This is a genomic window from uncultured Sulfuricurvum sp. (assembly GCF_937936435.1).
Taxonomy (GTDB): domain Bacteria; phylum Campylobacterota; class Campylobacteria; order Campylobacterales; family Sulfurimonadaceae; genus Sulfuricurvum.
The window spans coordinates 1-52,185 of the sequence record NZ_CALDDG010000011.1; the positions used below are offsets into that span (position 1 = coordinate 1).

The 52,185-nt window shown below is 44.4% G+C and carries 57 protein-coding genes, 2 tRNA genes and 1 pseudogene; 31 read left to right on the forward strand and 29 right to left on the reverse strand.

Annotated features, from left to right (window positions below; all coding sequences use genetic code 11):
- Nucleotides 1-132: 132 nt before the first annotated feature.
- Genes Q0389_RS01535 through nadA form a run of 3 tightly spaced genes read right to left on the reverse strand, consistent with a single transcriptional unit; the run spans nt 133 to nt 2,041 of the window.
- Nucleotides 133-351, reverse strand: coding sequence for a hypothetical protein (locus tag Q0389_RS01535; protein ID WP_298690932.1), 219 nt, complete (start codon nt 349-351; stop codon nt 133-135).
- A gap of 60 nt (nt 352-411) precedes the next feature.
- A complete protein-coding gene (locus Q0389_RS01540; protein ID WP_298690934.1) occupies nt 412-1,047 on the reverse strand; it encodes a hypothetical protein in 636 nt (211 codons plus the stop codon).
- 1 nt (nt 1,048) lies between these two features.
- Nucleotides 1,049-2,041, reverse strand: coding sequence for a quinolinate synthase NadA (gene nadA, locus Q0389_RS01545; protein ID WP_298690936.1), 993 nt, complete (start codon nt 2,039-2,041; stop codon nt 1,049-1,051).
- A gap of 154 nt (nt 2,042-2,195) precedes the next feature.
- On the opposite strand from nadA, the gene plsY reads away from it, so the two are divergent.
- From plsY to Q0389_RS01585, 8 genes are all read left to right on the forward strand, one after another.
- Nucleotides 2,196-2,810, forward strand: coding sequence for a glycerol-3-phosphate 1-O-acyltransferase PlsY (gene plsY, locus Q0389_RS01550; RefSeq protein WP_298690938.1), 615 nt, complete (start codon nt 2,196-2,198; stop codon nt 2,808-2,810).
- Nucleotides 2,807-3,133, forward strand: coding sequence for a dihydroneopterin aldolase (locus tag Q0389_RS01555; RefSeq protein ID WP_298690939.1), 327 nt, complete (start codon nt 2,807-2,809; stop codon nt 3,131-3,133). Before plsY ends, Q0389_RS01555 begins: the two co-directional genes overlap by 4 nt.
- 74 nt (nt 3,134-3,207) lie before the next feature.
- Complete coding sequence (locus tag Q0389_RS01560; protein ID WP_298690941.1) at nt 3,208-3,843, forward strand: OmpA family protein; 636 nt, start codon at nt 3,208-3,210, stop codon at nt 3,841-3,843.
- Nucleotides 3,844-3,998: 155 nt separating this feature from the next.
- A complete protein-coding gene (gene hsrA, locus Q0389_RS01565) occupies nt 3,999-4,670 on the forward strand; it encodes a homeostatic response regulator transcription factor HsrA (protein WP_298690943.1) in 672 nt (223 codons plus the stop codon).
- Nucleotides 4,649-5,950: a HAMP domain-containing sensor histidine kinase gene (locus Q0389_RS01570; RefSeq protein ID WP_298690945.1), complete on the forward strand. Its 1,302-nt coding sequence runs from the start codon at nt 4,649-4,651 to the stop codon at nt 5,948-5,950. Before hsrA ends, Q0389_RS01570 begins: the two co-directional genes overlap by 22 nt.
- An 80-nt stretch (nt 5,951-6,030) precedes the next feature.
- A complete protein-coding gene (locus Q0389_RS01575) occupies nt 6,031-6,285 on the forward strand; it encodes a YfhL family 4Fe-4S dicluster ferredoxin (protein ID WP_298690947.1) in 255 nt (84 codons plus the stop codon).
- Nucleotides 6,286-7,749 (forward strand): Ppx/GppA phosphatase family protein, encoded by a 1,464-nt coding sequence (locus tag Q0389_RS01580; protein WP_298690948.1) that lies wholly within the window; start codon nt 6,286-6,288, stop codon nt 7,747-7,749. It begins immediately after the preceding gene.
- A gap of 3 nt (nt 7,750-7,752) precedes the next feature.
- Nucleotides 7,753-8,703 carry a DUF808 domain-containing protein gene (locus tag Q0389_RS01585; RefSeq protein WP_298690950.1) on the forward strand — a complete coding sequence of 317 codons (951 nt, stop codon included), beginning with the start codon at nt 7,753-7,755 and terminating at the stop codon, nt 8,701-8,703.
- A 41-nt stretch (nt 8,704-8,744) separates the two neighbouring features.
- Here Q0389_RS01585 and bamA read toward each other — a convergent pair whose 3' ends face one another.
- Nucleotides 8,745-10,982, reverse strand: a complete 2,238-nt coding sequence (bamA, locus tag Q0389_RS01590) for an outer membrane protein assembly factor BamA (RefSeq protein WP_298690952.1) — start codon at nt 10,980-10,982, stop codon at nt 8,745-8,747.
- 189 nt (nt 10,983-11,171) lie between these two features.
- Here bamA and Q0389_RS01595 point away from each other — a divergent pair, with 189 nt between their 5' ends.
- Entirely contained in the window at nt 11,172-12,008 is an 837-nt protein-coding gene (locus tag Q0389_RS01595; RefSeq protein ID WP_298690954.1) for a prephenate dehydrogenase, read from the forward strand.
- On the opposite strand, the gene Q0389_RS01600 is transcribed toward Q0389_RS01595, so the two are convergent.
- From Q0389_RS01600 to Q0389_RS01645, 10 genes are all read right to left on the reverse strand, one after another.
- On the reverse strand, nt 12,005-13,177 hold the full coding sequence (locus tag Q0389_RS01600) for a tetratricopeptide repeat protein (RefSeq protein ID WP_298690956.1): 1,173 nt from the start codon (nt 13,175-13,177) through the stop codon (nt 12,005-12,007). The genes Q0389_RS01595 and Q0389_RS01600 overlap by 4 nt on opposite strands.
- Nucleotides 13,174-13,914, reverse strand: a complete 741-nt coding sequence (locus Q0389_RS01605; RefSeq protein WP_298690958.1) for a VWA domain-containing protein — start codon at nt 13,912-13,914, stop codon at nt 13,174-13,176. Before Q0389_RS01605 ends, Q0389_RS01600 begins: the two co-directional genes overlap by 4 nt.
- Nucleotides 13,895-14,293, reverse strand: coding sequence for a hypothetical protein (locus Q0389_RS01610; protein ID WP_298690960.1), 399 nt, complete (start codon nt 14,291-14,293; stop codon nt 13,895-13,897). Before Q0389_RS01610 ends, Q0389_RS01605 begins: the two co-directional genes overlap by 20 nt.
- On the reverse strand, nt 14,290-15,123 hold the full coding sequence (locus Q0389_RS01615; protein ID WP_298690962.1) for a DUF58 domain-containing protein: 834 nt from the start codon (nt 15,121-15,123) through the stop codon (nt 14,290-14,292). The genes Q0389_RS01610 and Q0389_RS01615 overlap by 4 nt, the downstream gene beginning before the upstream one ends.
- A gap of 75 nt (nt 15,124-15,198) precedes the next feature.
- On the reverse strand, nt 15,199-16,146 hold the full coding sequence (locus Q0389_RS01620) for a MoxR family ATPase (RefSeq protein WP_298690964.1): 948 nt from the start codon (nt 16,144-16,146) through the stop codon (nt 15,199-15,201).
- On the reverse strand, nt 16,143-17,261 hold the full coding sequence (locus Q0389_RS01625; RefSeq protein WP_298690966.1) for a BatD family protein: 1,119 nt from the start codon (nt 17,259-17,261) through the stop codon (nt 16,143-16,145). The genes Q0389_RS01620 and Q0389_RS01625 overlap by 4 nt, the downstream gene beginning before the upstream one ends.
- Nucleotides 17,242-18,768, reverse strand: a complete 1,527-nt coding sequence (locus Q0389_RS01630) for a VWA domain-containing protein (RefSeq protein ID WP_298690968.1) — start codon at nt 18,766-18,768, stop codon at nt 17,242-17,244. Before Q0389_RS01630 ends, Q0389_RS01625 begins: the two co-directional genes overlap by 20 nt.
- Complete coding sequence (locus Q0389_RS01635; protein WP_298690970.1) at nt 18,765-19,679, reverse strand: VWA domain-containing protein; 915 nt, start codon at nt 19,677-19,679, stop codon at nt 18,765-18,767. Before Q0389_RS01635 ends, Q0389_RS01630 begins: the two co-directional genes overlap by 4 nt.
- An 18-nt stretch (nt 19,680-19,697) precedes the next feature.
- Nucleotides 19,698-20,300 (reverse strand): pentapeptide repeat-containing protein, encoded by a 603-nt coding sequence (locus Q0389_RS01640; protein WP_298690972.1) that lies wholly within the window; start codon nt 20,298-20,300, stop codon nt 19,698-19,700.
- Nucleotides 20,297-20,692, reverse strand: a complete 396-nt coding sequence (locus Q0389_RS01645) for a thioredoxin family protein (RefSeq protein WP_298690974.1) — start codon at nt 20,690-20,692, stop codon at nt 20,297-20,299. The genes Q0389_RS01640 and Q0389_RS01645 overlap by 4 nt, the downstream gene beginning before the upstream one ends.
- A gap of 187 nt (nt 20,693-20,879) precedes the next feature.
- On the opposite strand from Q0389_RS01645, the gene Q0389_RS01650 reads away from it, so the two are divergent.
- Nucleotides 20,880-20,955 (forward strand) — tRNA-Lys (locus Q0389_RS01650).
- A gap of 18 nt (nt 20,956-20,973) precedes the next feature.
- A tRNA-Glu gene (locus Q0389_RS01655) sits at nt 20,974-21,048 on the forward strand.
- An 87-nt stretch (nt 21,049-21,135) separates the two neighbouring features.
- Here Q0389_RS01655 and Q0389_RS01660 read toward each other — a convergent pair.
- From Q0389_RS01660 to Q0389_RS01685, 6 genes are all read right to left on the reverse strand, one after another.
- Nucleotides 21,136-21,393: a helix-turn-helix domain-containing protein gene (locus Q0389_RS01660; RefSeq protein ID WP_298690976.1), complete on the reverse strand. Its 258-nt coding sequence runs from the start codon at nt 21,391-21,393 to the stop codon at nt 21,136-21,138.
- Complete coding sequence (locus Q0389_RS01665; protein WP_298690978.1) at nt 21,381-22,793, reverse strand: hypothetical protein; 1,413 nt, start codon at nt 22,791-22,793, stop codon at nt 21,381-21,383. The genes Q0389_RS01660 and Q0389_RS01665 overlap by 13 nt, the downstream gene beginning before the upstream one ends.
- A 1,151-nt stretch (nt 22,794-23,944) precedes the next feature.
- Nucleotides 23,945-25,915, reverse strand: a complete 1,971-nt coding sequence (locus tag Q0389_RS01670; protein ID WP_298690980.1) for a GGDEF domain-containing protein — start codon at nt 25,913-25,915, stop codon at nt 23,945-23,947.
- A gap of 500 nt (nt 25,916-26,415) precedes the next feature.
- Nucleotides 26,416-26,907, reverse strand: coding sequence for a hypothetical protein (locus Q0389_RS01675; protein WP_298690982.1), 492 nt, complete (start codon nt 26,905-26,907; stop codon nt 26,416-26,418).
- A gap of 294 nt (nt 26,908-27,201) precedes the next feature.
- The gene (locus Q0389_RS01680) at nt 27,202-28,812 is read right to left on the reverse strand and encodes a diguanylate cyclase (RefSeq protein WP_298690984.1); all 1,611 of its coding nucleotides are present in this window, start codon (nt 28,810-28,812) and stop codon (nt 27,202-27,204) included.
- A gap of 135 nt (nt 28,813-28,947) precedes the next feature.
- The gene (locus Q0389_RS01685) at nt 28,948-30,066 is read right to left on the reverse strand and encodes a site-specific integrase (RefSeq protein WP_298690986.1); all 1,119 of its coding nucleotides are present in this window, start codon (nt 30,064-30,066) and stop codon (nt 28,948-28,950) included.
- A gap of 474 nt (nt 30,067-30,540) precedes the next feature.
- Here Q0389_RS01685 and Q0389_RS01690 point away from each other — a divergent pair, with 474 nt between their 5' ends.
- From Q0389_RS01690 to Q0389_RS01700, 3 genes are all read left to right on the forward strand, one after another.
- Nucleotides 30,541-30,945: a hypothetical protein gene (locus Q0389_RS01690; RefSeq protein ID WP_298690989.1), complete on the forward strand. Its 405-nt coding sequence runs from the start codon at nt 30,541-30,543 to the stop codon at nt 30,943-30,945.
- Nucleotides 30,946-31,106: 161 nt separating this feature from the next.
- Complete coding sequence (locus Q0389_RS01695) at nt 31,107-32,105, forward strand: methyl-accepting chemotaxis protein (RefSeq protein WP_298690991.1); 999 nt, start codon at nt 31,107-31,109, stop codon at nt 32,103-32,105.
- An 87-nt stretch (nt 32,106-32,192) separates the two neighbouring features.
- Nucleotides 32,193-32,627, forward strand: a complete 435-nt coding sequence (locus Q0389_RS01700; RefSeq protein WP_298690993.1) for a MarR family transcriptional regulator — start codon at nt 32,193-32,195, stop codon at nt 32,625-32,627.
- On the opposite strand, the gene Q0389_RS01705 is transcribed toward Q0389_RS01700, so the two are convergent.
- On the reverse strand, nt 32,628-34,673 hold the full coding sequence (locus Q0389_RS01705; RefSeq protein WP_298690995.1) for an EAL domain-containing protein: 2,046 nt from the start codon (nt 34,671-34,673) through the stop codon (nt 32,628-32,630).
- Between the two features lie 171 nt (nt 34,674-34,844).
- Between Q0389_RS01705 and Q0389_RS01710 the strand changes: the two genes are divergently transcribed.
- From Q0389_RS01710 to Q0389_RS01720, 3 genes are read left to right on the forward strand one after another with little or no spacing between them, the layout of a single operon-like run.
- Nucleotides 34,845-35,000 (forward strand): hypothetical protein, encoded by a 156-nt coding sequence (locus tag Q0389_RS01710; RefSeq protein ID WP_298691041.1) that lies wholly within the window; start codon nt 34,845-34,847, stop codon nt 34,998-35,000.
- A gap of 7 nt (nt 35,001-35,007) precedes the next feature.
- Nucleotides 35,008-35,190 carry a hypothetical protein gene (locus tag Q0389_RS01715; RefSeq protein WP_298690997.1) on the forward strand — a complete coding sequence of 61 codons (183 nt, stop codon included), beginning with the start codon at nt 35,008-35,010 and terminating at the stop codon, nt 35,188-35,190.
- A gap of 56 nt (nt 35,191-35,246) precedes the next feature.
- Nucleotides 35,247-35,987: a polysaccharide deacetylase family protein gene (locus Q0389_RS01720; protein ID WP_298690999.1), complete on the forward strand. Its 741-nt coding sequence runs from the start codon at nt 35,247-35,249 to the stop codon at nt 35,985-35,987.
- Between the two features lies 1 nt (nt 35,988).
- Here the strand turns inward: Q0389_RS01720 and Q0389_RS01725 are convergent, their stop codons facing one another.
- Nucleotides 35,989-36,261: a metal/formaldehyde-sensitive transcriptional repressor gene (locus Q0389_RS01725; protein WP_298691001.1), complete on the reverse strand. Its 273-nt coding sequence runs from the start codon at nt 36,259-36,261 to the stop codon at nt 35,989-35,991.
- A gap of 75 nt (nt 36,262-36,336) precedes the next feature.
- Between Q0389_RS01725 and dmeF the strand changes: the two genes are divergently transcribed.
- Nucleotides 36,337-37,272: a CDF family Co(II)/Ni(II) efflux transporter DmeF gene (gene dmeF, locus Q0389_RS01730; protein WP_298691003.1), complete on the forward strand. Its 936-nt coding sequence runs from the start codon at nt 36,337-36,339 to the stop codon at nt 37,270-37,272.
- Nucleotides 37,273-37,336: 64 nt separating this feature from the next.
- Nucleotides 37,337-37,891: a manganese efflux pump MntP family protein gene (locus Q0389_RS01735; RefSeq protein WP_298691005.1), complete on the forward strand. Its 555-nt coding sequence runs from the start codon at nt 37,337-37,339 to the stop codon at nt 37,889-37,891.
- Here Q0389_RS01735 and Q0389_RS01740 read toward each other — a convergent pair.
- Nucleotides 37,888-38,253, reverse strand: a complete 366-nt coding sequence (locus Q0389_RS01740) for a hypothetical protein (protein WP_298691007.1) — start codon at nt 38,251-38,253, stop codon at nt 37,888-37,890. The genes Q0389_RS01735 and Q0389_RS01740 overlap by 4 nt on opposite strands.
- A 64-nt stretch (nt 38,254-38,317) precedes the next feature.
- Here Q0389_RS01740 and Q0389_RS01745 point away from each other — a divergent pair, with 64 nt between their 5' ends.
- Nucleotides 38,318-38,719: a rhodanese-like domain-containing protein gene (locus Q0389_RS01745; RefSeq protein ID WP_298691009.1), complete on the forward strand. Its 402-nt coding sequence runs from the start codon at nt 38,318-38,320 to the stop codon at nt 38,717-38,719.
- 38 nt (nt 38,720-38,757) lie between these two features.
- On the opposite strand, the gene Q0389_RS01750 is transcribed toward Q0389_RS01745, so the two are convergent.
- Complete coding sequence (locus Q0389_RS01750; RefSeq protein ID WP_298691011.1) at nt 38,758-39,072, reverse strand: hypothetical protein; 315 nt, start codon at nt 39,070-39,072, stop codon at nt 38,758-38,760.
- A gap of 95 nt (nt 39,073-39,167) precedes the next feature.
- Here Q0389_RS01750 and Q0389_RS01755 point away from each other — a divergent pair, with 95 nt between their 5' ends.
- The gene (locus tag Q0389_RS01755; RefSeq protein ID WP_298691013.1) at nt 39,168-40,376 is read left to right on the forward strand and encodes a diguanylate cyclase; all 1,209 of its coding nucleotides are present in this window, start codon (nt 39,168-39,170) and stop codon (nt 40,374-40,376) included.
- 1 nt (nt 40,377) lies between these two features.
- Here Q0389_RS01755 and Q0389_RS01760 read toward each other — a convergent pair whose 3' ends face one another.
- Genes Q0389_RS01760 through Q0389_RS01775 form a run of 4 tightly spaced genes read right to left on the reverse strand, consistent with a single transcriptional unit; the run spans nt 40,378 to nt 43,335 of the window.
- Nucleotides 40,378-40,716, reverse strand: a complete 339-nt coding sequence (locus Q0389_RS01760) for a translation initiation factor (RefSeq protein WP_298691015.1) — start codon at nt 40,714-40,716, stop codon at nt 40,378-40,380.
- On the reverse strand, nt 40,709-40,918 hold the full coding sequence (locus Q0389_RS01765) for a DUF1653 domain-containing protein (protein ID WP_298691016.1): 210 nt from the start codon (nt 40,916-40,918) through the stop codon (nt 40,709-40,711). Before Q0389_RS01765 ends, Q0389_RS01760 begins: the two co-directional genes overlap by 8 nt.
- A complete protein-coding gene (locus tag Q0389_RS01770) occupies nt 40,911-41,744 on the reverse strand; it encodes a DUF5718 family protein (RefSeq protein WP_298691018.1) in 834 nt (277 codons plus the stop codon). Before Q0389_RS01770 ends, Q0389_RS01765 begins: the two co-directional genes overlap by 8 nt.
- Nucleotides 41,731-43,335 (reverse strand): ATP-binding cassette domain-containing protein, encoded by a 1,605-nt coding sequence (locus Q0389_RS01775; protein WP_298691020.1) that lies wholly within the window; start codon nt 43,333-43,335, stop codon nt 41,731-41,733. Before Q0389_RS01775 ends, Q0389_RS01770 begins: the two co-directional genes overlap by 14 nt.
- Nucleotides 43,336-43,466: 131 nt before the next feature.
- Here Q0389_RS01775 and Q0389_RS01780 point away from each other — a divergent pair, with 131 nt between their 5' ends.
- The 10 genes and pseudogenes from Q0389_RS01780 (at nt 43,467) to crcB (ending at nt 51,557) form a co-directional block, all read left to right on the forward strand.
- Nucleotides 43,467-45,581: an EAL domain-containing protein gene (locus Q0389_RS01780; RefSeq protein WP_298691021.1), complete on the forward strand. Its 2,115-nt coding sequence runs from the start codon at nt 43,467-43,469 to the stop codon at nt 45,579-45,581.
- Nucleotides 45,582-45,742: 161 nt separating this feature from the next.
- Nucleotides 45,743-46,015 (forward strand): RNA-binding protein, encoded by a 273-nt coding sequence (locus tag Q0389_RS01785; RefSeq protein WP_298691023.1) that lies wholly within the window; start codon nt 45,743-45,745, stop codon nt 46,013-46,015.
- A 94-nt stretch (nt 46,016-46,109) separates the two neighbouring features.
- The gene (locus Q0389_RS01790) at nt 46,110-46,313 is read left to right on the forward strand and encodes an RNA-binding S4 domain-containing protein (RefSeq protein ID WP_298691025.1); all 204 of its coding nucleotides are present in this window, start codon (nt 46,110-46,112) and stop codon (nt 46,311-46,313) included.
- A gap of 75 nt (nt 46,314-46,388) precedes the next feature.
- Nucleotides 46,389-47,711 (forward strand): S41 family peptidase, encoded by a 1,323-nt coding sequence (locus tag Q0389_RS01795; RefSeq protein WP_298691027.1) that lies wholly within the window; start codon nt 46,389-46,391, stop codon nt 47,709-47,711.
- A gap of 2 nt (nt 47,712-47,713) precedes the next feature.
- On the forward strand, nt 47,714-48,424 hold the full coding sequence (purC, locus tag Q0389_RS01800; protein WP_298691029.1) for a phosphoribosylaminoimidazolesuccinocarboxamide synthase: 711 nt from the start codon (nt 47,714-47,716) through the stop codon (nt 48,422-48,424).
- 23 nt (nt 48,425-48,447) lie between these two features.
- Entirely contained in the window at nt 48,448-48,690 is a 243-nt protein-coding gene (gene purS, locus Q0389_RS01805; protein ID WP_298691031.1) for a phosphoribosylformylglycinamidine synthase subunit PurS, read from the forward strand.
- A pseudogene (gene purQ, locus Q0389_RS01810) lies at nt 48,687-49,360 on the forward strand (phosphoribosylformylglycinamidine synthase subunit PurQ). Before purS ends, purQ begins: the two are co-directional and overlap by 4 nt.
- Nucleotides 49,357-50,523 carry a hypothetical protein gene (locus Q0389_RS01815; protein WP_298691033.1) on the forward strand — a complete coding sequence of 389 codons (1,167 nt, stop codon included), beginning with the start codon at nt 49,357-49,359 and terminating at the stop codon, nt 50,521-50,523. The pseudogene purQ and the gene Q0389_RS01815 overlap by 4 nt, the downstream one beginning before the upstream one ends.
- Nucleotides 50,504-51,199, forward strand: coding sequence for a 1-acyl-sn-glycerol-3-phosphate acyltransferase (locus Q0389_RS01820; protein WP_298691035.1), 696 nt, complete (start codon nt 50,504-50,506; stop codon nt 51,197-51,199). The genes Q0389_RS01815 and Q0389_RS01820 overlap by 20 nt, the downstream gene beginning before the upstream one ends.
- Entirely contained in the window at nt 51,168-51,557 is a 390-nt protein-coding gene (crcB, locus tag Q0389_RS01825; RefSeq protein ID WP_298691039.1) for a fluoride efflux transporter CrcB, read from the forward strand. The genes Q0389_RS01820 and crcB overlap by 32 nt, the downstream gene beginning before the upstream one ends.
- On the opposite strand, the gene Q0389_RS01830 is transcribed toward crcB, so the two are convergent.
- Nucleotides 51,532-52,116, reverse strand: a complete 585-nt coding sequence (locus tag Q0389_RS01830; protein ID WP_298691037.1) for an ATP-binding cassette domain-containing protein — start codon at nt 52,114-52,116, stop codon at nt 51,532-51,534. The genes crcB and Q0389_RS01830 overlap by 26 nt on opposite strands.
- Nucleotides 52,117-52,185: the final 69 nt, after the last annotated feature.

Consider the following 52,185-nt stretch of genomic DNA (forward strand, 5'->3'; position numbering starts at 1 on the left):
AAAATATCGTTTATGTACTCTTTTAATCTCATCATATAGCTAAAGGCAGTCTTTTCCGAAACGCTTTGCTCGTAAATGTAATCGGCTATTTTAGTGAGACGATAGGTCGCTTTTTTGGAAAAAACGATTTTATTAATCGCGGGCATACTTTGCCGTAGCCGTCTCAAACGCTTCATCGAGAGTTACAAACTCATCACGATCTAGCTCTTCTATCGAAGTTTTCACTTCGTTTTTTATCTTTTGAAATCGCAGAAATTCGACGAACTGTCGGGCAAGGGTATTTTCATCACCTCGATACTCTTCGTTGATATAGCTCTCTAATTCAGGATTATCGATACGGATGGATAACATTTATAATCCTTTTTGAAATTTTATCTTATTGTAGCATATCGCTGTTTTCACTATAGATGTTCAATGATTTAAAATATAATGTGTCATCGCTACAGCAACCATAATCACAGGAACGACTAACCACCTATATTTTTTATATTCATACTGATTAATAATATGTTGAACTTTACTTTGAATAGCTTTATCTAACATATTATTTAAACTGATAGGCACAACTTGATTATACGTTAGCTCTGAAAAAATGTTCTCATCACAACCTATATACTGAGATAATGTCTCTAAAAATATTTTTGATTCTTCTTCTCCCATGTCTTTTTCTCGAAAATTAAAAAGTTTTTTATTGATTGAAATATCATAAAAGCTTCGATTTAAACTTCCATTACGCTCAGAATCAATTTTAACTCCTATATTATCTAATTTTGCAGAATTAATATCCTTTCCATTTTTCATTGTAAATATATAATTTTTGTCGAATCTTATTGCATCAATCACGATGTATTGATAAATTTTTTCGTAAAAAACAACGATAGAAATCAATCCAAATAAAAAAGCAAAAAATCTATCTAAATCAGTATTTTCCCATCCATTTACAATTAAAAAAAGAATAAGACACATTGCCGCAATATGTAAAACTATTTCTTGCTCATAACCTTCTTTATATTTTGGAAGCTTGGCTTGAAAAATATTGTCATTCATTTTATAACGCCATCATTCTCTCTAATGCAATTTTTGCCCAGTAGCGCGTCTCTTCATCCACCTCGATCTCATTGATCGGATTGCCCTCTTCGATCGCTTTGAGAGTATTATACAAGTCTTCCAATGTCGTCTCGTTCATCGTCGGACACTCAGGTTTCGTCGAGGAGAGGATATAGGTATTGGAAGGGCGGAGGCGGTTGACCATATTAAACTCGGTTCCGACCGCCACTTTTTGATCAGTTGGAAGTTCCATTATGTATTTGATCAGCTGTGACGTCGATCCGACGAAATCGGCGCGATCACAGATAGAGGGATCGCATTCAGGGTGAACGGCGATCAAAATTCCCGGATATTTGTTACGGTAAAACTCGATATCATCGACACTAAAAAGCTGATGCACCGAGCAAAACCCGTCATAACAGATGATGTCGGCCTCTTTTGGATCGGTTCCGTCGCCGATAACGCACGATTTGAGCCCCATCATATTGGCGATATTCTGACCCAGACAGCGATCAGGGACAAATAAAATCTTTTTCCCTTCCGCGAGGGCTTTGGTGATAATCGTTTTGGCGTTGGAACTGGTGCAAACCATCCCCCCCATTTTCCCGACGCGGGCTTTGACATCGGCATTGGAGTTGATATAGGTGATCGGCAAAATATCTTCCGCTTTGATCCCTGCCTCTTCAAGTTTGGCAATCGATTGGTCGTAATAGAGTCCGTCGATCATTTTCGCCATAGCACAGCAGGCTACTTTCGGCATCACAACCCGTTTTTCGGGACTGAGAATCTTGACGCTTTGACCCATAAAGCCGACACCGCAGAACACTACAAATTCCGCATCGTCCGCCATGGTACGTTTCGCCAGTTCAAGCGAATCCCCGGTGATATCCCCCATCTCGAATACTTCGTCCCGCTGATAGTAATGTGCGACGACCGTTACGCTGAGACGGTTTTTAAGATCGATAATTTTTTGTTTTAACTCTTCGGTATTCAAACCTTTAATCCTTGTACTGCTGATAAGAGGGTTATTATAGCCAACTCGCGACTTTGACTTCTTGAAGAGGCTCTTTCTTTCAGCACATTTTTAGGCAGTTGTAACCATCCGTGATTTATAATAGCGCCCATCAAAATAATTGCTAAGGTTCTCTATGGATTTTTTATTTAACCAAAACGTACAGTTTTATCTTATCGCCTATCTTCTCGGCGGTATCCCTTTCGGATTGATTTTGGCGAAAGTATTTGCCGGAGTCAATGTTAAAGAAGCCGGTTCCCAAAGCATCGGTGCGACAAACGTATTACGGGTCGTAAAAGAGACGAATCCTTCCTTAGCCAAAAAACTCGGTGCCGCAACTCTTGCTCTCGATGCGATCAAAGGGATTGCCGTCGTCCTTGCCGCAAAATATATGGGAATGGATGAAAGTGTTCAATGGATGGTTGCCGTACTCGCCGTTATCGGTCATTGCTTCAGCCCGTATCTGTGGTTCGAAGGGGGCAAAGGGGTTGCTACTGGCATGGGCGTCATGGCCGTCATGCTCCCGATCCCCACGATCATCGCTCTCGTCGTATGGGGAATTGCCGCAAAAACGATCCGTATCTCTTCGCTCTCTTCTATGCTGGGGCTTTTGGCACTGGTAATCGCAGCGTTCGTCCTCTACCCCGCGATGTTTCATGCCCCTGTCCTTTTTATCGCCTTTATCCTTTTTTATAAACATATTCCGAACTTTGTCCGATTGCTAAAAGGGGAAGAGAAACGGGTCGCATGACCGTCTTAATCGAAAATCTGACGTTCGAGACGGTTATCGGTATTCTCGACTTCGAGCGTCTTACTCCGCAAAACGTACAAATCGATTGCACTATCGTCTACGATTACAAAAAAAATGATTTTATCAACTACGCCGATGTTGTCGAGCTTATCCGCACAACGATGGATGAGAAACGTTTCGAACTGATCGAAACCGCCTTGCAAGAGTTGGCCGAAGCGCTAAAAAAAAGTTTTCCTCAAATCAACGAATTATACCTTTCCATCCGAAAGCCCGACATTCTTCCCCACTGCAACGTCGGAGTTGCAGAACGCTTTGTTTTTTAACCTAATCGACGCTTGTTAACATTTCTGCCATATTTGATCGATATAATTTTTAAAACATCATCCAAAGGGATATCATGACAAAACTCTTTCTTTCCGCTCTCACAGCTGCCTTGATCTTAAGCGGATGTGCCGAAACCGGTTTATCAAAAACACAAACAGGAGCGATCATCGGCGGTCTCGCAGGTGCGGCAGCCGGCGGAGCGACCGGAAATCACAGTGCTAAACGAGTCCTTATCGGAGGGGCGGTCGGTGCCCTGGCCGGCGGCGGGATCGGTTATTATATGGACAAACAAGAAGAAGAACTCAATAAAGAGCTCAAAGGAAGCGGTGTCGAAGTACAGCGTCAGGGCGATACCATTAATCTCAATATGCCCGGCGGTATCACGTTCGATACCGGCAAAGCCAATATCAAACCGAATTTCAATCCGGTTCTTGACGACATCGCGGGCGTCATGACCAAATACCCCGAAACAAAAATTGAAGTACACGGACATACGGATAACGTCGGAAGCGATGCGTCAAACCTCAGCCTCTCTCAATTGCGAGCCCAAAGCGTCAGCTCTGCACTTACGACTCGCGGCGTCGGTTCAGATCGGATTAAAGCCATAGGCTTTGGAGAAAATGCGCCCGTCGCTACCAACGATACCCCGGCAGGACGTGAAGCCAACCGTCGCGTCGAAATCAAAATCATCCCCAATCCTGCTCAATAATTCTCCATACTCCCCCTTGCGGGGATTGCATAATCTCTAAAATACACCGTCCATGTTCAAAAAAAATCCTTTTTTTAAAAAAAATTGAAAAAAAGTTTAAAATTTTCTAAAACTGTGGTATCATTTCGGGAAAATTTCCGCACTGAGGAACGTGAATGCGTATTCTGATCATTGAAGATGAAGTAACCCTCAATAAAACTTTGGCTGAAGGCCTGAAAGAGTTTGGTTACCAAAGCGATGTCGTTGAGACCCTAAAAGACGGTGAGTATTACCTCGATATCCGTAACTATGACCTGATCTTGATGGATTGGATGTTACCGGACGGCAATAGCGTTGATATTATTCCCGATATTAAAACCAACACTCCTAAAACCGTGGTTGTTGTCCTCTCCGCACGCGACGATAACGAAAGCGAAATTGAAGCGCTGCGCGCAGGTGCCGATGACTATATCCGCAAACCGTTCGATTTCGACGTTCTCGTAGCACGTATCGAAGCGCGTCTCCGTTTCGGCGGTAGCAACATTATTGAGATCGATGATTTGACGATCAATCCTGAAGAAGAAAAAATCATCTATAAAGAAAAAGAGATCGAACTCAAAGGCAAACCGTTCGAAGTATTGACACATCTTGCCCGTCATCGTGACCAAATCGTCTCCAAAGAGCAATTATTGGATGCGATCTGGGAAGAACCTGAGCTTGTTACTCCGAACGTTATCGAGGTTGCAATCAACCAAATCCGCCAAAAGATGGATAAGCCCCTCGGTATCACTACTATCGAGACCGTTCGTCGCCGAGGATACCGCTTTTGTTTTCCAAAAGAAGCATAAGACGACGCTTTCTCTTCCAACTCATTGTCGCTTCGGCGGCATTGGTTATCCTATTTTCCTCTTTTTTATACCTTTTTATCAAACAATCCATTTATGACGAGAAACAGTCCGAACTGATCGGATATGCCGAAAATATCTCTTCGTACAAATCCCTTTTATCCGCGAAACAAAGTAATTCCGAGACTCTCATGGGGGTAAACGTCGAGTTAATTACACTCACATCCAACGTCGAACATCTTGATTTTTACGAGACGACTCATCGGGATAAGACGACGACGCTGACATTGATCTATCCGTTTGATTTCGAGCACTCTTCCTATCTCAAAGTAAGCCGGGATATTACCCCTACCAAACGGTTGCTGCGAAAAATTTTGAACTCCATCTTTTTGATTAATGCGGTCGGGTTTATCGTCATCATCCTCTATGCCATCGCATTTTCCAAAATGCTGATCGCACCGATCAGCGCTTTGAGCCGCCGTCTGGCCAATATGAACGAACATTTGATACGTCCGATCAAAGTCGAACAGCTCCCGGATGAATTCGAACCGTTAGGAGAAACGCTGAATCGCCTTATGGGACGGATTCAAAACTTCGTCAAATATCAAAAAGAGCTTTTTATCGGAGCGGCACATGAGCTCAAAACCCCTTTAGCCGTCATCAAACTCAAAAACCAGGTTACATTGATCAAAAAACGCTCGCCCGAAGAGTATATCGAAGCGATCAAAATCACCAATCAAAGTGTCGATGAAATGAATAAAATCGTTGCCGATATCCTTAACATCGGACGGCAAGAAGGGGCTCAACTCGAAATTCCGGTCGAAGTCGATATTATCCAAATTCTTAAAAAGTGGGAAGGCGATTTCAAACTGCTGGCCCACAGCGAAAATAAACAACTTGTGACCCATTTCGAGCCGGATGCGTTCAGTGCCGTCATTCAGGCGACTCTTTTGAATCAAATCCTCCAAAATTTTCTCCAAAATGCACTCAAGTTCACCCCTGAGGGAAAAACAATTACCTTTAAAAGCCATTTAAACGGGGTAGGGATCGTCATCGAGGTAATCGACGAAGGATGCGGCATCGACGAAAGCATCGACCTATTTGCCCCGTTTATGCGTCAAGGAAACAAATCGGGTGTCGGATTGGGTCTGTTCCTCGCGAAAAGTGCCGCCGAAGCGATCGGGGCGCAGATCACTTTGACGAACCGTGAAGACGGAATCGACGGCAGTTGCGCGCGTCTGGTGCTCCCTTCCAAACTGTGTTGTCTCCTCCCTCAGCGATAAATCGAAACCGTTTAAAAATGCTCAAAGGTTCGTTTCGCTATAAATCGCGCATAACGAAAACAAAAATCGAGGTTTAACCTATGCCACTACTTATCATCGATGAATGTATCGCATGCGACGCATGCCGTGAAGAATGCCCTATGGATGCTATCGAAGAGGGCGATCCGATTTATATCATCGATCCGGACCGTTGCACTGAATGCGTAGGAACCTACGATGAACCGGCATGTATTGCCGTTTGTCCGGTTGATTGTATCATCCCCGATAAAGACAATGTCGAAACCATGCAGGAGCTGCTCTATAAACATCAGCAATTGACCGAAGAAGAGCAGTAAATGGCGAAATGCACCGCCGTTATCGACATCGGAAGCAATTCCATGCGAATGGCGGTTTTTCAAAAGACCAGCCGTTTCTCTTTTCATATTCTGCACGAGGTCAAAAGTTCCGTCCGCCTCAGTGAACACGCGTACAAGAACGACGGTTATCTACAATCTGCCGCTATGAACCGTACCGCTCAGGCAATCGGCGAATTCTTATCTATTGCCCGTTCTTTCGGTGCCCGCAAACTTTTATGCGTCGCTACGTCTGCATTACGCGATGCTCCCAACGCTCAGGAATTCATCAGCCGTATCCAACGTGAGCATAATCTCTCAATCAAAGTAATCGACGGTGAAAAAGAGGCTTATTTGGGTGCAATCGCGTGTGCTAACCTTTTGCCCAAAATGGATGCGCTCACCGTAGATGTCGGTGGGGGATCAAGCGAGTTTGCCGTATTGCGCAACGGTAAGGTAGAAACCCTGTATTCGCTCAATATCGGAACCGTCCGAATCAAAGAACTTTTTTTCGACCGCAATGACTTAGCTGGAGCCGTCGCCTATATCGATAATGCCCTCTCCGCCCTGCCCGATTTCGGAATAGATACTTTTATCGGTATCGGAGGAACCTTTCGCGCACTCACCCGTGCATTAATGAAAAAAGAGAATTATCCTCTCAAAAAGCTGCATGCCTACACGACGGACGATGTCCGTTTCCAAACCTTTGCCGAACAGATTCTTCAAGCCGGTCCCAAAAAACTCAAATCGCTTTATATCAAGACCGACCGTTTCGATACGATTAAACCCGGCACTCTGATCCTCCAGCGTATTCTCAGACATACCCGTGCCCAAAAATTGGTCTGCAGCGGTGTCGGTGTACGCGAAGGGGTCTTCTTGAACGACTTGCTGCGAAACTCGGCCGCCTCTTTTTCGGCTAACTACAATCCGAGCGTCCGTTATCTGCTTGATACCTATGCGACCCACAGCAATCACGGTATTCAATGTTCCCATCTCGTCAAACGCCTTTTTGATCTCTTGCAAGCACCGCTTAATCTTAAGACTGATTACCGCCATGACCTTGTCATCGCCGCTAAACTGCTTCCGATCGGTATCGGGATACGCTATTATGCCTATCAGCGCCATAGTCACAACATCGCAATGAGCGGTCTCGATTATGCTCTAAGCCATACACAGATCGTTTTGATATCCCACCTTCTTCTCTTCAAAAAGGGTTCCCGATCTTCTTCGCTCATCCCTCGTGCCGGCTATGGAACTCTTTTACCCGATAATGCAACGGTCGATGCCTTATCGGCAATCTTATGGCTTTCCCATATTCTTTTAGCCGCCCGTATCAATGCCGACACCCTCTCCGTGCATTATATAGACGGCAAACTCGAAATCCGTGGCAAACACCTCTACCTGGCCAGAGAACAGCTCAGAAATATCGTCTTGCCGAAAAATCTGATTGTTGTTTTTCAGGAGTAGCACATGGCCGGGAGCAGTCTTCTTCTTCTCATTGATGATATCACCGCCGTTTTAGACGACGTCGCAGCCATGAGCAAGACTGCCGCACAAAAAACCACCGGTGTGCTGGGAGACGATTTAGCCCTCAATGCCCAACAGGTTGCCGGGGTACGCGCTGAGAGGGAATTGCCTGTTGTTTATGCCGTGGCAAAAGGCTCGCTGCGCAACAAACTGATTCTTGTCCCTTCGGCACTTGCCCTGAGCGCATTGGCTCCCTGGTCGATCACCCCTATCTTAATGTTGGGGGGCACCTATTTGTGCTATGAAGGGTTTGAAAAAATTGCCCATCCGTTTCTCCACTCAGCGCACACTACTTCGGACCAGCACGATCCGAACATCGATGCCTTTCACAATCCTAACGTCGATATGGAACAATTTGAAAAAGAGAAAATCCAAGGGGCAATCCGCACCGATTTTATCCTCTCTGCCGAAATCATCGTCATTGCTTTGGGAACGGTAGCCGATAAAGGACTTTTAACGCAAAGCATCGTGGTTTCGGGAGTGGCCTTCGTAATGACCGTCGGAGTATACGGTGCCGTCGCCGCCATCGTCAAAATGGACGATGTAGGACTTTATCTGCTCCAGACGGCGAAAGAAGGGAAAAGAGGAACCCTCAAACGCTTCGTCGGCAGTGCGTTACTTAGCTTCGCTCCGCGCCTGATGAAAACATTGACCCTCGTCGGAACGGCTGCTATGTTCTTAGTCGGCGGCGGTATTTTGGTCCACGGTCTCTCGTTTATCCATCATTGGATAGAAACCCTTACCCCTCTCGCCGAAAGTGTCCCTTTACTAGGAAATATATTGGGGTGGAGTCTTCCTTTTGTCGTCAATGCAATTGCAGGGGTGGTAGTCGGAGGAATCGCCATGGCGGCAATCGGAATGCTCTTGATGGTTGTTAAAATCTTTCGACGCTGAATCGTTTATCCGCGCTATCAGAGCATTTCTCTGATAGTAGATTAGAAACGTTGCCCGATGGTGAACTCGAAATGGGCGATGTCATCATCTTTCTCATCCCCGATCGGGTTGGCAAATACGAGTTGCAACGGTCCTACCGGACTAAACCATTCCAATGCAATCCCGTAACCGCCCCGTTTGATTTCGCTCATACTGCTCTCACCGATCATCCCATAGTCGATAAATGCCGTTGCACGCATACGGGCTTCAGGAACTAACGGTACACTGAACTCAAGGTTATTCGAGAAGCTTTGAGTCCCCCCGATACGATACGGCGTTCCGCTGGAGTTATATCCGTCCGTCGGAGAGATGGAGTAAGCCTGATACCCGCGAACCGAACCGATTCCCCCCATGTAGAATTTTTCGCCCAGCGGTAAATAGCCGTTTTTGCTTGCATAGTTAAAACGCGCTTTATACCGGAGAATGAGGTCGAAATCGGTCAATTTTTGAAGCCCTTGATACGCGGCGAAGCTGGTACGGCTTTTCCAGAAATCAGCATCACCGCCGAGGCCGGCGAGTTCGAAACTTTGGGATGCGACCATCCCTTCACGAGGAACATAATAATCGTCGGTATTGTCAAATGTTGCGGAAACGGAAACCGAACTTTTTGAATAGTTCTCATAGTAACGCGGATCATAGTTGGTACTGTTGGTGTCAACATCGCTATAGTTGTTTTTAGAATAGTTGTATCCGACATAACCGCTCACGTAACGGCTGAATCGATGCCCGGTACCGAAACTGAGCCCCGTCGAATCGACGGTATAGCTGTCATACTCGGTAGCACTTTTATATATAGAAAAGTTTCCGCTGAAATCGCTGTCGTTAAGACGCGGATTGGAAATATTGAATGAGTAGTTGCTGGTACGTTGTGAACGTTCCAGATTCAATCCCACGTTGATCCCCGAACCGAAAATATTACGGTCACTGACGGCGACACTGAGGAGGATTCCTCCGAAACTTCCGTATCCCCCACCCAGTTGAATGTTACCGGTCGGAGCCTCTTTGGCTTGGACGATCAGATCCATCGTCTCATCGTCAATCCGCTTTTCTTCAATCGTATTGCTCTCAAAATATCCGGTACGGCCGATCGCATTACGGGAGTCTTTCAAGTTGGTCACACTGTACAGATCACCCGGTGCCAAAAAGAGTTCGCGACGAACAACCCGATCGAGCGTACGGTTGTTTCCGGAAATGACAACATTGCGAATATGTACTTTTTTGCCCGGAATGATGCGGTAGACGACATCAACGCTTTTGTTGTCTTTGTCTTTTTTCAGATCGGGCTGAACCTGCACGTAGGCATATCCCAAATCGGCAATTTTCGTTTTGATACGGTCGGCATCGTCGCGGAACGTTTTGATGTTAAACGGTTTGTTTTTCTCAAGGGTAATAACGTCTAACAACGCTTGATCATCGATCACTTTCGTATCCTGAAAGACCAGAATATCGCTGACGCGGTAGACATCTCCTTCAAAAATATTGTATGACATCTCCGCTTCGTAATGATCGAAATCGACTTGCACGAACGGCTCATCGATTTTAGCGTCCAAATACCCGCGCTGCATGTAAAAATCACGGATACGCAACGGATCGTACTGAAGTTCGGCGAGCTTCATTTTCCCGTCGTTTCTACCCCACATCCATCCCATAAACTCATGCTCTTTATTGGCAATCATGCTGTCAAAATCATCACTGTCGACCGCTTGCACTCCGGCGTAGTGAACTTTTTTAATGATGATCTCTTCCCCTTCGTTGACGACAAAGGTAACCTGCATACTGCCATTATCCAGTTTTTCGCTCTGAATTTCGACAACCGAATCGATCTTTCCGTCTTGACTCAATGCATCAATGATCCGTTTTTTAGCCGCTTCAAGCCGTTTTTCGTCGAATAAAGACCCTTTTTCGATTTGCAAAAGGGTCTTTTTCGCCTCTTCGTCGTTATCTTTATACCCTTTTAGCTCGATTTTGGAAATAATCGGTTTCTCTTTAAAATGAAACGTCACTTTTCCTTCATTTTCTTCAACCCAAATATCTTCGAAATATCCTTGATCAAAGAAATTTTTAATCGTCTTATCGACATCCGCAGAGTCTAACGGAGCTCCGATTTTGACCTCATTGAGCCGCTTAGCAACTGCCTCAGAAATATGAACCATTCCGTCATATTGGATCGATTGGACGTTTTGTGTAGAGGCGTGCAAAAGTGCACTTGCCACTACCAATGATAGGGTAATTGTTTTCAAGCCAAAATTCCGTTGCATTAAAATTGTCTCCCATTCTATCACTTCGATAATTAATGTTCCGTAAATTAAACTTAAAAGGGCTAAAATAACATCATTACACCTCATAGAGAGACAATTTATGCCCTAAGCGGCATAAAACGAAAGGGCTTTTATCCCCTTTCACTTCCAAAATGGACCAGAAGGAATCGAATGCGCATCGGAATAGTTGGACTGGGATTGATGGGGGGATCTATGGCTTTGGCCCTCAAACATATCTCGTTTGTCACCTCTATTATCGGCACGGATCATAATGAAGAGCATCAGCGCATTGCGCTTCAACGTGGATTGGTACAGGCAATCGTTCCGTTCGAACAACTCAAAGCCGAGTGCGACGTCATTTTTCTCTCCGTTCCGGTTGACGGCGTCATCGCCTTGCTCGGGGAATGTACCGATCTCTCCGGCACGGATAAGACCCTCATCGATCTGGGCAGTACGAAAGCACTCATCGTCGATGCGATCCCCCCCTCTATCCGTGAAAACTTTATCCCCGCCCACCCGATGACGGGAACGGAGCAGTTCGGTCCCAATGCCGCATTGGAAGGGCTGTATGCCGACAAGGTAGTCGTTTTATGTGATCTTGAGCACAGTGGTCATTCCCAAAGAGATACCGCTTTGCGCATTTTCCGCTCGATCGGTATGCAGGTGCATACGATGGGAGCGGCACAACATGACCGCCATGCCGCTTTTATCAGTCACATGCCCCACGTCATCTCATACGCTCTGGCTAATACCGTCTTGGCACAGGAGGAAAAAGAGAATATTCTAACCCTTGCAGCGGGGGGATTTCGTTCCATGAGCCGATTGGCGAAGAGTTCGCCGGCGATGTGGGAAGATATCTTTCGCCAAAATCGCGAAAACGTCCTCGAAGCGATCGAACTGTTCGAGACTGAACTGCATACGATCAAACAAGCTTTGCAGGAAAAAGATTATGTCGCTTTACGCAAAGAGATGAAAGAAGCCAACAAACTCTACGAGATTTTTTCCTAAGGTATCCGATACAAACGGGTCTGAAAAAGCGTCTCTGTCTTCAATCCGTGTGCAGATACTCTAGCATGTTCTACCGAAACATGAGAAACGACACCTTCGATTTGGCGGCTCCCCTGTTTGGCCTCGATCTGTTTTTCAGTCATTACCAGATTCGACGCCGCACGCTCCGCCAATAATATATTATCCGTATAGACCCGGCGGTACCAATAACGGGCTGCTTCGTATTTTCCGGCACGGTAGAGCGCGTTAGCCAAGTTATAGCGTATTTCAGGAGAATCGTGCGACGATTGATACTCTTTGAAATAGGCCGCACTTTTATCATATTCTCCCCGTTCATAGGCAGCATACCCGTTTTGCAGTATCCTAAAATCCAATAATCCTGCATGTAGCGGGAGGTTAGGGAGTGTAAGCATCAGCAAAAAGGCCGTCAGCGGAACCGTACGCCGTTTGCTCATCGATGAAAGGGCGATCCAGATCAGCAACATCGCAAGGCCGAGGGGGTAGGGGAAAAGAGGAATATGGGCATACAGCATCCGGGCTCTTTTCTGCTCAGCTATCCGCGCATACACAATCTGCATTTTCTTTTCTCCATAGAAAACCGTTTTTTCCGTATCGGCAAAAGAGGGAGGAAATCCGATACAAATATGAAGAGACGAATCTTTGAGGGCATCCATTAACCCCGTGTCGATGGAAGCGGTCTTCAATATCTCAGGGTGGAGTCCCTGTACCAATCGAATCAGTATCCCCACATCGATGCTCGAGGGTGATATTCGGTACAAAGCGTCGCTTATTCCGACAATGGCGATCCGTTCTCCCTCCAATCTACGAATCAAATCAAGGGTTTCTTCCTTCTCTTTCTCAAAAGCTTCCGCCGATTTTTTCGAAAGATCCAAAACGATTAAAATATCGGCACGTCCCTCTTCCATATCCCCTTTAGGTATCATGACCGGTTGTGCCATCGCCGCTATCATCAGCAGAGATGCCAGCAGAAACAAGACGTTACGCCCTTTTAACCCCATAGTAATTTCAGGTGCGCGGAGTTTTCGGACGGTCTCATCGCTAAAATAGTGATATTCCCGCGATTTTTGAGTCTGCCAAAAATAAAACAAAACTGCCATAGGGGGAATCATCCAGACGAAAAATTCCGGGTGAAGAAATGCAAAACTCATTTCAACCCCTTTTGATTGCGCCCGTACAAATATGCCAACATCGCTAAAAATGCCAGAAAAAGGGGGTAGACATAATAAAAATCGAAGTAATGATGCGGAAATTCAACCCTGCGCAGTGCACCCGCAACATTCCATGCATGGTTGTCCGCAGGTGAAAAAAACACCCCTTCCACTCCCGAGGGGAGCATACCGACAAACGATTTTGGATATTCGGAAAGGATGATCGCGTATTTTTTTCCTTCCGCAGAGGTGGCGAAAAAGCGGCTGATCTCCTCCGCACTTATCGCCTCGCTTTTTTCTTGTCGCACTTGGCGCAACATCGATATGAGGACATCATGTTCATATGTCAGCGGAATAATGACATCGGCACCGCTGCGCACACCAAACCGATCATGCGGATGCTCCTGCACAAACAATGCGATCTTATCAACAAGAGAACGATTGATACTTGCCGTATCGATGAGGAAAAGGATGTCATCTCCATTCCCCTCGTATTCCACTTTTTTGTCTCGTACAGGGGACATCACAGCGACGATCAGAAGTGAGATCATCGCCCATTTGGCAATCCACAACCAAAGAGGATTTTTAACCCCTGATCCGCCGAACATTCCGATGCGGGGAAAATACAAAGGATTGGATCGCAAAGGGCACAACGCCTCGCACGCTAAAAAGAAAAAAAGTAAAAATCCCAACTTCGGAAATTGAAAATAAATCCCCTCAAACATCGATAATCTCAAGATACAGATGATAGTAGCCTATCGTCTCATCATCGATAGCATCCACATTCGGAGCGTATTTATATCGGCCCAGACGTTCAAACAGATTATGAAACGCCTTTTGCGTCCTTTCATTATCTGCGGAAAAATATCGTCCTAACGTACTGATCTCATACGCCGCCCGCTTCGGATCGGAGAAGTCGACCGATTCGAGCCTCGCATACAATACCTTTCGCTCGCTCAAACGGCGTGTCTTCCATTTTTTCAACACCCAAAACATGAGACTGATTACTACGGCACTTCCCAGAACTACCGATCCGATAAACAGGTAAATCGAATAATCGTGTACTTCCGCCAGCGGTGCGATGTCGTTGACCGGAATGTCTGCCATTTCGTTCATACACGCCCCTCAAACAAACGGCGCAGCGTTACCGAAGCGGAAGCATCGGTATAGAGTTTTGCCGATCGGACGCCGTCACGCCGAAATCGATCAAAAAGAGCCACATCATGTTCCCGCACTTTTTCACGGTATCTGCCTACACTCCGTACATTGAAATCCCCTTCGAGCACCGCGCCGCTCTCAGGATCGACCAACGCACTGAAGCCCAACGGTTCGGGGGATTCTTCAAACCGGTCTCTCACCACGATGGCAACGACCTCATGTTTTTTTGCTAACAAACGTAAATCGGGAATCTCGAAAAAATCGCCCAAAACAATAATCAAAGAACGCCGTTTCAACCGCCTATACAAAGTCGTCGCCATCGCATTATAGTCGGCTCGACGGTTCAGCAGCTCCGCTTCCATGATCCCCTCTACGCTTTGCGCCACGGCGAACCGTTTTTTACTTGCCCGGACTTCATCCCGCAGCGTTTCGGAAAAATTGATATGGGTAAAAAGGTCACCGTTGGCCAATGCCGAATAGCCGATCAGGGCAACCGCTTCGGCCAAAGCATCAATTTTAAATCGTTCGCGCCCGAAATGAAGCCCTCCGCCCAGCATCCCTACCGTCACAACACTGAGTTCCCGTTCTTCGCGAAAAACTTTGATATAGGGGCGCTGCATCTTGGCCGTGATATTCCAGTCGATGTGGCGCGTATCGTCTCCCGCTATGTATTCGCGCAGTTCGATGAAATCGTACCCCTCCCCCCGAAACAGCGAAGGATTGTTGCCGATCCGATCCGCAATGATCTGCCGACGGGCTTTTAACAATATATGACGACTGTTTTTCATATATTCCCTTATTCTGCCTCGAACGAGACAAGCTTCCGTGCCTCTAGCGCAGGCACACGGTATTCGAACATGATTTTACGGAATCGGTACCGCTTTTACGATCTGTTCGATCAAATCGTCGATCTCGATCCCCTCCGCTTCGGCTTCATAAGTCAGTACGATCCGATGGCGCATCAACTCCTTGACAATCGATGCGATATCGCCCGGAGTGACGAAATCCTTGCCGCGTAAAAAAGCGACGGCACGTACCGCTTTGAACATATCGATACTGACACGCGGACTGGCACCGAACTGCAGATATTTACGGATCGATCCTAGAGCGTATTTTTCAGGCTCCCGGGTCGCACTGACCAAAGCGATCATATAACGTTCAACCTCTTCGTCGATATGGACTTTTTTCACCGCCGCTTTGAGGGTATTCAAAAGATCGGGAGTGATCACCGCATTAATCGCTTCGGCGGATGAAGAGGCGACTCTGCGGGCGATGGAGAGTTCCTCTTCCGGAGTGTTGTAGCCCACTTTGATTTTCAACATGAAACGATCCAGCTGTGCTTCGGGGAGCGGGTAAACCCCTTCGTTCTCGATGGGATTTTGGGTCGCCATGACCAAAAACGGCGGAGAGAGTCTAAAACTCTCATCCCCCAATGTCACTTGCCGTTCCTGCATCACTTCAAGCAATGCGGATTGCACTTTTGCCGGAGCCCGGTTGATCTCATCGGCCAGGAGGAGATTGGTAAAAATCGGCCCTTTTTTGATTTTGAACCCGTTGTTTTGAGGATCGTATACCTCAGCACCCAGAATATCGCTCGGGAGAAGATCGGGGGTAAACTGCACCCTTTTAAATTCAAGCCCGAGGGTTTGCGACAACGCTTTGACCGTTGTTGTTTTCGCCAGTCCCGGAATCCCCTCGATCAGTATATGCCCCTCACACAAAAGCCCGATCAGCAATCCGTCAATCATTTTTTCCTGACCGACGACGACTTTGGCGACTTCGGCACGTATGCGATTAATAGTCTCTATCATTGATCCACCTTTTTATCTAGTGTGAGTTTATCCAGTTTCTTTTTAGCTTCTCTTAATCCGATCTCTCCCGATTCGAGCCGACTAACGATGTTATCATAACGTTTGTCCCCATCCAACGCCAATAACATCACCAGTTCTTTGGAAGATCGGGCTCTCTCCCAGAAACGTTTGGTTTTTCGTCGGGGGCGATATTTCCACACCCTGCGAAGCACTTCTCCCGCTGCAGCTCCAAAAGCGATGAGTCCGGCATACAGCGCATACCGCCGAAGAGTCGCGGTATTGGTCAGGTCGGGCGCATCCAAAAGGGAGGATACGTCATACCCTTCCTCCACTTCGACGGGGATAGGAGCCGTTGTCAGATGGCTATAGCGGTTATGTTCCGTGTCAAACAGATTCAAACTCACCGGAGGGATAACATACGGTTTGTCAGAGACCAGTGCAAACTCTTGGCGGACCTCTCCGCTATCTCCTTCCGACGTAGCCGAGAGTTGTTTTTGCGGTGATTCGGAGAAGACTTTTACTCCGCTAATATTGAATTCAATCGGAGTGAATTTTTCCAGATTCCCCGTTCCTTTGAGAATAATACTCAAATGGAGCGGTTCATGGGCGCGTACGCGCGTTTTGTCCGCCGAAATTTCCAACGTCATCTTCCCGGTCAATGCGGCATCGTTGGGTTTGGATTCAAACGAAAAAGTGGGAAGGGTTATGTTCGTCGTCACAATATCGATTTTACTCACGTTATCGCGTCCCAAATGGGCATTATAGTCGACGGCCCCCGCCGGAACATACTCCACGACCCCTTCCATAGCGACCGGTATCGTTCCGCTTTGCTTAGGGGTGAGTACCAAATCGAACGTGTCGATCCGTTTCCCCTTTACTACCCGGTTTTGCTCGCGAAGAATCGTCAGTTTATACGATGCCGAGTCCACCGGATGGAGTTTGATCGCATAATCGGCCGCACTTTCGTCAAAACGGCACTCATAGCGTACCAATGCGCTCTGATCCACCCGTAAGGTTTGGGGAGAGCGAAGCAGCTGCCAATGATACGTCACGCTCCATCCGCATGTCGGAAGCGCGATCATAGCGATTAAAAGATTACCAAGGCTTCGTTTCATGGATGCTCCGTTGATTGATCAGTTCGTATTGGCGGGAACTGAGTTTGGCTTTGCCCTGCGACATCGACAACCGGGGGTCGCTTTGCATTTTTTTCCCTTCGTCTCCTCCGCCGCCGGATGCACTATCCGTTTTCATATTCGATCCCCCGCCCTCTTTGGCACTTTTTTTCGCCCCCGTCGGCTTGTTCTCTTCCGCGGCGAAACGGTCTTTTTTCTCTTTACGGACACTCAGAGTCTGCTGTTCGGGTGTCTGAGCGATTGCCCGTAAATTCTGGTCGGCCGCTTTGGTGTAACGGAGACTCAACGATTTCAACAGCGCCTCCCGCGCTTCGCCAAACTCCTGAAGCCGTATATGGCAATTGCCCATATTGTAAAAGATATTGGCTTTAAACGCGGCGCGGTCGGTTCGGATGGAGTGATACAGCATCAGCGCTTCCTGGTATTTTCCCGCTTTATACAGCGCATTGGCACGGTTATATCGCGCATAGATCGAATCGACTCGGGCATATAGCTCGGCAGAGCGTTCAAAAGAGCCCTGATCGTAATTGCTCTTTGCAAAATAGAGATTGGCAAAATCGATCATTCCTCCCTGAGACGATACCCCTGCCAATGCCATCAGCCAAATGATCCGCGTGCGGATTTTCGATCCTAGCGTAGTGAATACACTGATAAAAACCGCCAATGCCAACCCCAGCGGAAGATAAAACCACTCCTGATAACGCATCAGCGATGTACTTCCCGTAAAATCCTCATTTCTTCGTTCATTGATAAGATCAAGAACCGCTGCGGTATCCGTCCCCCGGATCATTTTGCCTTGATGTACGATCTCTTCGATCGCATCGTTACGGGCACTGAGCACGATATGTCCCGCGTCGTCTTTCAACACGCCTCCCTCTTCCGTTCCCGGTAGAGTACTCCCTTCCCGTGATGCCAGCATCACTACACTCAGCGATAAATCATTGGCACGGACAAACTCCTCTTCGTTGGCATACGAGCTTTCATCGCCTCCGTCGGTGAGTAAAATGACGACGGGATGAGCGGCATGAGACATTTTGCGCGCCAGTTCCAACGCACTCATGATATTGGTCCCTTTGGTCATGATCTGCGATTCATCCAATCCGTTAAAAAGGTGCTCCAGCAACTCCTTGTCTTTCGTAAGAGGGGAAAGAACGATCGCATTGGTGGTAAATCCGATCACGCCGAAACGGTCGATCTGATCTCTACGGACGATCTCGGTCAGTATCCGCTTCGCCGCTTCCAGACGGCTGGGGACGATATCCGTCGCCCGCATCGAATACGACAAGTCCACCGCCAAAACCACATCCGAGCCCTTTTGTTCCACATTCATCGGCTTTTGGACGACTACCGGACGGGCCAGTGCCAAGATCAGAAGTGCGATCGTCGCCAAAAGCCCTTGTTGCAGCTGCCATTCTCTTCTCCTTGCGATCCACACATACACAATAACACCGAGATACGCCAAAAACCAAAGAGGCGAGAGAAAACTCATACAGCGATCCTTCTGCGCCACATCAGCCATGTAACGATCAACAACGCACCGGCAGTAAACCACTGATAATAGTGTTCGAAAAAAGTATGCTGCTCACTTTTGATAGAAGATTTCTCAAGCGTATCGATCTGTGCATATACCGCTTTGAGTTCCTCTTCATTGGTTGCAGCGAAAAACCGTCCGCCACCCTCTTCCGCCAGCTTTTTTAGGAGAGCATTGTCAAACTCTCCGGGTTTACCGATTCCGATCGTATAGAGCTTTATCCCCTCTTTTCGAACTTGTTCCATCGCCTCTTTCGGCGAAATCGAACCGCTGTTATGCTCCCCGTCGGTAAGAAGGATAATCACTTTAGAACGGGCTTTAGAATCGCGCAGGGCATGTACGCTCATCGCGATCCCCTCTCCGATCGCCGTGTTTTGTCCCGCCATTCCCTGAGAAAGGTATCCGATCATTTCGACGATAATCTCTTTTTCATACGTTACCGGTGACGCAATAAAAGCGAAATCGCCAAACATCACGACACCCACGTTATCTTCGATCCGTTTCATTACAAAATCGCCGGCGATCTTCTGAACGATCTCAAACCGGCTTTTACGGCCGTTATCATCGTTCCCGAATCCCGATGCGTTCATCGACCCGCTTCCGTCGATGGAGAGGACGATATCGATCCCGTTTCGGTTTTTCGGATCGGAATAATCGACACTGACCAGTGTCGCCAATCCCCCGACCATCAGAATGACCGCTAGGTTCTTCAGCATCCATTCGAGATTTTGCCATCGCCCTATATTCCCGAAAAAAGAGAGATGGGGAAAATAGCGCGGATGAACGATCACCTTGCACCGATACAGGCAATACAGCAGTGGCGGCAGTGCTAAAAATGCCCACGGAAAATCAAACGACCATACATTCATACGGAAATTATAACCTTTTTATCGGCAGGTCATATCCGCATCGAAAATCGCTTCTTCTTTTTGGGCATACGCACATTGTGAACGGCTCATGATAGTATCCGAGAAAAAGGTCTGCCATAAGATCGCCCCTTTAAGTGTCGTGCTGTAAAGATCGGTTCGGACAAATTTCGCATCCCCCAATTCGGCATCGGTAAAATCGGTTTGTACCAAGACGGCATCGGTAAAATCGGCTTTCCAGCTTTTCGTTCCCCGCATATCGGCGAAACTCAAGTCGCTATGGTCGAGATGGACCCCTTTAAAATTGCCCCCGTGTGCATGAAGTCGGGTAAGATTGGAATGGCTCATCGTCCCTTTCCAGAAAATCGCCCCTTCCGCATTCGCGTCACTGAGATTGCATCCGCTAAAATCGGCCATTTCAAATACGCTGCCGCTTAAATCGGCACCGCTGAGATCGCTGTCGTGGAAATCGGCACCGCTGAAATCGTTATCGCGTAAATTTGCTCCGCGCAGATCGCATCCGATGCACTCTTTTTCTTCCAACGCCTTTTTAAGATGCGACGGATCGTATGCAAACAGCGATAGCGATCCGATCATGGCGGTTACTATAACTTTTATTATCATTCCCTTTCCCGTATCCGATGAAGTTCTTGTAAAAACGGCTCTGATCGTTTGCCTCCGACGATCGTCTCTTTCTTGTTCCCCTCTTTATCGATAAAAAACATAGTCGGGATACCGAAGAAGTCATACCCCTTAGGCAGCGGATCTTTTCGGACGTTTTTTTCGATCACGATAAAATTCTGACGCATATATGCGCCCACATTTTTATCCGGAAATACTTTGTGTTTCATATAGGCACATTCCGGACAATCATCTGTCGTATAGATCATAAGAACCATTTTAGACTCTGATCCCATAGACGCAACCGCCGCTTTAAACTGACTGTCGTTTTGAATCGTCCCCGCATACAGATGCGATGCCAGTATGGCGATCATCGATAATAATGTTCGTATCATGATAACTCCCGCTCTTCAATTCATCACTATAATATCATTTTTTAGCCCTTATACCTTGTTTATAGTATCTTACTTTTCTTTTCAGCGTCTAAAAGAGGATATTTACTAAAAAACTATTGACAAAAAAGGTTCTAACCGCTATAATTCCCGTCCATAAATTGTGCTGGAACAGTTTATTGTTGTTTACGTCTCGTTAGCTCAGCCGGTAGAGCATCTCACTTTTAATGAGGGGGTCGATGGTTCGAATCCATCACGGGACACCACTTATCAGCCACTTACGTGGCCCCATCATCTAATGGTTAGGATTCCAGATTTTCATTCTGGCCATAGGGGTTCGAATCCCCTTGGGGTCACCACTTTAAACTCCCTAAAATATGTACTTTCAATCACTTTAAGTTTTATCGGGTGACCATTTAGGTGACCACTTTTTGCCTTAAGTTTTCTCAACCAACTTGATTTCTTTCAATAATTCTATTCACTTCAACAGCCTTATAAAAGAGTTTTCCGCCAAATTTATAATAGGGAATCTCCCCATTCATTCGCATTTTTGCCAAAGTTGATTTATTAAAATCAAACAGAGTAATTAACTCACTCTCTGTAATGAACTCCTTTTCGGGTTGTATCAGTGTCTTTAACTGCTCCATGATTTTGTTTTGAAATGCTATCAAGTCGCTTTTGGTAATCAGATCTATTGTTGCCATAGTTCTAACTCCTTTTGCCCTACTCTTCTGTTATGAATCTCTTCATTGACCATCTGAATATGTTTAACGATCAGTCCGATGTCTTGATCTTTTTGGGCTAACTCTTGATGCAGTGCTTTAGTGAGCAGTTCACTAAGTTGTTTCAGTTGCATATCACTTGTATGTTCCAAACTCTTCGGCAGTGTCGGAACAGCTATAAAGTTACGGGTAAGCAGATAGTTGCGTTCATCCGTTTGAAGCACTACGGGAATAAATGGTTTGAGCGCTTGTTTTGCTTCTTTGGTAAGCCACAGACGGCTTTCGTGCAATACTTCTCTTACTTCGTCTTGATTGACTGTAATGGCGTGTTGTTCGTATTTACCGACCAATGCACGGAAGTCCTCAATAAAGTCGTTAGACGTAAGCTCTTTTGGAGCATAAACAACACGTTCCAAAGGGATAGTGTTTTGCTCTATTGCGTTGAACGCATAAGACGAATCGAGATATTCCCACAGCGGATGAGTACGTGCTTTATAGAGGCGGTTAGCTTCCAAGTCTTTTTCACTGATCGTGGAGATATCAACCAAACGCACTTGTTCCATACACTTATGAAAGAGTGTTTGAACATTACTCAGCAGATCATCGAGCGTACTGATTTTATACTGTTTGAGAAAGTCACGGTGACATTCGATTTCAAAGTTCCATAGAGGGTCTTTCATCTTGATACCGTACTGTTCAAAGTAGAGTTTCATGTAATAGAACTTCTCTGAGGTTTTATCGAGTTCGATTAACTTGTCATAGATTCGAAAACGTGAGGGAGGCTTGCCGATGTAAAGCGTTTCGTATCGGTTTTTAGTTCCAATCACACGGCTAAACTTTCGTTTACGGGTTGCGATCTGTTCAGGTTGAATAACACTGCCCAAATCAAACTGGCAAAAGATATTGAGATCAACACGGGTGACGAAGTAGAACGGTTCGGTTATCTCTTTGAGTATGCACGTATTGATGTAATCGACAAGGAATGTCAATCCCAAAGCATAGATGCCCAAGCCTTGAAGCTGTACCCGAATATCTTGAACTCCGCGGTTCGTGTTTGGGTCTTTGAATCCGACACGAAATGCACCCGCAACGTCACTGAAGAAGTAAAAGCCCTGCTCTTTGCCCAGATAGACAAACTCAATATCAGAGATGATGATTTTTAAAGAGCCTTTGGGAATAAACCCGCCGTTTGTCTCTTTGGCTTGTTCAACAACAGAGAAAATCGAATAGTGATAGAACGATTCATAAGCACTATTGGATTGAATGAAATAATAAAGTGAATCGATTCCCGAAGCGGTCGGGAAATTGTAAGCCTCGACAGAGGCAACGCCGTTTAACGCTTCTTGCTCCGTTCCTAATGGAGCATTAACAGAAGTAATCATTTTTAACCCTTTACAGGGTTCCTAAAGCCGCGTATATTTACCTATTTTTTGTTTCTAAGGGGGTATTACTATATACCCCCATTTCATCCTAATACTTCGATTGCTTTTTGATCTTTCCACAACTGATTAACTCGTTGTTTCCCCCACGCTAAAGCGTGGTGGTCTTTCAAAGGCAAACGCCGCCTTTCCGCTTTGCGGCGGCATAGCCGCAAAGCACGCGGTATAGGGCGGCGAGCATTGGAAATAGACAATAGGTAATTTATCTGGTTCTTTATCTGTGTGCTTAGTTTATGTAAGGGTGCTTATGCGGCTTCTGTGCGGCTCTATTTATGTACGTACGCTCTACGCTTCTCTCAGACTCGAATTAATCGAGAACCTCCACGTTTTTTTCGCTTTTTCTATTGTTTCTGCCTAGGTGTTGCCTACTTGCGTTTCTTTTTGTTATTGCGTTCTTTGACCTTAAATGCGGTTCATTGGAACCAAAATTTTAATGTACCCTTTTGATCGGGTCAAGAAAAGTTTAGCGGGTTTGAAAAAGAGTGTCAAGATTAAATCTAAAATATGTTGTAGATCGGCTGGAAAAATCCTTGGATATATAAAGGCACATTTTTTGTTCCAAATGTCTATAGGATATCTGGGAATTCAGGATTTTGGATTGTTGAACACTTTGTGGAACACGAAAAGCTCGTAGCTACAATCTGTGTTCCAAAAGTAAGACGTTATGGCTTTTTTTCTTCAAACAGGTCAAAAAATTTTAAATAAAGTCGTTAGAGGCAAGTTCTTTTGAAGCATAAATAACCCGTTCTAAAGGGATAGTATTTTGCTTCACAACGTTGAACGTATAAGATGAATCGAGATATTCCCATGGCGGATGGGTTTGCGCTTTATAGAGACGGTTAGCTACCTAGTCTTTTTCACTGATCGTTGAGATATCGACTAAGCGCACTTGCTCCATACACTTATGAAAGATGTTTGAACATTGGCGAGTAAGATCATCAAGTGTACTGATTTTTTACTGTTTGAGAAAGTCACGGTGGCACTCAATTTCAAAGTTCCATAGAGGGTCTTTCATCTTGTTATCGGGTCAGGAAAAGTTTAGTGGGTTTGAAAGTCAATTGTAATACTATAATTTTACCTATCTTGTTTTGTATTTATAAATTAACTATAACTTGATTACGCCCGTTGTTTTTTGCATTGTAAAGTGCTATATCTGCCCTTTTAATTGTTTGTTGCACACTTTCATTCTCAACATGTAATGTTCCTCCAAAACTACATGTCAGCTTATCAACGTATTTAAAAGATTTATTTGATACTGATGTTCGTAGATGCTCAGCAAATTTTTCAATATTGTTAAGATTATCAGTTGGAAAAATCAATAAAAACTCTTCACCACCCCAGCGGATCAAATAGTCATCCTTTCTAACTAATGACTGAATTAGGGCACTTAATTCTATCAAAACACTGTCTCCGACATCATGCCCATATTGATCATTTACGGTTTTAAAATGATCGATATCAAATATAATAAAGCCGGTGCTCTTATGATCAAGATTATTTTGATTAATCAAAGTAATAATATTAATGTCAAAATAAGTTCTATTATACATCCCAGTGAGCTGATCATGTAATGCCTGTTTTTCTAGTTCCAACTTTTCAATAAAGTTATCGCTAATATCTGTAAAGTTGACTACATAGGTTTTAGAATCAAACTGATTTATGGAGACAACAAATGCATGGGACTTTAAATAGTGATCAAGCATCGATACAATTCGGTTACGCCCAGACACATGCAACATGCTCTCAATCCAATGTTTCTCATTGTTGGTGACTTTGCCAAGATGAAAAAAAATATCGTCTCTAACAAAACAGTCACAAATACAAGCATGATCTTTGTGAAACGCTTCGATAGTGTCATAACCAAAAAACTCAAAAAATCTTTTATTGGCAAATTGTAATTCGTATCCGTCCGTTAATATCACAATACTGTGCTGAAGATCAACAAATTTTTGCAATTTTTCAAACATCTGAACTTTTTTTACTCTTATGTAAAGTAGTAATAAAGTTATTGATAATGCAGTAAGCAAGGAGATAATAGAGACTGCTGAAAAAAATGCTAAAGGATATGATTTCCATATAGGTATAGGTTTGTTAATAACATATGCATTTTGTGGAATTGTGGATGTACTGATTCCGTATCGATTCAATGCACTATAGTCGATTATCATTTGAGTCGTATGGTAATAATTTCCAAATGCTCCGTTTTGGTGGTAGTCGAGCAAAGCTCTAACAAGTTCTTTAGCCGTTTTAGAAGCATCAATCATACGCCCACCAATAGTGCCAGATCCAAGCAGAGAACTATAAAAACTATAAACTGGAACAGGGGAAACTTTCACAATACGTTCGAGCACTTCTTTAGGAACACACTTCTTGCCTGTATTATCATCATGAACTCGAGTATAAAATATAATACTATTTTTTCCTACACTTTGGACTTTCTTTTCCAAGTCAGGGAGGGAAAAGTCTGTCCAACGGGTAATCGGAAGTGATGTTGTCTGTTTCAGAATTTCCATCAGACGATTGCCAAGTTCAGGATGTCTGTCGACGACATATACATGTGTAGCGTTAGGGTTTTGATCCAAAGCTAATTGAATAGTCTCGGATATACTTCTATTGACATTTACCTGAAGCGTTAAGGTTGCATTGTAATCAGGAACATCTTTTGTGTCTGCATAGCAAACGACAGGTATACCAGGAAATAGTTCTGGAAAGTATTTTAAAAAGAGTGCAGATGCAACATCGGATTCGATGATAATTCCATCAATCTGAACACTGCCGTATTTTCTGCTGAGATATTCGACCCAGTATTTTTCTGGCATCTGTTTTTGAAGGCGATTGGCATCCATACTTTCATAAAAAAAGTTGATCGTTGGAGTAAATTCGTTTTGTCCTTCTTCCAAACCATGACGAAACTCTTTTTCCCATGGTAACTCGTCATTGTAAGAAAGCAATACAAGAAAATTATATTTTTGATGTGTTGATGCATAAACATCAGTTAAGCAGATAAGAAATAGGAATATAATTCTTAAATTCCTTAGGCTTTGATTAATTTTACGTTTATTCACTTCAACTATTCCATATTATTTAGACTTGATTAATAATATAACAAAACATATAAAAAATTTCTTGCACCTCACCACTCGACTCTCTCCGTTTAAGTAATAAAATATTGCTTCACAGTATGGGTGTCAGTCAGTAGAACCTAGCAATGTATAACATTGACACCTTAGTTTAACAATCCTGAAGCAGCCAAATTTCTCATCCAACGAAATCTAAATCGATTCTAGTATTTTTGTTAAGTGTCATTATATTGCCACAAACAGAAGTTAAAATAAGTGAAGATTGTGCAAAAGAGACATTGGAAACTTCGCTTTTAGTAAGGTTTATTCATAACTTGTGGTCTTCCTGAAGCATATGGGTAACTAAGACATCTATAACAATAAAGTCGATAACTTTTCTGATCTCAGTTTCATCGTGGATAATTTTTTCACCCAAATGAGTACTTTCGTGAACATTTGCCTCAAACTAAAATCACTGTTCTAACAGTAAGCCCTTCCACCACTTTTTAAACTTCGATTGAAGTATGGTTTTGAATTTTTGCTTCAAGTGAAGAAAGTTCTGTTTCCAGATATGCGTGCTGAGCTTGTTTCTTGGCCAATGTACTTTTTGAAACCGAATCATCTTTGCTCTTTAATGCCTCAATTTCGTGCTCTACATTTTCAATTTTTTGTTCAACATTCTGAATTTCTAGTTCTGTTGCGTCATCTGATGCTGTTGAACTTTGAGAATCCTTAGTTGATGAAGTTTCCGATGTTGAAGCAGTTGACTTTTGAGAATCTTGAGTGGTTGCAGTTTCTGATGTTGATGTATAGGAGCTAGTTGAACTGGTTGCTTTATTGGTTGTACTGCTATTTTTGCTTGTAGAACTTGTATTGGTAGTCGTTTTAATGGCATTGGCTGTCTTACTTGTTGTAGCAATTGTAAAAAGCAACTTGTTAGCCGTTTGCATTGTTTTATATAAAGTTTCTTCTGCCATAGAAGCAATCTCTGTTGACATCATTCTCTCCTCATTTTACAAGTCATAAATGAGCTTTCATTAAAGCCATATACCCTTTTGATGATAGGCGAGCATATCTTTCTCACCTAACTAACATAATAAAATCAAAAGAGTAACTTTTTAGTAACAATGCTGCAGAGCATTTATTTTAATGATATTTAGGAATGACCCTAGTTTTTCAGACAGCATCAGTACAGTTCATAAACCTGTTCTTTTTGGAACTTTTACTTCAAACTAAAATCACTGTTTCAACAGTAAGAAGTATTGGAGAAATTCCAGGTTTTATAAAGTTTACTACTCTTTGCTGATACAGACTTGATTTCTTCCAGAGTTTTTAGCATCATAAACAGCTTGGTCCGCACGTTCACAAAATTGTTCAAACGATTCGTCTTTTTTGAGTTCTGCGACGCCAAAACTACAGGTAATTTGATTAATGGGCTGTACTTTCAATTCCATTATAATTTTTCGCAAATTATCAGCCAGTTGTGCAGCTTTAGACTCATCAGTCTCAACTGTAAGAATAACAAACTCTTCACCACCCCATCGTGCGAATAGATCACTTTGACGTATATGTGATTTGATTGAGTGGGCAAATGCCTGTAGAACTTCATCACCAATACTGTGACCATAGTTGTCGTTGATAGATTTAAATTTATCAATATCGCAAAATATTAGTGACAGAGGTGTTTCGTAACGGCGGCTTCTTGCCACTTCTTTATTGACTAAAGTCATGAAACTACGTCGATTCATAATGCCAGTTAAGACATCTATAGAAGCCAGTTCATCTTTTTGTTTAATTATCTTGTCAGTGTAATCAAGCAAATGGTTAATGGAAAAACCTAGCTGCCCAAATTCATCATTTGATTTTGTTTTGATTCTAATCCCAAAATCCTCAGTCTGTTCTACTTTGTGCAACGAATAAATAAGAATGGATAGTGCTTGCAACATTCTTGATACGGTCAAAATAGTCAATAAAGAAATAATAATAAATACAGCAATAGCTGATAGAGAATAAATAAAAAGATCTCTTTCATTTTTTGATATTGTATTTTTAGAGTATTCCTGTACTTGATTCAATAGATCTTTTTCTACTTCAAACATTGTATCTATCACGAGTGTTGATTCACTCCACCATTGCACAGTTGTACTATTACGAGAAACATTCTCTTTTTTTAGAATTGATTGAATCTGGTTATTGACAGAATAAAAAACATCAGTTTCTATTCTATTTTTAAGGTTATTAAAATCCGAATCGCTTTGGTCTAACTGAAAAGTTTTATATCTACTCTCAAAACCAAAGTAGCGTTGACTTATATCTAATGACTCACTGGTTGTCAGACTTCCTTTTTGATAATACCTTGATATAGTTGCCCGTAACAGCCCTAGGTCTTCCCTTGCATATGCTAGATTACATATAGAATCAAGTTTATGCGTAATCTCTTTTGCATGATCTAAACTTCCTACAGAAATATGAATTTGATCAAGCACCTGCTCTATTTTTTCTGTATAAAATTGCTTGACAATATCCCATGAAGCTGTACCGGTGTCAATTTTTTGACGTATTTCTTGTAACTCTTTTTCAAAAGTTGCAAGTTTCTTTTTATCATTTGCATCAATAAAATCAATGAGATCTTTTAATCGTGAATCAGTGATCTGACGTTGTTTGAGTAATTTATTACGAATATCCACATCATTCTTTGCTAAATTCGCAGCGCTGAGCCCTCGCTCTTGTTGCAGAGAATGTACGATTTGTGACAAATGGGCTGTTTTATTTATGACTTCTAAAGATTTTTGAGCATTGATCAAATTACCTTCTACATTCTCATACTCTTTAAAGATAGCCAGCCCCAAAAATATTAAAGCAAAAGTAGAAAGTACAATAATTCTAAAACGGATTGATTTCATTAAAGTTCCAACTGAGATTTTTGAAGAATTATAACTAACATAGTAGGTATAAACCTAGATATCTATAAATACAAGACATGGATACATAATATCCATTCAATTCAGCTTTCAATAATCTGTAGTTTTGGAAAAAAATTAAGCTAATAAACTTTTAGATACTTCCTGCACCTTATTACTCGCTTCTTTCCTTTGAAGCGAAAGATACTGTTTAACGGTATGGGTATCGGTATGTCCGAGCAATGCCGAGAGGTGAATGGCATCTACCCCTTGGGATGATAGAGCCGATACCGCTAAGTTACGCATCCAGTGAAAGCCGAACTCTTCGATTCCCGTATCTTTACGGATAGCGTAGATATGATCTCGGATTTCGGTGTATTGTCCCCCTCTTGGGGATTTAAACACTAAGCCCTCTTTTTTCTCGTATTTGGCAATCTCTTCTAAAGCGGTTTTGATCTCTTCGGGTAGGCTGAATTCAAGATCAACTCCGACTTTGCTTTCCTCTTTGGGGATGATGAATGTATTGTGTTTGAGATCGACATTGTCCCATGTAAGAGATAGCACTTCATTACGTCGACGTCCATAGAATCCAAAGAGTAGTATAGCTCTCATGATTGGATTGTCTTGATAGACGCTCATAATACTCTTATGGACTTTTTTATATTTATCAACAGCGTTATGGATTACTCTCTTTTCTTCCACCAGTTTACGGGTGACACGGTGAGATTTTTTGATCGGGGATACTTGGATCGATTCGTCTTCGAGTGCGAGTTCAAATAAGGGATGCAATACTTCGGTCACCATCTTTTGCGAACGCTTGGAGAGGTGGGAGACATTCGAAGCGATTGTTGTAATATCAGAGGATTTAACTTCGGCTATCGGTTTGTTTCCGATTATCTCTTTGATGTGTTTATTAAAGAAGCCTTTGAGTTTGTATTGGTGATCTGCCGACCAGTTATTACGCTTAATATGGATCAGACGTTCCAGGTAATCATCGATACTCATATCGGGACTGGCGGTTGTGCTTTTGGGGAGTGTTTTAGTCTCTTCGGCAATGAACCGCTTTAGGGCGAATTCGGCAAGTTCGATATTCTTTCCCCGTGTCGTGCCGTTGACGGTGATGGTCTTGCGGTAGCGTTTACCGTTTATACGCAGATCGAAGAGGAATTTGTTATCATCGCTCTTATGGATTTTCAGAGAAGGGATTTCATTCCCTTTATGTGTCACTTGCAGATAGTCGGAAAAGTTAATAGCCATACAGTCCCCCCGTGGTGACCTATTGGGTGACCACTTTTTAGATACTGCATAGTATCGATATAGATTTAAGAACTCTATTAAGCCCCTATATTACGAGAAAAGAATTATAAGGAAACGATAGAAAAGCGTTTTTTTCAGGTTCGAATCCCCTTGGGGTCACCACTTACAACTTCCAAAATTTCCTTTTTTTTATCGAATTTTATACAGAAGCCATTCTAATCCTCTTTTTTAAATTTTTTATTTGTTACTGACTTGTTACTCTTGTTATGATTTTGACTGCCTCACAAAAGGTATTTTTGCTTTATCGCACCATGAATAACATTCATGATTATATTTTAGGCAATTAATCGGAAATAAAACGTCCAAACAGACTTTTATTGCCACAAAAACAAACAATAACAGGAAATTTAATAATTCTATAATATTCGTTGCTCTAATATGACTGTAACCATATAACCGCACAAAAGGCTAGCCATGAATAACCTCACGATCAAAGCAAAGCTTTTCATCATACCAATGACGTTGATAGTTGTATTTTTAGCAACATATCTGATCTATTTAAATGCCAACAAATCGGCAGAAGAGGCACTAGACCGTGCTGCAGATGCAAAAGAGATTCAAAACGAGTTTTTGCAAACCCGCATTACCGTTTATCAATTTCTCAAAAACCCGAATAATGAAACCTTGGATAAAGTTCATGTCGGTCTTGAAAGCAACAAACAAAAGATTGTCGACTTGAAAGAAAAACTCTCCCTCGAAGCTAACCGAAAAAAATGTGACGTTGCAATCGCATACGTCGATCAGTACCGTGTCGATTTCGACGGAAAGCACCCGTTATTATCAAGACCGATGTTGTCGATCGTAATAAAATCGATTTAAGCAGTCTTGTTGCTACGGGAGGAAAGCTTGCAGAAACGCTTGAAACCATTGTAGGCAGTGCCGTAGAACTGAGTAAAAATAAATCCGAATCGGTCGGTACCTATTTGGCTATCTGTTTCATCTTCGCGCTTGCGTTTGTTTTTGCAGTCAGTTTTTTCGTCATGAAAGAGATTCAAGGTTCGATCCATTTACTAGCGACCAAAATCAAAAATTTCGTCGATACAAAAGATTTGAAAATCCGTCTCGAATATGCCAAAAAAGATGAGATTAAGGTCATTATCGACAGTTTCAATACACTCTTGGAAACGCTTGAGCATACAATCAAAGAGGCGAAATATGCCGCAGACGAAAATGCGTCCGTATCAAGCGAACTGAGCGCCACCAGTCTTCAAATCGGCAAAAATGCCGAAGCGAGTATGAGTATCGTACAAAACACGATTGATGAGATCACGGAGATCAAAAGTTTTATCGAATCCACTGCCGCAATTTCCGAAGAGACCAAAAACGGGATTAAAGTCGCAGGTGATCGTCTCAACGAGATGCTCAAAGACATTCAAGCGCTTAAAGACGACGTCGGAACGGCAAGCGAATCGGAAACGGCACTTGCCGCCAAACTCGAAGAGATGAGTACCGAAGCGGCACAAGTAAAACTGATTTTGGTCGTCATCAGCGATATTGCCGATCAAACCAACCTTCTAGCGCTCAACGCGGCGATCGAAGCGGCACGCGCAGGAGAACACGGACGCGGTTTTGCCGTAGTCGCGGATGAGGTACGTAAGTTGGCGGAACGGACACAAAAAAGCCTAACGGAAATCAATGCCACGATCAACGTCATCGTCCAATCGATCAACGACTCCTCTGAACAGATGGGACACAATGCTAAAAACATCGAACGTCTCGTCGGTATTTCCGAAAGTGTGGAACATGTAGTCGTCGATACCGTCAATGCGATGAACCAATCCATCATTAATGTCGCCAGCAATGCCGATAATTCGGTTAAAATTGCCGAAGATTCCGTAAAAATCGTCAATTCCGTCTCGAAAATCAATGATTTGACCGCCAGTAATGCCCGCAGCGTCGAAGAGATCGCCAGTGCGGCAGAACATCTTTACGGTCTTACCGACAGTCTTAAAAACAAACTCGGACAATTTAAATCTTAACCCTTTAACTTTTCACAGCCTCTGCAACCGCTTGATGGCGGTTGTAAAAATTCTTCCTGTTCGTTATACTTTTCGAAAAGGTTGTGTATGAGTTTTGAATCCGATAAGTCGATTACTTTTCTGATCGCAAAAGCGCGAAATGCTCTTAAAAACGAATTTGAAAGAGAACTCAAACCCTACGGAATTTCCTATGCGCACCGCGTCATACTGATCCGACTTTGCGAACAAGATGCCCTCACCCAAAAAGAATTGGCGCAAGACACCTATTTTGAACAATCCAATCTCACTTTGATGCTCGATAAAATGGAACACAAAGGACTTGTCACCCGTACCCAAAAAGAGAATGACCGACGTGCCTATCTGGTAAAGGTAACTCCGAAAGGGAGAGAGCTGATAGAGAATCTCTCCTCTCTAGGAGAGGCCATCATCGATAACGCGTTGAGAGGGATTGACGAAGAACACAGACAAATACTCGCCGCGTTACTCGAACGCATATACGCAAATTTGAAAGAGCCGCGATAATCATTCGATTACGGCGACAGGCTCTCCGAAATAGTATCCTTGCGAGTAATTTACTCCAAGTTCTCTTACTTTTTCAAAAACGTTTCTGGAATGGACAAATTCGGCAACCGTCTGAATATTCATACTTTTCGCAAATGTAACGATCGTTTTCGTAATCATCTGGGCATTCACGTCACTATCGATATTTTTGATCATTGAACCGTCAATCTTGATATAGTCAACTTTCAACTTCATCAAATACTCAAAATTGGAATAACCGGTTCCAAAATCGTCGATCGAGATTTTTGCTCCGTAGATTTTGACGTTGTCGATAAACTCCAAAACCTGATCAAAGTTTTCAATCCCTTCCGATTCGATGATCTCAAAAACGATTTTCGGGCCGATGCCACTCTCTTTTAGCCTTTTTAAAATAAATCCGCTGGTCTCTTTATTGATAATATCCTCGACGGAAATATTGATCGAGACGATGTAGGGGAGATTCTCAAACCGTTTGAATGTTTTATCGATAATGATCTTGGTCAATTGATGGTAAAGTTTATTTTTTTTGGCAAGCTCTAAAAAATGGATCGGAGCGATAAACAGACCGTTGTGATCGATCATCCGCATCAATGCTTCGTATTTCACTATCTGTTCGGTTTGTGTCTCTACGATCGGTTGAAAAAGAGGGACGATTCTATCTTCGTCGATGGCTTTTTTGAGCCGTTTCGTCCAATCGAAGTTTTTCTCATACTCTTTCGCCATTGCCATCGATTCATCGTAAATCAGAAAATTCTTTTTGCTCTTTTTCGCCAGTTTCAAAGCGATATCCGCGTTAGTCAGCAAGAGTTCGGAACCATACGATATCCCTATCGTCGCACTCAGGCTCACTTCGCTCGTATCGCTGATCGTGAAACTTTTCTGCGTAATTTTTTCACTCACCATCGATGCGAAAACTTTGAACTCGTTAAAACTCAATCCCATATGGCATACATGGGCGAATTCATCCGAATGGAGCCGATAAAGGCTGTTCGGATGCGGTACGATCTCTTGTAAAAATGCGGCAAATTCTTTGAGGATAAAATCTCCCGCCTGATCGCCGTACAGATCGTTGATCTCTTGAAAGCCGTCAATATTGACAATCATCAAAAAGACGTTTTCTCTCTCTTCCAGTCTTTCGGTCAGCCGTCTGCGATTTTCAAGACCGGTCAGCGCATCGTAATAAAACTGATGTTCGATAGAATCAAGCATCGAATTAAAAACCGCTTTGATCGAATCGATCTCTTCGATATTGTCGTTCACGTCAACCCGTTTCTTCATATCCTGTGAAAGGGTAATATTTTTGATCACATTCACAAAATCTTTGATCGGTTTGATCAGATATTGCTTAAGCTCAAAAAAGATTGCCAAATAGACCGTCAATGAAAAAATAACGATGAAAACAATAAAAAAGTTGATCATTTCGCTCAATGAAACTTTTAAATCTTCAATCGGGTAAGAGACGTCAATAACGCCGAGAACATCCCCTACATTGGCATTGACATGGCATTTTAGACAATTTTCTTTGGCACTTACCGGGTAATAGTATTCAATGAAATCGGAATTTGAGATATTCAACACCTCTTCGCCCCGTATCGCTTTTTGGACGGATAGGTTGGTCGTTCTCGCATCTTTATCTTTTTCGATTTCGCCAAAAAGGCGGGCAACGATTTCGCTTCGGTAAACATCCACTTTCATATTCGGATCAACCGTGTTTAAACGGCTAATAATTTCATTGAGATCGTCTTTATTCCATCCTCTCTGCATCGCCGAATACAGCGTTTCGAATACCAGTTTGCTGGTCTTCTTCGCATCTACGTGCGCCAGATTGGAAATCGAATCGCGTTTCATATACTCACCGTATATAAAAGCGAATACGAGAGTGACAATCATCGTAAAAAATATAATTTTAGCCGCTATTTTCGTATATGTCGTTTTCTGTGTCATTGCTGTGTCTGCCGTTAGTCCCTCTTCTGCGATACATTGCCTGATCACGTTATACGCAAAAGCGATATAAAGCGGATCAAACATTCAAAAAAACAAGAAAGAATTATTTACAACTCTAATACTATATATTATTCTATGATTATACTTAAATCACCTAAATTCTTGCTCGGGGAAAAGGGAATCCTCTGTTTAGCGACAGTCGATTTATTAATATTCCTTTGATATGATTGTTAATCATATCAACAGGAGGATTCCGTGAGATCGATTCTCTTCTCTTTTTTGACCATAGGATTCATCACCGGATGCAGCGCAACATGGAACGGCGTAAAAGAAGATACGGGACATGCCGTGGATTGGACCAAAGAACAGGTCAATCAGGGGGCATCCTACGTCAAAGAAAAAACGGAGTGATTTTTTTATGTGTTTTCTATTAACCGTTGCTTTCATCGTCGCAGCCCTCTCTTTTTATTCGCACGGTTTGATTCCCCACGCTCTCATCAGCGCTATTATTGCCGCGACAGCTCTTTTTTTTCTGATCCGGAAACTCATCACGAACGGACGGTGTATTTTCGGAAAAGATACAGACTGCCATTCCTCTTAAAGCTCTTTCGTGCAAAGAGTGTATTACAATCTCTTTCACCATTCGAGGAGAATTCCATGCCAACTTTTCTAGCAAGCTTTTTACTATGTGCATCCATCCTCTCGGCTCAAGAACCTCTGCAATGGGGGGAAAATGTTACCGGTGTCGTCACGACGTTCACTACCGGCAAAAAGGAAATCGCCCTCACTTTCGACGCCTGCGGAGGGAGTGCCAAAAGTTCCCAATACGATACCAAACTGATCGATTATTTAATCGAAAACCGTATCCCCGCGACCTTGTTCATCAACTCCCGATGGATACGCAGCAATCCCGAAATTTTTGAAAAATTGGCCTCCAATCCCCTTTTTGAAATCGCCAATCACGGCACTGCCCACCATCCCCTCTCCGTCAATGGCAAAAGTATTTATAATATACCCGGTACCTCTTCACCTAAAGAAGTCGCGGAAGAGATTAACGGCAACGGTGACCTCATCGAAAAACTGACCGGGAAACGTCCCCGTTTTTTCCGCTCGGGAACTGCATATTACGATGAACAGGCAGTAGAGATTGCCCATCATAACGGAGTGGAAATCGCAGGATTCAGCATTTTGGGAGATGCGGGAGCCACTTTCAGCGCATCAAAAGTGGCACAGCAGATTGAAAGTGCCAAAGCGGGAGATATCCTCATTTTTCATATGAACCATCCCGAAAGTGGCACAAGTGAAGGGATCAGCCAAGGTGTCGGCAAGCTCAGATCCGAAGGATTTGAATTTGTCCGTCTCAGCGATGTCAAAGAGCATCTGAACCGCCTCCCCTGAGTTATTTCAGATACGAACGCAAGACTCCCACCAGCTTCTCTAAATCTTCATTTCTCTGCTGAGCCGGTACATCGGCTCCGAGATGTTCGCGAATATAGCCTTCCATCACCTCATTCATCAATCCGTTCACGGCACCCCGGATCGCTGCGATCTGTTGCAAGACTGCCGAACACTCCTTTTCGTCATCAAGCGCTTTTTCCAGTGCTTCGGCCTGCCCTTTTATTCTCCGTACACGCGTCAATAACTGTTTCTTGGAATGGATCGTATGCGCCATAATGTTCTCTTTCTTTTAATCGTAATTAAGTATACTGGGGTATAGTATCATAAGTTTAATAAAGGACACACTTGAATGGACACTTCATCTACTGCTGAGTATCGGCATCACTCCCATATTTTCGATGAAGGAAATCCTTTAGCCGAAAAAAATACCCGTATCGCCGTTGCATTGACGGCATTTATGATGGTAGCTGAAATTTTCGGCGGTTGGATATACAACTCCATGGCTCTTCTCGCCGACGGCTGGCATATGGGGACACATGCACTGGCGTTGGGTCTCTCAGTCATGGCCTACGGCGCCGCCCGAAAATATGCCGGAGATAACCGTTTTGCTTTCGGTACCTGGAAAATAGAGGTTTTAGGAGGATATACCAGCGCTATTTTTCTCGTTGCCGTAGCGGCGCTGATGTTGTTTGAATCGGCGCAACGGCTCATCGCTCCGACTCCGATCCGTTATGACGAAGCGATCATTATCGCCATCATCGGTTTGAGTGTCAATCTGATATGCGCATGGCTGCTTAAAGAAGGGCATTCGCACGATCACCATCACCATAACCACGGACATGAGCATCACCATCATGCACATCATCACGATCTTAATCTCCGTTCCGCTTATATGCACGTCATCGCCGATGCCGCAACGTCGGTTCTGGCGATTTTCGCACTGATTTGCGGCAAGATATGGGGAGCGGCATGGCTTGATCCGATGATGGGGATCGTCGGTGCAGGATTGGTCGGAATATGGGCGTATGGTTTATTACGCGATACCGGACGCATTTTATTGGATGCGGAGATGGATGCCCCTGTCGTCGCTGAAATATATGAAGTGATCGAAGCCAGCCCGGTCCCTGCGACAATCACCGATTTGCACGTCTGGCGCGTCGGTAAAGGGAAGTATTCCTGTATCCTCTCCCTTCATACCGCCGAAGAAGTCGATCCCGATTTTTTCAAAGACCAGCTCCGCATCCACGAAGAGTTGGTCCATATTACCGTCGAAATCAACAAATAGCCCTAAGCCCTTTTATCAGATAGGCACGCTATGATTCGCCACTTTTTTTAGGACATGTATCATTATGGAAATGCTTCTCCTCCTCGCGGTTGCACTGGCGATGGATTCCGTCGCCGTCTCGATCGCCATCGGATCCAAATACAAAGAACTTCTGTTTTCAAAAACTCTTTTCGTTGCCGCCACATTCGGATTTTTTCAGGGAGCCATGCCGTTGGCGGGCTATTTCATCGGCATCAGCTTCGCCGAATACGTCCAGGCGTACGATCATTGGATCGCGTTTCTTCTCCTCGTCGGATTAGGAGGAAAAATGCTCTATGAAGCCTATAAGAACGAGTTCGATGACGAAGTCACCGATCTCTCTTCCAAAACCCTTCTCTCTTTGGCTATTGCTACAAGCATCGATGCCATGGCGGTCGGTGTCACATTCGCCTTTTTAAAAGACGATATCTACACCGCATCGGCCGTTATCGCTATCGTTACTGCGGCGCTTTGTCTGATTGCCGTGTTTATCGGGAAAAAGCTGGGTTCATTGTTGGAGAGCAAGGCGGAAATGCTCGGAGGAGTCATCCTCATCGCATTGGGAGTTAAAATACTCTCCGAGCATATGGGATGGTTTTAATCCCATCCGTCGCGTGCATGATTGTCGTGCTTTGATTTTTTATAGCGACGGGCGTTGATCTTTTTTTCCAGCTGATTTTGGGCGTAAAAGAGTTCTTCCTTAATCGTTTCGATATCGGTATCGCTTGCTCTGAAATCGAGAATCTTTTGTCCTAACGCCTCTAGCTCGGTGTATTCATCTTTATAAAGCTTGACCGCCTCGTTTTTCTCTAAAAATCGAAAATTCATGTCCACTTTCGCATCATATTGCTCTTTGGTCGGATTGTCGCTTTTAGCCAGATATGATAGTATGCCGCTGATAAACCTGCCCAATAACCGTATATACCGAAGGCGTTTTGAATTTTCTGCTTTAGATGTCCCCATATAACCTCGTGTTAGTTAATCGTCGATACAATACTACTATTATACCGATTCAAGGATGTATTTTATGCGCTTAGCCCTACTCTCATTACTCTTGACCTTAAGCACCTTGAGTGCCGACTACATTCGTCAACCGATCGATCAAAAACTGGTCGACTCAAAAATCAAAATCATCGATATCCGAACTCCGGGAGAATGGAAAATGACCGGACTGGTCAAAGGTTCTATTCCGATTATGTTTTTCGACGAACAGGGAAAATATAATATGGATCGTTTCTTGACTGAACTCAACAAAAATGTACAAAAGAATGAACGTTTCGCCGTGATTTGTAATAGCGGTAGCCGCTCACAAGTACTTGGAACTTATCTTGGAAAACAACTCGGATACAACGTCATCGATTTGGCGGGAGGAATCCAATACGCTATCGGCAAAAAAATAACACTTGAGCCTTACACACCGAAACCTTAATATCGTTTAGCCGATCTGCATCACTTATGCAGAAGCGGCTAACGCAAAAACTCCAGAAGTTCCAAATACTCTTTTTCGATTACACTGAGATTTTCCAACATCCGCATCTCATCGATACCGGTATTTTCGTTTAAAAACTCGCGACGCCATTGAATATTGTCTTGCAGTTCCGAAAGCCCTGTCGTCAGGTATTCGATCATCGATTCGATATCGCTCCCCCGAACAATCCCTTCCGTATCGGCTTTGTAAAATAAAAGCGCGTAATCTCCCGTTTCATGAGAAAACCGAAAATCTTCGGCAATATTATGAATGATCACCTTAATCCGTTCGTCTTTGATAACCCGTTTGGCCATAATCCGCCTCCGACCGAAAATTCTCCCTTATTCTAATCGCTTTTGGTATAGGAGTTGCTTAGGATATCTATCCAAATAGTAAAGACACTCCAATCGTGGAATCACTGAAACTTAAATCCAAACTTCTTTATCTTTTACTGCTGGTCGGATTTGGGCTTGTGGTTATCGGGCTCATCGGATATTTTAATATCCAAAACATCAAGCGTCATATGGATACCCTCTATTTCGGTTCGCTTATCCCTCTGAGCGAACTCAACGGAATCACCGATACCTATAACAACCGACTCGCTTCTACTATTTACCGCTGGAACGGGCATCTTGTAGATACCGATCAGGCACTTGGGGATATCGACCTTGCCCTCGAACGGATCGATCAACTCTGGGCCAGTTATCTTTCGCACGATAAACGTCCCGAAGAGATGGCTTATGTGGACTATACCGAATCGCAAATCGACTCGATGAAACGCTATTTCGAGCACGTCCGCTCTTTGATCGCTTCGCCGGATACGAACCATCCCATCTCTCTAACGACACTGGATGAAAATATCCAATCGATCCATAATACCGTTCACAGGCTAATTACCTATGAAAATGCCGCTGCCCGTTACGAACACTCTATCCTACTGGCAGGCTACCATAACGCACTCATTCAGCTCGTCCTTTTTTTAGGGGTGACATTGATTCTCGTCATGGGACTGGCGTGGAAAATTTTTACCCGTATCGAGCTGCAGCAACAGCAACTCATCGCTTCGACTGAAACCCTCAAACACCTCAATTTTAAACTCGAACAGGCATCCTATACCGATTCGCTCAGCGGACTGTACAACCGCCGTTATTTCAATATCGTTTACGAACGGGAGATCAAACGTGCCGCCCGCTCGAACAAACCTTTTGTCTTTATGATGCTCGACATCGATTTTTTCAAACAGTATAACGATACCTACGGTCATTTACAGGGGGATCAGGCCCTTCAAGCCGTCGCTAAAGTGCTCAAAAGCACCTTTCAGCGTCCGGGAGATTATCCGTTCCGCCTAGGAGGAGAGGAATTCGGCGTCATCATTACAGACTCCGAATGCAAAAATTCCCGCGCTATGGGCGAAAAAGTTCGTACAAACATTGAAAATTTAAAAATGGAACACAAGGGGAGCAAAGTAGCGCAGGTACTTACCGTCTCAATCGGCGGTATCTGCATCGTTCCGAACGCGGATATGGGAGATGATGCGCTTATCCATGCCGCCGATACGAATCTATATGCGGCAAAAGAGCGGGGGCGAAATCAGGTCGTTTTCGGTAATAGACTGTAACTTACTTCGGATTTTTGAACTTAAACCCCATCGATTCGAGGCTATCACGAACTTTAAGGGCAATATCACCTTGAAGCTCCATCCACCCCTCTTTGTAAGCACCGCCGCAGGCAAGCGATTTTTTCAGAGTTGACAGAGCTTTTTGGGCATCCTCTTCACTAAGGCTAAAAGAGCCCACCAACGTTACCGCTTTGCCTTTGCGTTTCTCTTTTCGAAAGACCAGACGATGCAGCGAAGGGGGAAGAAGTTCGATCGTCTTGGAGACTTTATCCTCTTCCAGACTCCAGCCCTCATCCCATGAGGCACCGAAATCCAATGAAATTTTCGTCCCTTTAGCCATTGACTTCTCCGCAGTATTCGAAACGTTTGACGCCGTTCGGCATCGTTTCGGTAAACATTTTCAACGGGCGAACCCATAATCCCCGTTCCCCGTACAAAGGGCGGTAAACAACGAGGCTCTCATTGGTTTCGGAATGTTTTGCCACACCGATAACTTCGTAGTGTTTCCCCTTGTAATGGCGGTAAAGGCCGTTCTTAACCACGACGTACCTTCTGTATCAACGCACTGATACCTTCGGATTGAAATACCCCGCGATTAGCCATCGTAAGGATAGGATTCGTACAGTATTTGTTATTATCGTATACAACGACGATTACCTCATCCCCTTCGCGTAAAAAATTCGTCTCGCCGAAGTGGGTATAGCGTGTCGCCCCGATACTGATAATCGCCTTTTGAGGCAATCCGGCCTCTTTGAGATAGGAACCGATCGCTTCGAGCGGACCGAAATCGGTTTGAGCATTGATCTGATTTTTAAGCCAGTCGGTCAGTTTCGTATAAAAATAGCTGTATCCCGGCAGTTCGACATCTTCGCCATACCGCATCAACATGCCGTCCCTCCGCAAAAAAGAGGCGATACGATACGTATCCATAATTCCCCCTTTGTCGAAAGTATCGATTGGAATCAATGTCGAAGAGAGCCCTTTGGAAGATTCACCCCAATTTTTTTTATGGCTGATCTTAGCGGCTCCCTCTTTACGCAAAGAACAGTCGTTATACGCACCGAAAAATCGGGGAGTGATCCGATTCACCTTTCCCAGTTCATCATACGCCAAATCGCAAATCAAAGCCACTTCGGGCTCAGGCTGAACGTTGCACTCCTCTTCGGGAAGAACGATCGTATCGGAACTGATCGGATACTTACCCAGCTGCCCTTCCCGTCCGGGAACATAAAACGGAAAGACCCCTTTGGGTCCGTTAGGGTCTTCCGTCAAAATCTGTTTAAAATCCTCTATTTCACCGGCTTGTTCGAGATGCAGAGCGAAGTTTCCGGCAACGCCGAAACCGACGTACTCTTTATAACGTTCCATTGGCCTTAGCCTCGGCGAACTCCTCGTACGTCCCTTTGAAATCGATATAGCTTCCGTCCGCATGCAATTCGATCACGCGCCCCGCGAATGCGTCGAGGAGTTCACGGTCATGACTGACACAAATAACGTTTCCGTCAAACTCAAACAACGCTTCACCCAGGGCGATAATCGCTTCGAGGTCGAGATGGTTGGTCGGTTCGTCCAGTACGAGGAAATTTCCCCCCTCCAACATCATTTTAGAGAGCATCATGCAGTGCTTTTCGCCCCCACTGATTTTCTCAATACTTTTTTCCTGTTGCTCACCGTTGAAAAGCATACGTCCCAAACAGTTGCGAATCTCAGAAATTTCCCGTTTCGGATCGAAAGCGCGGAGCCAGTCATACAGCGTCTCCGTCCCTTTGATACGGTCGGTCGTATCTTGCGGAAAATAGCTCGGTTCGATGGTTGCTCCCCATTTGACGCTTCCCGCACTCGGTTTAAGCTCTTCCATGATGATTTTCAGCAACGTCGATTTACCGACGCCGTTGGCACCGATTACGGCAATTTTTTCACCCGGAACGATTTTAAGATCGATATTTTTAAGCACTTCCAAACTGTCGTAGTTATGAGATACATCGATCACATCGAGGGCTTCATCCCCCATTTGGCGTTTGGCTTTAAACACGATGCTCGGATCACGACGGCTGGAAGGTTTGATATCGTCGATAACCAATTTATCCAATTGTTTTTGACGGGAAGTGGCCTGTTTCGCTTTTGACGCATTGGCCGAGAAACGGCGGACGAATGCTTCGAGCTGCTCTTTTTCTTTGAGTTTTTTATCGCGTTCCAACTGCGCCTGATTCGCCATAACGGTCGATGCAAGATACCAGTCGTCATAGTTTCCGGTAAATTCACGAATCTTTTGAAAATCGACGTCGAGGATATTTGTGACAACCGCATTAAGGAAGTGGCGGTCATGCGAAATAACGACCATTGTCCCCTCGTGACGCTGAAGCTCATGCTCCAGCCATCCGATCGTATCGATATCGAGGTTGTTGGTCGGTTCGTCTAGGAACAAAACATCCGGTTTCGGATACAAAACCTGCGCCAATAAAACTTTGAATTTTTCAGACGAAGGGAGGGTCGACATCAAATCCTGATGATTTTCAGAAGGGATACCGACGTTTTCGAGGATTTTAGCGATTTGTACGTCGTATTCGTACGTCGGGTCTTCTTCGACACAGATCATTTCCAAATCGGCAAGACGGTTGTTGACCGCATCGTCTTCAAAATCGCCCGTTGCGTACAGATGCTCTTTCTCTTTGATCGCATCGTAAAGGCGCTTGTTCCCCCATAAAACCGCATCGGCGATTGTAAACTCTTCAAACGCAAATTGGTTTTGTCCCAAAACGCCTACTTTTAGACCCGGTTCAATAGAGATATCCCCCTCATATTCTTTGATCTCACCGCTGAGAATTTTCAAAAAGGTGGTTTTCCCTGCTCCGTTCGCACCGATAAGACCGTAACGCTTGTTACGGTCGAGTTTAAGGTTGATCCCCTCAAATAAAATCCGGCTTCCAAAACGCATTGTTAATTTCGTAACTTGTACCATCGTAAAACTCTTTAAATAAAATTTCGCGATTATAGCCAAATTCCTATTATCCCTTCCTAATATGTTTCAAGAAGGAAGATTTAAAGCATAACAAATTACAATATCACAAATTCATCACCGACTAGGAAAAAATGCAAAGCGAAGCCCCTGCTTACGATATTCTGAACTACCTTCCCGACGGTATCTTAATGGTCGATGAACGAGGGGTTATATTATTCGTCAACGATGCGTTTGCGGAGATGCTCGGTCATGAAACGGCGATGCTTTTCGGACTCAACATCCTCTCATTGCTTGCCGATATCGACGTCTTCGGCGAATGTATCGCCACGGTTATGAAAGAGGGGAAATCCCTAGATTCTGAGACCGATTTCATCCATAGTGAAGGGCATATCGTCCATACGGTCAAAAGCGTACGGATGATTCGCAACAAAGAGCATATCCGCTTTTTCGTCAATATCCGCAATCTGACGGAACTCAGCCGCCTTAATAAAGAGCTTCGTCTCTCTAAAGAACTTATCGAATATCAGGCGCAAGAGCTCTCGTCTCTTCTTAATTCCAAAAATCAGGAACTCGAAGAGATTCTCGGAAGCATCAATGAAGTGATCTGGTATATCGATAACGATACTCTCGCCCTGCGTTACGTCAATAACGCCGTCGAATCGATTTTCGGATTTACCCAGGAAACCTTTTTAACCGATTATACCCTCTGGCAGCAGCAGATCCATCCCGACGACCGCGAACTGGTCAAAATGTTTTTCGAAACCCTCTCACCCGGACAATCCAGAGAGATCCGTTTCCGTATTATTCGAAACGACGGCATTACCCGATGGCTAAACAGCCGTATCCATCACCATTCGCGCCTCAACGTTTTTATCGGAATTACCGATGATATCACAACCTCCAAGACCCAAAGCGAAGAAATCGCTTTTTTAGCCTATCACGATCCGCTGACGATGCTTCCCAACAGGGCGAAATTGAAGCTCCAATTGGAAGATCGCTTTGCGCACCCTCCCTCTTCCGCGTTTGCTCTCCTTTTTCTGGACATCGACAACTTCAAAAACGTCAATGATACGATGGGACACGAAATCGGAGACCATATCCTCAGCGAGGTGAGCCGATTGATCCAAAACATGCTCGATTCCAATGACTTTTTCGCCCGTTTCGGCGGTGATGAATTTGTCCTTCTTCTCCATAATTCCGATATCGAGCACATCGACACCTTTGCCGAGCGTCTGATTCAAGCATTTAAACATCCGTTTAAAATCAACGAAATCGATTTCTTTCTCTCTCTTTCCATCGGCATCGTCCTCTATCCCCAAGACGCTTCTAATACCGAAGATTTGATTAGGCATGCCGATACGGCTATGTACGAAGCCAAGAAAAAAGGGAAAAACCAATTTGTTTATTACGATGCGTCGATGCAATGCGCGATTCACAATTTCCTTCATATCGAATCGCTTATTCGCGACGGTCTCGAGCACAATCTATTCGAACTCTATTTTCAACCTTTAGTCAACAGTAAAACATTACGAGTGGAAGGGTATGAGGCGCTTTTACGACTTCCGCATCCGAGCGAAGGGTATATTTCGCCGGATCTTTTTATCGGGGTGGCCGAAACCAACGGAGACATCCACCGCATCGGAAAAGAGGTTTTACTGCAAGCGTGCGATTTCATCGAAACAGTCCGCGCCGTTCAGGAGGAACCTTTTTTCGTAGCGATCAATATCTCTTCCAAACAACTTCAGCAAGAATTTTTCGCTTACGAACTGCTTGCCTATCTAAAAGACCGGAATATCCCCCCCGCATACCTAAAAGTCGAGTTAACCGAAAGTGCCGTAATGGACAATATCGAAATTGCAACGGTGCAGCTTCGTCAGCTCAAAGACGGAGGGGTTAAAATAGCATTGGACGATTTCGGTACCGGATACTCTTCATTCGCCTATCTGGCGCAGCTCCCGATCGATACGCTCAAAATCGATAAATCGTTTATTCTCACGTTATTCGAGGTTAATTCTCACCGCCATATCGTCGAAGCCATGTCCAATCTGGCTCATGTTTTAGGGATGAGTGTAACGGCCGAGGGTGTCGAAGAGAGTTCGCATTACGAGGTGCTTGTCGATTATAAAATCGATACGTTGCAAGGCTTTCATCTCTGCCGACCGCTTCCCAAAGAGCTCATCCTCAAAAAACTGCATGAAAACGCCCCCTACTTTACCCCTTCTTCTGCCGAAGGATATTCGATATGAATCCGTTAAATTTCCCAAAGAGATTAAAATATCTCACAAACGTTACAAAGGCGATCTAATCACAGAATCACAATTATTTTTAACATTCCCATAAGATTCCAATGGATAAAATATGCTAAGGATTATGCTGGTTATAGTTCGATTTTTTCACGGAGTACAATGTGACACAAATTTATGTCGGGAATATTCCCTACGGTAAAGACGAAAACGATCTTGCAGATCTTTTCGGACAATACGGTGAAGTTAGTTCAGTCAAATTCGTTAACGACAAAGAAACAGGCCGCTTCCGCGGATTCGGTTTCGTCGAAATGGCGAACAAAGATGAAGCCAACAAAGCGATCACTGCCCTTGAAGGTAACGATTTTGGCGGACGTACACTTCGTGTTAACGAAGCTCGTCCCCGTGCGCCACGCCCTCCGCGCGATCGCTGGTAATCACATTCATAAAGCCTTTTCGGGCTTTATGCCACTTTAATTTTCTCTTATCACCTGATTCCATTCGCTATTTTCCTAAATATAAAGACTATTAATGACTTACACGCTCAACGAACCGTTTATCGAACTGCACAAATTGATCAAACTGTTAGACCTTGTCGATACCGGAGGACAAGCCAAATTATTGATTGAAAACCATCAGGTTTTCCGAAACGGCACCGTCGAAACCCGTAAACGGGCAAAAATCCTTAAAGGGGAACAAATCCGTATCGGCGATGTCGTGATCGATATCGTATGATTATTGTTATTTAATGGAGTTTTCACTATAATTGCCTATCTTTTATAACGACTCTACCAGAGGTTCGGAAAACTCATGAAAAACACAAAAATGATGGTTGTCGGCTTTCTTAGTGCTGTTGCCGTAAGCGTTGCACTCTCAACATCCCTACTGGCCAAGAATAACGCCGCCGAACCTTCCGAAGCTTCTCTTGAAGCTTCCCGTCTTCAGTCGTTAGCCAAATTTACTAAAGTACTCGGTATCGTCGAACAATACAATGTCGACAACCTGACAATCGATCAATTGATCGATAAATCGCTTCAGGGTCTTCTCTCCAATCTCGACGCCCACTCGACTTATCTCGACAAAAAAAGTTATGACAATCTCAAAACACAAACCGACGGCGAATTCGGCGGGCTTGGAATTACGGTCGGAATGCGGGACAACGCTCTCACCGTCATCGCTCCGATCGAAGGGACTCCGGCCGATAAAGCGGGGATGAAAGCCGGCGATATTATTCTCAAAATCAACGATCAGTCAACTTTGAGCATGACGATCGACGATGCCGTATCGATCATGCGCGGCGCACCGAAAACTCCGATCGATTTGACCGTCGTTCGAAAAGGGGAAGCCGAACCTCTTAAATTTCACATCATCCGCGATATTATCACCGTAGAATCGGTTTATACCCGTACTATCGGCGGAAACATCCTTTATATCCGTGTAACCAGCTTCGATAAAAAAGTAGCGGCTGATGTTAAAAAAGCGATCAAAAAATATGCCGCGAAATCCAAAGGGATCATTTTGGATCTCCGTAACAATCCGGGCGGTTTGCTGGATCAGGCAGTCGATTTGACCGATCTGTTCGTTAACGAAGGGGTCATCGTCTCTCAAAAAGGGCGCAATAAATCGGATGACGTATCGTACAGTGCGACAAAAAGTGCTACCGTTACCGATCTTCCTCTCGTAGTATTGGTCAATGAAGGATCAGCCAGCGCATCCGAAATCGTCAGCGGCGCGTTACAAGATCTCAAACGCGGCGTTATCGTCGGCGAAAAAACATTCGGAAAAGGATCGGTACAAGTCGTCATGCCGATCACCGATACCGAAGCGATTAAACTCACCGTTGCCCGCTATTATTTGCCAAGCGGCCGTACGATTCAGGCTGTCGGCGTTACTCCGGATATCGAAGTCGTCTCCGGCGAAGTCAAAAATCATGACAAAACATTTAATATCAAAGAAGCCGATCTCAAGAAACATTTAGAAAGCGAACTCGAAAAAGAGGACGGAATGATCGATGTCACTGAAGCCAACGCGACCAATAAAACAACGATCACTCCGGATCAGCTGAACAAAGACCTTCAGCTCAAAGAGGGTGTCGACATTATCAAAGCTCTAATCATAGTCAAAGGAAAGTAACCATGGAAAAACGTGATCTAATCTACGAAGGAAAGGCAAAACGCCTCTTTAGTACAGATGATCCCAATTTAGTCATTGCCGAATTCAAAGATGATCTTACGGCGTTTAACGGAGCCAAAAAAGACAGCGAAGCGGGCAAAGGTGCTTTGAACAACAAAATTTCGACCGAACTTTTTAAAATGCTCGCTTCACGCGGCATCGAATCCCATTTCGTAGAGATGCTCGACGACAACCACATGCTGTGCAAAAAAGTGGATATCATCTTGATCGAAGTAATCGTCCGTAATGTCGCTACAGGAAGCCTCAGTAAAAATCTCGGTATTCCCGACGGTAAAGTCCTCCCTTTCACATTGGTCGAATTTGACTACAAAAACGACGCGCTCGGCGATCCGAAACTCAACGATCAACACTGTTTGATTCTTGAACTGGTCAAAAATGAAGCCGAACTGGATCAATTACGTGCCATGGCACGGGAAGTGAATGCTATTTTACGCCCATATTTTGCAGAAAAAGGGCTCAACCTCGTCGACTTCAAACTCGAATTCGGACGCGACGCCGAGGGTAAAATCATCCTTGCGGACGAAATCAGCCCGGACAACTGCCGTTTTTGGGATTTAGAGACCGGCGAAAAAATGGATAAAGACCGTTTCCGCCAAGGTTTGGGCGGCCTTAAAGTCGCATATGAAGAAGTTCTCAACCGAATCCTAAATTAATACGAAACACCAGAAGGAACAGCATGAAAGCAATCGTAAATGTATTTTTAAAAAACGGAGTTTTGGATTCTCAAGGCAAAGCGGTGCAACACGCACTCTCCGGTCACGGATTTGAGAGCGTCAGAGACGTTCGCGTCGGTAAACAGATCATCATCGAAATGGATGAAAGCGATCAAGCACGTGCAAAAGAAAAAGTTGCCCATATGTGTGAAGAACTGTTAGCCAACACCGTCATCGAAGATTATGAGATCGAGATTCAAGCATGAAAGTAGGTATCGTTCAGTTCCCGGGTACCAATTGCGAGTACGATACGCAGCATGCGTTTGCGGCATAGGGTGCGAAACACAAATCTTATGGCATAAAGAAGAGACGATTCCTGCCGGAACCGATCTCGTCGTCGTTGCCGGCGGTTTCAGTTATGGCGATTATCTGCGCAGCGGTGCGATTGCCAAGATGTCTCCGATTATGAAAGCGCTTAAAGTATATGCCGAAAACGGCGGGAAAGTTCTGGGAATCTGCAACGGGTTTCAGGTTCTGACCGAAACGGGCCTTCTTCCGGGTGCACTCAAACGTAACGAAGGGCTCCATTTTATTTCGCGTCATCATCATTTGAAAGTCGTTTCCAACACTAACGACTTTCTCCGCCGCTGTAACGTCAACGACGTAGTTAATATCCCGATTGCCCACCATGACGGTAACTTTTATATCGACGCGGAAGGACTAAAAGAGCTTTATGCAAACGAGCAGGTTCTTCTCAAATATACGGACGCCAAAGGCAATATTGACAATCCGAACGGATCGGTCGACAGCATTGCCGGAATCTGCAATAAAAACAAAAACGTTTTCGGTTTGATGCCGCATCCCGAGCGGGCAATGGAAGCTCTACTCGGTTCCGATGACGGACGAGCGATGCTTGAAGGGTTTATACACGCTTGAAAACGCTGGCTCTCATCCTCCTGATCGTTACGCAGCTTTTTAGCACGGAGCCTTCCGTTCTTTTCGATTCCGCCGCAACTCCGGCTGAAGAGGCTCCATCAGCCGCTACAACGGCAGATACTCAGGAACAAGAAGCCCCTGCCGAGATTAATTCTCTTTTTTCGGGAGTCGCTTCAAACCTTACTATCCAGTTTAACAATCTCCCCTCACACCCTTATGTCGGTGAGATCATAGCCGTATCGGTCAAATTGACTCCGGTCGATATCGCATCCGGAAATATCGAATATACGCTCCAAAACGAACAGGGAATCCGCATTTTTAGCGATACGCCGCGACGCAGCGTAAAAGAAGACGGTGTCTACGATACTTTCTATTTTCTTGTTCAATCTTCTGCCGTCCGACTCCCGGATGTAACCGCAACGCTTACTTCGACGGGCGCCACCTCTGAAACGCTAAGCGGCACAACTCTCAGTGCAACGGCTTTGACCCCTCCCTCAACGTTTGCAAACGTTTTGGCCGATAAATTTGAAATCGTAAACTACAAAACTACGCCGTACAATAACGAAAGCAATGTCGTTATTTTCACCGCCAAAGCGTCACGCTGCAATATCGGTGATTTTAAGATCCCCAATGCAATCAAACAAGGGTTCGAATCCAAACTTCCCAACGTAGGCGAATCGCAAATGACCTATTATGCGATTATCCCCAATTCGGAACAAAATCTTAACTTTTCTATCTTCAATCTGAAGAAGCAGCGTTATGAGTCTATCGTCGTCCCGATTATCGTGGATGACGATACCGTGTCGACACAAAGCGATCTCTCGCCGACCGATGCACGCCATGTTGAGCTTAAACTGACTCTTGCGGGTATCGTTATCGCCGTTCTTTTCGGACTCTTTTACTGGAGACGCGACAAACTCTATCTTTATATCTCCGCGGTTCCGATGTTCTACGTCATTTTCGTCTTTTTACCGAATCCCGAGATCTGTGTTAAAAAAGATGCACCTATTTATCTTCTCCCGATCAATCACGGAACGATATTTGAAATGACGTTGCAAGAAGAACATTTGGAAGCGGAAAAAGAGGTCGGTGATTTCACCAAAGTACACTTGAGCGACGACAAAGTCGGATGGGTCAACAAACGTGATATTTGCTCGAATTAAATGGCTTTATGCCGTTATCGTCATCTTCACGGGGATGACTCTGATGATTACCACCTTTTATCTTTTTCCCAAACCGTATGCCGTTAAATTCTCGGCATGGTTTATCCGTCTTCTCGTTTTCATCCCCATACGGGTCAAAGGGACGCCTGACCCCGATGCCCAAATGTTTTTGCTTAATCACCAAAGCGATATCGATATTGGAATTATGGAAACGATCACCGACAAAGATTTGGCATGGGTTGCCAAAAAAGAGCTCTTTGAAGTCCCTTTTTTCGGTCTGGTCGTCCGCCTTCCTAAAGATATCGCTTTGGAACGCGAGAGTAAAACGGCTCTGGTAAAACTGATCAAAGAGTGCAAAGATCGCCTCGATCGCGGACGTGTCATCACGATTTTTCCTGAAGGGACCCGAACCGAAACGGGAAAAATGAAACCGTTTAAAGCGGGAGCGAAGATGGTTGCCGATAAGTACGCCCTTAAAGTCCAACCGGTCGTCCTTATCGCGACTGCGTGGCATTTCAGCAACAAACGCAAAGTCTTCCATCCCGGAAGCGTCACGGCTATCTATCTCGATGCATTCATCGCAGATAAGGAAAATCCGCAATGGCTGAATGAAACACACGATCGTATGCAGAAGGTTTATGATGATGAGTTGGCAAACCATCCTCGCTATCGGTAGCGGCGGTTTTTTAGGTGCGATATCTCGCGCTTATCTAAACGGGCAAATCAACCACCATTTCCCCCATACTCTCCCTTTCGGTACTCTCGGTGTCAATTTGATAGGCAGCTTCATCATCGGCATTCTGTTCGCCTATTTTGCGTATTCGAATCTTTTCGGCGTACACGTCAAATCGTTTCTCACCACAGGATTTTTGGGAGCATTGACCACTTATTCGACGTTTGCGATGGAGACGGTTTTTTTGCTCGGAGGAGGTAATATTCTGCTGGCTGCGGCCAATATGGCCCTCAACCTTTTCGGAAGCGTATTGATGGCTGGAAGCGGCTATTATCTTATCCGTCAGCTCCTAGGACAATAATCTCATCCGCACACCACTGTGCGAGATCAGCGTCGTGGGTGATTAAAAGTACCCCCATATCACCGATGTTTCGGACAATGAGCTGCATAATATCAAGCTGATTTAGATTATCGAGTGCCGATGTCGGCTCATCCAATAATAAAAGTTCAGGCTTCATCAGCAATGCACGCAAAATCGAGCATCGTTGCAACTGCCCGCCGGAGAGTTTGTGGGGCAGTGCATCCAAATGAGTCTCTTCCAATCCCATCGAGCTTAGCAGTTCTTCATATCCTTCCATCGATGCCACTTCGCGAATCTGCTCTCGAATCGTATAGGTAGGATGAAACGAACTATAAGGGTCCTGAAAAACCTGAGAAAGGCGTGAGGAACGAATCGTACCGCGGGAAGGGTAACGTTCGCCCAAAATCAGAGAGAACAATGTAGACTTTCCGACACCGCTTGGGCCTACGATCACTTTAATTTCACCTCGTCGGAGCTGCAAACTAAAATCGCTTAATATCGGGCGCTCTTTCGTATAGCCGAAACAAATCGATTCGACCGATAGCACTTCCGTATTCAACGAACTTGTCCTTTGCCGTAAATTTTATATTTGTACGTCGTCAATCCCTCGACCCCCATCGGACCGCGG

Bases quoted from the DNA above. Each gene is read 5' to 3' on its own strand.
- Q0389_RS01535 (WP_298690932.1), bottom strand. From the start codon at position 351: ATGTTATCCATCCGTATCGATAATCCTGAATTAGAGAGCTATATCAAC.
- Q0389_RS01540 (WP_298690934.1), bottom strand. From the start codon at position 1,047: ATGAATGACAATATTTTTCAAGCCAAGCTTCCAAAATATAAAGAAGGT.
- plsY (WP_298690938.1), top strand. From the start codon at position 2,196: ATGGATTTTTTATTTAACCAAAACGTACAGTTTTATCTTATCGCCTAT.
- Q0389_RS01555 (WP_298690939.1), top strand. From the start codon at position 2,807: ATGACCGTCTTAATCGAAAATCTGACGTTCGAGACGGTTATCGGTATT.
- Q0389_RS01560 (WP_298690941.1), top strand. From the start codon at position 3,208: ATGACAAAACTCTTTCTTTCCGCTCTCACAGCTGCCTTGATCTTAAGC.
- hsrA (WP_298690943.1), top strand. From the start codon at position 3,999: ATGCGTATTCTGATCATTGAAGATGAAGTAACCCTCAATAAAACTTTG.
- Q0389_RS01575 (WP_298690947.1), top strand. From the start codon at position 6,031: ATGCCACTACTTATCATCGATGAATGTATCGCATGCGACGCATGCCGT.
- Q0389_RS01580 (WP_298690948.1), top strand. From the start codon at position 6,286: ATGGCGAAATGCACCGCCGTTATCGACATCGGAAGCAATTCCATGCGA.
- Q0389_RS01585 (WP_298690950.1), top strand. From the start codon at position 7,753: ATGGCCGGGAGCAGTCTTCTTCTTCTCATTGATGATATCACCGCCGTT.
- Q0389_RS01595 (WP_298690954.1), top strand. From the start codon at position 11,172: ATGCGCATCGGAATAGTTGGACTGGGATTGATGGGGGGATCTATGGCT.
- Q0389_RS01600 (WP_298690956.1), bottom strand. From the start codon at position 13,177: ATGAGTTTTGCATTTCTTCACCCGGAATTTTTCGTCTGGATGATTCCC.
- Q0389_RS01610 (WP_298690960.1), bottom strand. From the start codon at position 14,293: ATGAACGAAATGGCAGACATTCCGGTCAACGACATCGCACCGCTGGCG.
- Q0389_RS01615 (WP_298690962.1), bottom strand. From the start codon at position 15,123: ATGAAAAACAGTCGTCATATATTGTTAAAAGCCCGTCGGCAGATCATT.
- Q0389_RS01620 (WP_298690964.1), bottom strand. From the start codon at position 16,146: ATGATAGAGACTATTAATCGCATACGTGCCGAAGTCGCCAAAGTCGTC.
- Q0389_RS01625 (WP_298690966.1), bottom strand. From the start codon at position 17,261: ATGAAACGAAGCCTTGGTAATCTTTTAATCGCTATGATCGCGCTTCCG.
- Q0389_RS01630 (WP_298690968.1), bottom strand. From the start codon at position 18,768: ATGAGTTTTCTCTCGCCTCTTTGGTTTTTGGCGTATCTCGGTGTTATT.
- Q0389_RS01635 (WP_298690970.1), bottom strand. From the start codon at position 19,679: ATGAATGTATGGTCGTTTGATTTTCCGTGGGCATTTTTAGCACTGCCG.
- Q0389_RS01640 (WP_298690972.1), bottom strand. From the start codon at position 20,300: ATGATAATAAAAGTTATAGTAACCGCCATGATCGGATCGCTATCGCTG.
- Q0389_RS01645 (WP_298690974.1), bottom strand. From the start codon at position 20,692: ATGATACGAACATTATTATCGATGATCGCCATACTGGCATCGCATCTG.
- Q0389_RS01660 (WP_298690976.1), bottom strand. From the start codon at position 21,393: ATGGCAACAATAGATCTGATTACCAAAAGCGACTTGATAGCATTTCAA.
- Q0389_RS01665 (WP_298690978.1), bottom strand. From the start codon at position 22,793: ATGATTACTTCTGTTAATGCTCCATTAGGAACGGAGCAAGAAGCGTTA.
- Q0389_RS01675 (WP_298690982.1), bottom strand. From the start codon at position 26,907: ATGTCAACAGAGATTGCTTCTATGGCAGAAGAAACTTTATATAAAACA.
- Q0389_RS01680 (WP_298690984.1), bottom strand. From the start codon at position 28,812: ATGAAATCAATCCGTTTTAGAATTATTGTACTTTCTACTTTTGCTTTA.
- Q0389_RS01685 (WP_298690986.1), bottom strand. From the start codon at position 30,066: ATGGCTATTAACTTTTCCGACTATCTGCAAGTGACACATAAAGGGAAT.
- Q0389_RS01690 (WP_298690989.1), top strand. From the start codon at position 30,541: ATGAATAACCTCACGATCAAAGCAAAGCTTTTCATCATACCAATGACG.
- Q0389_RS01695 (WP_298690991.1), top strand. From the start codon at position 31,107: ATGAAAGAGATTCAAGGTTCGATCCATTTACTAGCGACCAAAATCAAA.
- Q0389_RS01700 (WP_298690993.1), top strand. From the start codon at position 32,193: ATGAGTTTTGAATCCGATAAGTCGATTACTTTTCTGATCGCAAAAGCG.
- Q0389_RS01705 (WP_298690995.1), bottom strand. From the start codon at position 34,673: ATGTTTGATCCGCTTTATATCGCTTTTGCGTATAACGTGATCAGGCAA.
- Q0389_RS01715 (WP_298690997.1), top strand. From the start codon at position 35,008: ATGTGTTTTCTATTAACCGTTGCTTTCATCGTCGCAGCCCTCTCTTTT.
- Q0389_RS01720 (WP_298690999.1), top strand. From the start codon at position 35,247: ATGCCAACTTTTCTAGCAAGCTTTTTACTATGTGCATCCATCCTCTCG.
- Q0389_RS01725 (WP_298691001.1), bottom strand. From the start codon at position 36,261: ATGGCGCATACGATCCATTCCAAGAAACAGTTATTGACGCGTGTACGG.
- dmeF (WP_298691003.1), top strand. From the start codon at position 36,337: ATGGACACTTCATCTACTGCTGAGTATCGGCATCACTCCCATATTTTC.
- Q0389_RS01735 (WP_298691005.1), top strand. From the start codon at position 37,337: ATGGAAATGCTTCTCCTCCTCGCGGTTGCACTGGCGATGGATTCCGTC.
- Q0389_RS01740 (WP_298691007.1), bottom strand. From the start codon at position 38,253: ATGGGGACATCTAAAGCAGAAAATTCAAAACGCCTTCGGTATATACGG.
- Q0389_RS01745 (WP_298691009.1), top strand. From the start codon at position 38,318: ATGCGCTTAGCCCTACTCTCATTACTCTTGACCTTAAGCACCTTGAGT.
- Q0389_RS01750 (WP_298691011.1), bottom strand. From the start codon at position 39,072: ATGGCCAAACGGGTTATCAAAGACGAACGGATTAAGGTGATCATTCAT.
- Q0389_RS01760 (WP_298691015.1), bottom strand. From the start codon at position 40,716: ATGGCTAAAGGGACGAAAATTTCATTGGATTTCGGTGCCTCATGGGAT.
- Q0389_RS01770 (WP_298691018.1), bottom strand. From the start codon at position 41,744: ATGGAACGTTATAAAGAGTACGTCGGTTTCGGCGTTGCCGGAAACTTC.
- Q0389_RS01775 (WP_298691020.1), bottom strand. From the start codon at position 43,335: ATGGTACAAGTTACGAAATTAACAATGCGTTTTGGAAGCCGGATTTTA.
- Q0389_RS01780 (WP_298691021.1), top strand. From the start codon at position 43,467: ATGCAAAGCGAAGCCCCTGCTTACGATATTCTGAACTACCTTCCCGAC.
- Q0389_RS01790 (WP_298691025.1), top strand. From the start codon at position 46,110: ATGACTTACACGCTCAACGAACCGTTTATCGAACTGCACAAATTGATC.
- Q0389_RS01795 (WP_298691027.1), top strand. From the start codon at position 46,389: ATGAAAAACACAAAAATGATGGTTGTCGGCTTTCTTAGTGCTGTTGCC.
- purC (WP_298691029.1), top strand. From the start codon at position 47,714: ATGGAAAAACGTGATCTAATCTACGAAGGAAAGGCAAAACGCCTCTTT.
- purS (WP_298691031.1), top strand. From the start codon at position 48,448: ATGAAAGCAATCGTAAATGTATTTTTAAAAAACGGAGTTTTGGATTCT.
- crcB (WP_298691039.1), top strand. From the start codon at position 51,168: ATGAGTTGGCAAACCATCCTCGCTATCGGTAGCGGCGGTTTTTTAGGT.